Here is a 48,426-nt window from a genome sequence, read left to right on the forward strand (position 1 = left end):
GAAGTACCAGCTCAAGCCGAGGGACTGGGAAGCGGCCGAGCGGGAGGGCCGGACCATCGCACCGCTCATCACCCGGCTCAACGCCGTCCGACGGCGCAGCCCTGCCCTGCGGCAGCTACGGAACCTGCACTTCCATCACGCCGACCAGGGCGCGGTGATCGCCTACTCGAAACGGAGCGGATCGAACACGGTTCTGGTGGTCGCCAACCTTGACCCGCAGCACACCCAGGAAGCCACGGTCTCGTTGGACATGCCGCAACTCGGCCTGGACTGGCACGAGTCCGTGCCGGTGCGCGACGAGCTCACCGGCGAGACCTACTACTGGGGCAGGGCCAACTATGTGCGCCTCGAACCGGGTCATAGGCCCGCGCATGTGTTCACCGTCCTGCGACCGTCCACCCCGGAGATCGGAGGGTCACCCACCATATGAGCGTCAATGAGCCCGTTCCGGACACCTTCGAGGACACTCCCGCCAAGGACCGGGACCCGGAGTGGTTCAAACGCGCCGTCTTCTACGAGGTCCTGGTCCGCTCCTTCCAGGACAGCAACGGCGACGGCGTCGGCGACCTGAAGGGCCTGACCGCCAAGCTCGACTATCTCCAGTGGCTCGGCGTGGACTGTCTGTGGCTGCCGCCGTTCTTCAAGTCGCCCCTGCGGGACGGCGGTTACGACGTCTCCGACTACACCGCCGTCCTCCCGGAGTTCGGTGACCTCGCCGACTTCGTGGAGTTCGTGGACGCCGCCCACCAGCGCGGCATGCGCGTCATCATCGACTTCGTCATGAACCACACCAGCGACCAGCACCCGTGGTTCCAGGAGTCGAGGCGGGATCCGGACGGTCCGTACGGGGACTACTACGTATGGGCCGACGACGACAAGCAGTTCCAGGACGCCCGGATCATCTTCGTCGACACCGAGGTCTCCAACTGGACGTACGACCCGGTACGCAAGCAGTACTACTGGCATCGCTTCTTCTCGCACCAGCCGGACCTGAACTACGAGAACCCGGCCGTGCAGGAGGAGATGATCTCCGCGCTGAAGTTCTGGCTGGATCTCGGCATCGACGGGTTCCGACTGGACGCGGTGCCGTACCTGTACCAGCAGGAGGGCACCAACTGCGAGAACCTGCCGGCGACCCACGAGTTCCTGAGGCGGGTGCGCAAGGAGATCGACGCCCAGTACCCCGACAAGGTGCTGCTCGCCGAGGCCAACCAGTGGCCCGAGGACGTCGTCGACTACTTCGGCGACTTCCGCACCGGCGGCGACGAGTGCCACATGGCGTTCCACTTCCCGGTCATGCCGCGCATCTTCATGGCCGTACGGCGGGAATCCCGCTACCCGGTCTCGGAGATCCTGGCCAAGACCCCCGCGATCCCGTCCGGCTGCCAGTGGGGCATCTTCCTGCGCAACCACGACGAGCTGACCCTCGAGATGGTCACCGACGAGGAACGCGACTACATGTGGGCCGAGTACGCCAAGGACCCGCGGATGCGCGCCAACATCGGCATCCGCCGGCGCCTGGCGCCACTGCTCGACAACGACCGCAACCAGATCGAGCTGTTCACGGCCCTGCTGCTGTCCCTGCCCGGCTCGCCGATCCTCTACTACGGCGACGAGATCGGCATGGGCGACAACATCTGGCTCGGCGACCGCGACGCCGTCCGCACCCCCATGCAGTGGACCCCCGACCGCAACGCGGGCTTCTCGTCCTGTGACCCGGGACGACTGTTCCTGCCCGCGATCATGGACCCGGTCTACGGCTACCAGGTCACCAACGTCGAGGCGTCCATGGCCTCACCCTCCAGCCTGCTGCACTGGACCCGCCGCATGATCGAGATCCGTAAGCAGAATCCTGCCTTCGGACTGGGGTCCTATACCGAGCTGCCGTCGTCGAACCCGGCGGTGCTCGCCTTCCTGCGCGAGGCCCCCCTGTCCAAGGACGGAGGGGACGACCTCGTGCTGTGCGTCCACAACTTCTCCCGCTTCGCCCAGCCCACGGAGCTGGACCTGAGCCGATTCGGCGGGCGGAACCCCGTCGAGCTGTTCGGCGGGGTCCGGTTCCCGGCGATCGGTGAGCTGCCGTACCTGCTCACCCTCGCGGGACACGGCTTCTACTGGTTCCGGCTGCGCCGGGACGACGTCTAACCGGCCGGGTGGGGCGGTTTCCACCGCCCCACCCGGGGCACGCATCAGTAACACCCCGACGACACCCGGGGAAAGGACGTGACGCCCATGGCGGAAACGGTCACCCCCTCCGGCACCACCCGGTCTCTCCTCGCCTCGCTCGATCCGCTGCTGCGCGCCTGGCTGCCACGGCAGCGCTGGTTCGCGGGCAAGGGCCGCCCGGTCACCGGCTTCACCCCGGTGGCCGTCACCGAACTGCTGCCCCCCGACGGTCGGCTGGGCCTGTACCACCTGCTCCTGCGCGTCCACCAGCCCGATGTGCCGGGCGCCCCGCCGCACCCCGGCGACTGTTACCAGCTCCTCATAGGCGTGCGCGAGGCGCTGCCGCCCCGGCTGGCGCCCGCGCTGATCGGACACGTGACCGAGGGGCCGCTCGCCGGACGCACGGTGTACGAGGCCCTGTACGACCCCCGGCCCGCCGAGGTGCTCCTGGAGGCCCTGCGCACCCAGGCCCGCATCGGCGGGCTGCGGTTCGAGCGGGACCCGCACCAGGAGATCCGGGCAGGCCTGGTGGCCCGGCTGCTGACCGCCGAACAGTCCAACTCGTCGGTGGTCTACGGAGATACGTTCATCCTGAAGTTGCTGCGCCGGGTCGTGCCCGGTGTCAACCCCGATCTGGAGATACCCCTCGCCCTGGCCCGCGAGCGCTGCCCCCGGGTGCCCGCGCCGACGGCCTGGCTCCATACCGAGGTGGCCACGGAGCCCTACGTCCTGGCCGTGCTCCAGCCCTTCGTGAACGGCGCGAGCGACGGCTGGGAGCTGGCGCTGCGCGAGCTCGCCAAGGGCGAGGACTTCGTCGCCGAGGCCCGCGCACTGGGCCGGGCCACCGCCGAGGTGCACACCGCGCTCGCCCGTGCCCTGCCGACGGTCACCCTCGGCCACACCCAGCTGGCGTCGCTGGTCGACGGCATGACCGAGCGGCTGGCGGCGGCCGTGCAGGCGGTGCCGGCGCTGCGGCCGTACGAGGACGGGCTGCGCTCGGCCTACGCGGCGCTCGGCCAGCTCGCCGCCGAGGGCCGCACCTGGACCGCCCAGCGGGTCCACGGCGATCTGCACCTCGGGCAGTGCCTGCGCTCGCCGTCCGGCCAGTGGTCGCTGATCGACTTCGAGGGCGAGCCGGCCCGGCCGCCGGCCGAGCGGCGGATGCCGCAGCCGCCGGTGCGGGACATCGCGGGGATGCTCCGCTCCTTCGACTACGCGGCCCACTCGGCGTCCCCGCCGGCCCCGGAGTGGGCGCGGGCCTGCCGGGCCGCCTACTGCTCCGGGTACGCGGAGGTGGCCGGCCGCGACCCGCGCACCGAGCCGGTGCTGCTGCGGGCCTTCGAGACCGACAAGGCGGTCTACGAGGTCGTCTACGAGGCCCGGCACCGCCCCGACTGGCTCCCCGTACCGCTGTCGGCGATCCGTCGCCTCGCCGCGTCCGACCCGACCTGACCCGATCCTCGCCCGGGAGACTCGCTCGTGACGTCCAAGAAGTCAGCCAGCAGGAACAAGTCCGGCAAGACCAAGGCCGAGAGGAAGGCCACGGGGACGCGGGCCGCGCAGGTACCGCCGCAGCCGGCGCCACCCGCGCCGGAGATCGCCGTCTCCCCCGCCGTCGGCGCCGGCGACCGCGAGCGGCTGCTGCACGGCACCCACCACGACCCGCACGCCGTCCTGGGCGCGCACCCGGTGCCGGGCGGGGTCGCGGTCCGCGCCTTCCGCCCGTACGCGCGGGCGGTCACCGTGGTCTCGGGCGAGCTGCGCGCGGAGCTGCACGACGACGGTGACGGCTTCTTCTCCGGCCTGCTGCCGCTCACCGAGGCCCCCGCCTACCGGCTGCTCGTGACATACGACGGGGCGGTCCACGAGACCGAGGACGCCTACCGCTTCCTGCCCACCCTCGGCGAGCTGGACCTGCACCTGATCGGCGAGGGCCGGCACGAGCAGCTGTGGCAGGCGCTCGGCGCGCACGTCACCACCCACGAGGGCGTCACCGGGACCCGGTTCGCGGTGTGGGCGCCGAACGCGCGGGGCGTCCGGGTCACCGGCGGCTTCAACTTCTGGGACGGCACCGGCTTCCCGATGCGCTCGCTCGGCGCCACCGGGGTCTGGGAGCTGTTCGTGCCGGGGATCGGCGAGGGCGAGCTGTACAAGTTCGAGATCACCCGCCCGGACGGCTCGCGCACCCTGCGCGCCGACCCGCTGGCCCGGCGCACCGAGGTGCCGCCCGCGACCTCCTCGATCGTGCACGCCTCGCATCACGAGTGGGGAGACGCGGAGTGGCTGGCCCACCGGGCGGACACGCCGGTCCACGAGGCGCCCTTCTCCGTGTACGAGGTCCACCTGCCCTCCTGGCGCCCGGGGCTGACCTATCGCCAGCTGGCCGAGCAGCTGCCGTCGTACGTGCGGGAGATGGGCTTCACGCACGTGGAGCTGATGCCGGTGGCCGAGCACCCCTTCGGCGGCTCCTGGGGTTACCAGGTGACCGGGTTCTACGCCCCGACGGCCCGGCTCGGCACCCCCGACGACTTCAAGTACCTGGTGGACAGGCTGCACCAGGCGGGCATCGGCGTGCTGATGGACTGGGTGCCGGCGCACTTCCCGCGCGACGACTGGGCGCTGGCCGAGTTCGACGGGCGCCCGTTGTACGAGCACCACGACCCGCTGCGGGCCGCCCATCCCGACTGGGGCACCCTGGAGTTCGACTTCGGCCGGCGCGAGGTGCGCAACTTCCTGGTGGCGAACGCCGTGTACTGGTGCGAGGAGTTCCACATCGACGGGCTGCGCGTCGACGCGGTCGCCTCGATGCTCTACCTGGACTACTCGCGCGAGCCGGGCCAGTGGACGCCGAACGAGCACGGCGGCCGGGAGAACCTGGACGCGGTGGCCTTCCTCCAGGAGATGAACGCGACCGTGTACCGGCGCTGCCCGGGCGTGGTGACCATCGCCGAGGAGTCGACCGCCTGGGACGGCGTCACCCGGCCCACCCACCACCGGGGCCCCAGCGGCTTCGGCGGGCTCGGCTTCGGCCTGAAGTGGAACATGGGCTGGATGCACGACTCGCTCCAGTACATGAGCCACGACCCCGTTCACCGCGCGTACCACCACCACGAGATGACGTTCTCGATGATGTACGCCTGGAGCGAGAACTACGTCCTGCCCATCTCCCACGACGAGGTGGTGCACGGCAAGCGGTCCCTGGTGTCGAAGATGCCCGGCGACTGGTGGCAGCAGCGGGCCGACCACCGTGCCTACCTGGGCTTCATGTGGGCCCACCCGGGCAAGCAGCTCCTCTTCATGGGCCAGGAGTTCGCCCAGGGCGCCGAGTGGTCCGAGGCCCACGGCCCCGACTGGTGGCTGCTCGACCCGGCGTACGCCGCCGAGGCCGACCACCGGGGCGTGCGGGACCTGGTGCGGGACCTCAACGCGCGGTACCGGGCGACCCCGGCCCTGTGGCAGCGGGACACCGACCCGGCGGGCTTCCAGTGGGTCACCGGGGACGCGGCGGACGACAACGTCTTCGCGTTCCTGCGCCACGACGCCGACGGCACCCCGCTGCTCGCGGTCTCCCATCTGGCCCCGGTGGTCCGCGCCGACTACCGGATCGGGGTGCCCGAGGAGGTGCCGGCCTGGACGGAGGTGCTGAACACCGACGCGGCCCGCTACGGCGGCAGCGACGTCACCCATCCGGACGTCGTCAAACCCGAGCCGCACCCCTGGCACGGCCGCCCGGCGAGCATCCGGCTGACCTTGCCGCCGCTGGCGACGATCTGGCTGCGCCCGGCCTGACCTGCCCTTTGCCTTACGCCTCGCCGTGCGCCTACGCTCGGGCGCCTGGTGGGGCGGGAGAGGCGAGAGGGGGCGGGCATGCGGCGGATCGTCGTGGCTCTGGGGATGGTGGCGGTCGCCCTGACGGGCTGTGCGCCGGACAGGGCGTGCACCCTGTCGGACATGGACTCGGGCGTCGGCGTCGTGTGGCGGCCGGCGGACTTCGGGAAGCAGCAGGACGCGGTGACGGTCCGGCTGTGCGTGCACGGCAGATGCGCGCAGCGGGCGTCCGGCGATCCCGGCGATCCGGTCCGGACGGTGTCGGTACGGCTCCCGGACGACGTCGGGTCCGGCCCGGTACCGGTGCGGCTCACCGTGACGTCCCGGAAGGACGGCCGGGTCGTCGTCCGGGACAGCCGGCGGGCCCGGCTGGACGAGCAGCACCCCAACGGCCGCTCCTGCCCGCCCACGGCCTGGACCGCTGCCTTCCGCGTGCATCCGGAGAAGGGGCTGGAGCCGCCGAAGGGCACGAACCCGCAGAAGGCGGCCGGCGGTTGAGAGAAGGCGGCCGGAACAGCCCGTCCGCGTTCGTGGACGAGGCCGTTCAGGCCGAAGCGGGGCCTGGGGGCGGCAGCCCCCAGACGCCCGCTGTCCCTACCGTCACCTCATGTCGGCCAAGCCCGGCGGCAGCGAGCCCGTGTGCAGCACGCCGAGCCGCTGGGTGGCCCGGGTCAGGGCCACGTACAGGTCGCTCGTGCCGTACGCGGCCGGTTCCACCACCAGCACCGAGTCGAACTCGAGCCCCTTGGCCTGGCGCGGGTCGAGCAGGACCACCGTCCGCGTCAGGTCGGGTTCCGCGCCGGCCGTGACGCCGTCCAGCCGGGCGGCCAGGGAGCGGTGCAGCGTGCGCGGGGCGATCACCGCGAGCCGGCCCTCCGTGGGGGTGAGTTCGGCGACCGCCTTGGCGACGGCGCCGGGCAGGTCGTCGGACGCCTGCCGCACCCAGGGCCGTACGCCGGTGGCCCGGACGGAACTCGGCGGTTCGAAGTCCGGGTGCGCGGCCCGGACCACGGCCGCGGCCAGGTCCATGATCTCCGCCGGGGTCCGGTAGTTGACGCCCAGCCGGGTGTGCTCCCAGCGGTCCTCGACAAAGGGGGTGAGGATGTCCGCCCAGGAGCCGACGCCGGCCGCCTCCGCCGTCTGGGCGGGGTCGCCGACCAGGGTCATGGCGCGAGTCGGGCTGCGGCGCATCAGCAGCCGCCAGGCCATCGGGGACAGCTCCTGTGCCTCGTCCACGATGATGTGGCCGAACGCCCAGGTGCGGTCGGCGGCGGCCCGCTCGGCGGCGCTGCGGTGGTCGGCCTCCTCGTGCCGCTCGGCGAACCGCTCGGCGTCGATGATGTCGTGGGCGCTCAGCACCTCCGAGGCGTCGGGGTCGCTGTCCTCCTTGTCCTCGAACTCGTACGTCCGGGAGGCGTACGACACGTCCAGGACCCCCTGCGCGTAGGCCACCTGGGTCTCGCGTTCCCGCTCGGCGCGGGCCCGGGCCATCCGGTCGTCCTCGCCGAGGAGTTCGGCCGCCTCGTCCAGCAGGGGGACGTCGGCGACGGTCCAGGCGCGGGTCACCGGGCGGCGGATCGCGTCGGCGTCCGCCTTCGGGAGATATCCGTCCGGCTCCGCGAGGAAGTCGGCGACCAGCCGTTGCGGGGTGATCCGGGGCCACAACCGGTCGATGGCGTCCCAGACTTCCGGGTTCTCGGCGAGTTCGTCGCGGATCTGGGTGATGTCGGAGGCGTCGAGCAGGTTGCTGCCGTCGTACGGGTCGGTGCCCACGCGCTCGGCGTACAGCTCGGTGAGGGTGTTGAGGATGTAGCCCTCGAAGTGCTCGCGGGCCGCGTTGTGCGGCAGTTCGGCGGCGCGGGTGCGCTCGCGGGCGACGCCGACCAGGCCGTCGTCCAGCATGAGCACCTCGCGGTCGTGCTGAACCGCGATGACCGGGTCGGGCAGGGCCTGCCGGTCGCGTACGACGGCGGCGAGCACGTCGGCCATGTCGGCGCGGCCCTTGACGGCGGCGGCCTCGGGGGTGTCGGTGGCGGTGGCCTTCACGCCGGGGAAGAGCTCGCCGACGGTGGCGAGCAGCACCCCGGTCTCACCGAGGGAGGGCAGCACCTCGCCGATGTAGCCGAGGAAGGCGGGGTTGGGGCCGACGATGAGGACCGCGCGGCGGGCCAGCAGCTCCCGGTACTCGTAGAGCAGGTAGGCCGCGCGGTGCAGGGCGACCGCGGTCTTGCCGGTGCCGGGGCCGCCCTCCACGACCAGCACGCCCTGATGGGGTGCGCGGATGATGCGGTCCTGGTCGGCCTGGATGGTCTGCACGATGTCGCTCATCCGGCCGGTGCGCGCCGAGTTCAGCGCGGCCAGCAGCACGGCGTCGCCGTTGTGGTCCTCGTGCCCGGTGCGGGTGGCGTCGCCGAGATCCAGGATCTCGTCGTGCAGGGAGGTGACGGTCCGGCCCTCGGTGGCGATGTGCCGGCGGCGGCGCAGGCCCATCGGGGTGTGGCCGGTGGCGAGGTAGAAGGGGCGGGCGACATCGGCCCGCCAGTCGATGAGGACGGGTGTGCGCTCGGTGTCGTCCTCGCGCAGCCCGATCCGGCCGATGTGGTGCTTCGTGCCGTCGGTCAGGTCGATCCGGCCGAAGCAGAGCGAGCCGTCCACGGCGTTCAGCGCGGCGAGCAGCCCCGAGCGCTCGGCGACCAGGATGTCCCGCTCCAGCCGGGCCTGCATCGGCTTGTCGCCCTGGGCGAGCGCGTCCGCGACGGAGGTCTCGGCCTCGCCGCGCAGCACGTCCACGCGCGCGTACAGTCCGTCGATGAATTCCTGCTCGTGCCGCAATTCGTCATCCGGAAATTCGCTGTTCGACAGATCCGCGTTTGACAATTCCGCTCCCGCCCGCATATACTGTGCTCACTGAACTTCTCCGCGACCCGTTCAATACGAAGTCGCGAACCACCGAATATACGCACAGAAATCCCCCGAGCGCAATTGCCCGGGGGATTTTTCGTGGGTGGCCCGGCCGCTTTACAGCACGTCGGCCAGCTCTTCCAGCAACCGCCGCTTGGGCCGCGCCCCCACCATCGACTTCACCGGCTCACCGTCCCGGAACACCATGAACGTCGGCATCGACAGCACCTTGTAGGCGTTCGTGGTGTCCGGGTTGTGGTCCACGTCCAGCTGGACGACCTTCAGCCGCTCGCCCTCCTCGGACGCGAGCTGGCTGAGCACCGGCGCCATCTGCCGGCACGGCGGACACCAGTCGGCCGTGAACTCCACCAGCACCGGCAGTTCGGACTCCAGGACCTCCGTCGCGAAGTCCGCGTCCCCCACTTCGGCCACACCCGCGGCTTTGCTCACCGTTTCTGCCCTCCCAGCTCGCACAGAGGCTCCGGACCTCCCGGAGCCCGCGCCTCGGCGGCCAGCTCGTCCCGCGCCCGCTCGGCCCGCGCCAGCTGCCCCGCGACCGTCTCGCGCACCGCGGTCAGCTCCCCGATGAGCGCGTCCAGCTCGGCCAGCTTGCGCCGGTAGACCACCAGCGAGGCCGGGCAGGAGTCGCCCTCCGGATGCCCGGCCCGCAGACACTCCACGAACGGCCGTGTCTCCTCCAGGTCGAAGCCGAAGTCCTGAAGGGTGCGGATCTGCTCCAGCAGCCGGACGTCGCTCTCGTCGTACGTCCGGTGTCCGTTGCCGTCGCGCCGGGCCGGCAGCAGGCCCCGGGACTCGTAGTAGCGCAGGGTGCGTGTCGTGGTTCCGGCCCGTGCGGCCAGCTCGCCGATTCGCATGCCTACGACGGTAGAGGTTGACGTCGGCGTCAAGGCAAGGCCGGCGGGAGGAGCGCCATGGCTAGACCATGACCCCCGCCGACTCCTCCACCTCCAGCAGCGAGGCGCTGTGCCGTTCCTCCTCGAACTTCCGGCGCCCGCCGCGCAGTCCGAACAGCCGCTTGGTCAGGGCGATGTAGAGAACGGCCAGGATGTTCAGCACCAGGGTGGTGATCTTCAGCCAGCTGACGTGCTCGGTGAGCTCGTAGATCTCCAGCGGGAGGAAGGCGGCCGTGGCGACCACCGTCAGATACTCCGCCCAGCGCTTGGCGTACCAGAGGCCGACCGCCTCGATGATCTCGATCAGCGCGTAGGCCAGCAGCAGGCCGGCCACCAGCAGGAGCGTGGAGTGCCGGTAGCCGAACGCCTTCTGGACGGAGCCGACGACCGGCGAGTGGTCGAGGTCGTAGTGGAAGTGCCGGAACACCGGGCGGAAGACGTCCAGGTACTCGTCGAACAGGCGGCGCACCGCGTCCTGGCTGTTGCTGAACTTCCACACCGCGGCCGCGACCAGCACGATGAACACCCCGCGCACGGCCCGCTCCACGGCGAGGAAGCGCAGCACGAACAGGTCCCGCAGCACCTTGCCGCGCGGCACCAGCGGCGCGTCGGCGGCCGGTCCGGAGCCGCGCGGGTCGCCGAGCACGAAGTCACCGCAGCGCAGGCACCGCCAGACGTCCCCGAGCGCGGTCTGGGCGTGCAGCCTGATCCGCAGCCGGGGATCGTCGGGCGCGTAGGTCACATGGCCCTTGCGCGCGCAGGTCCGCCGGTCCCAGTCGATCTTCATCCCCCGTGCCTCCATACATGTACTGACGCCACGCACGAACGTGCCGTTCCGGTTGATCCGGAACGGCACGTTAGTGGACGCATGGGCAAGGCGATCAGGCGGTCGCGCTGTCCACCAGTTCCTTCTCCGTCTCCGTCGCCTCCGGCGCGCCGGCGTCCCGGCGCGGCAGCAGGAAGGCCACCAGGACCGTGCCGATGCCGAGGATCACCGCGCCGACCAGGCTGGTGTGGGCGACCGCGTCGGAGAAGGCGGAGCCCACCGCGTCGGACATCTGCCGGGCACCGGCGGCCAGTTCGGCGGCCTGCTGCTTGAGCTGCGCGGCCTGCTGCGGGTCGGTCGCCTGCTGGGCCTGCGCGGCGGCCTGGTGCGCCTTCTCGCCGATGCCCTGCGCGACGGCGTACCCGGCGCCGACCGAGTCCTGCGCGGTGTCCAGGGCGTCGGCCGGAAGCTTGCTGCCGGCGGTGGCGTCGGACAGGTGGTCGCCGTAGGAGGTGGCGAGCAGCGAGCCGAGGATGGCGATGCCGAGCGAGCCGCCCAGCTCCAGCGAGGTGTCGTTGACGGCACCTCCGACGCCCAGCTCGGACTCCGGGAACGCGCCCATGATGGCGTCGGTGCAGGGCGAGAGGGCGAGACCGATGGCGAGGCCCAGGATGATCAGCGGCGCGACGAAGTCGCCGTAGCCGGAGCCCGCGTCCACGCGGGTGAGCAGGGCGAGGGCGGTCGTACCGCCGACCATGCCGGCGCTGACGGTCCACTTCATGCCGACGCGCGGGGTGAGCCAGCCGGTCAGGGCGGAGCCGACGAAGACGGCACCGGCGAGCGGCAGCATGCGCACACCGGTCTCCAGGGCGTCGTAGCCGAGGACGAACTGGAGGTGCTGGGTGAGGTAGTAGAAGGCGCCGAAGACGGCGAGGAAGAACAGGGCGACGGCGAGGTTGGAGCCCGCGAACCGGCGGCCCGTGAAGCGGCGCACGTCCAGGATCGGGCGCGGGTGGCGCAGCTCCCACAGGACGAACGCGATCAGGCCGGCGCCCGCGGCGACGGCCGCCCCGACGGCCTTGGCGCCCCAGCCGAAGTGCGGGCCCTCGATGATCATGTAGACGAGCGCGCCGGTCCAGATCACCGACAGCAGGCCGCCGACGTAGTCGATGCGGTCGTGGTGACCGGCCTTGGACGGCGGCACGAGGACCAAGGCCCCGACGACGGCGACGGCCGCGATGGGCACGTTGATCAGGAAGGTCGAGGACCAGCCGTGGTCGCGCAGCAGGGCGCCGGCGACCACCGGTCCGGCGGCGATGGCGAGCCCGGCCGTGGCCGTCCACAGCACGATCGCCTTGGCCCGCTCGGCGCGCGGGAAGGTGGCGGCGAGCAGCGAGAGCGTGGCCGGCATGATGAGGGCCGCGCCGACACCCATCACGGCCCGGGCCGCGATGACGGTCGTGGAGCTGTCGGCGAGGTACCCGAAGACGGCCCCGCCGCCGAACACCAGCAGACCGAGGACGAGCGCCCCGCGCCGGCTGTACTTGTCGCCGATCGCACCGAGCAGCAGCATCAGCGCCGCGTAGGGGACGGTGTAGCCGTCGATCACCCACTGGAGGTCGGCGCTGGAGAGCCCGAGGTCCTTCGTCATGTCGGGCGCCGCGACGGTGAGGGCGGTGTTCGCCATCACGATGATCAGCAGACTCAGGCACAGCACCAGCAGCGCCCACCAGCGCCGGGCGTAGGGCCGCTCCATCCTTTCGACCGGTTCGGTCATGACGAGTCGCATGGCAGGGGTCGCCTTCCTCGGGTACGCGACGGAACTTGCACATTGGCGTGCAATTGCACAACCATGTGCAATGTACGTCGTTGCACAACACTGTGCAAGTCGAGCCGGGAGGGCCGCGGGAAGGCAGAATGACCGCCATGACCACGGGTAACACCAGCCGCGCCGACGCCAACCGGCGCCGCATCCTCGACGTCGCCCTCGCCGAACTGCTGCGCGACCCCGACGCCTCCATGGACCAGATCGCGCGCGCCGCGGGGGTCGTACGACGGACGGTCTACGGCCACTTCCCCAACCGGGAAGCGCTGATCAGCACCCTGGTGGACGGGGCCGTGGAGGCGCTGGTGGACGCCGACGCGAACGCCCGGGCCGGGGTGAGCGACCCGGCCGAGGCGGTGGCCCGCTCGGTGCTCGCCCTGTGGCCCGTCGCCGACCGCTACCGGCTGCTGATCGCCCTGGCCCAGCGCACGGTCACCGTGCAGGGCATCCGCGAACGCCTCGCGCCGCTGCGCGAGAACAAGATCCGCCTCCTCCAGCGCGGCTTGGACGAGGGCGTGTTCGCCTCCCCGCTGCCCGCGCCGGCCCTCGCGTATGTGCACGAGCAGATGCTGTTCGCGGTGACGGAGGCGGTGAACGACGGCCTGCTGGCAGCGGAAGAGGCGGGCCGCTCCGCCACGGTCGCCGTACTGACCGCGGCGGGCGTGCCCGCCTCACGGGCCACCGAGCTGGTGGCCCAGGTGTCGTAGCGCAGCAAGAAGCCGGGCGGCTGAGCGTACGGGGGGTACTCAGCCGCCCGGCGGCGGTACCGGACGCCCGGCCCGGGTTCAGGCGGGGCCGGACGTCCGGAGATGAAGGGCGCTTCGCGCCCCTTCAGGGGCCCGGGGCCGTATCGGTATGCGGCTCCGCCGCGTGGGCGCGACCGGCCGCACACGGCCCGCAGCCGCGCGACGGCCGAGCCCGGCAGACGCCTAGGCCTTGGCCAGCACCTCTCCCCTCGGCTCGGGAGCATCGGAAACCGTGCCCCGGCCCTCGTCCAGCAGCGTGGCCTCGTCGAACGGCAGCTCCCCGGCCAGCACCCGCCGCACCCGCACCTTGTCGATCTCCTTGGTCCAGGTGCCGACCAGCACGGTCGCGACCGCGTTGCCCGCGAAGTTCGTCAGCGCCCGGGCCTCGCTCATGAACCGGTCGATGCCGACGATCAGCCCGACGCCGTCGACCAGCGCCGGCTTGTGGGACTGGAGGCCGCCGGCCAGGGTGGCGAGCCCCGCACCGCTGACCCCGGCCGCGCCCTTGGACGCCAGCAGCAGGAAGAGCAGCAGCGGGATCTGCTCGCCGATCGACATCGGGGTACCCAGCGCGTCCGCGATGTACAGCGACGCCATCGTCATGTAGATCATCGTGCCGTCGAGGTTGAACGAGTACCCGGTCGGCACAGTGATGCCGACGACCGGCCGGCTGACGCCCAGGTGCTCCATCTTCGCGATGAGCCGCGGCAGCGCGGACTCGGACGAGGAGGTGGAAAGGATCAGCAGGAATTCCCGGGCCAGGTACTTGAACAGGGAGAAGACGTTCAGGCCGGCGACGATCCGGAGCAGGGCGCCGAGCACGATGAAGACGAACAGGAAGCAGGTGACGTAGAAGCCGAGCATCAGCACGGCCAGGCTCTTGAGCGCGTCGATGCCGGCGGAGCCGACCACGGCCGCGATCGCGCCGAACGCACCGACCGGCGCGGCCCACATCACCATCGACAGGATGCGGAAGACGAGCCGCTGGATGTGCTCGATGCCGCGCAGCACCGGCTCCCCGGTCGACCCCATGGCCTGGAGCGCGAACCCGGCGAGCAGGGCCACCAGCAGCGTCTGGAGCACCTGCTGCTGGGTGAAGGCGGACACGAACGTGGTCGGGATGATCGACAGCACGAAGTCGACGGGCGGCAGCGCTTCGGACGACACCTGGTCGTGCCCGGTCTGCTTGAGCGCGTCGGTCAGATGCAGCCCGTCACCGGGGTGCAGCACGTTGCCGACGACGAGCCCGATGGCCAGCGCGACGAGCGACATCACCAGGAAGTAGCCGAGCGCGATCCCGCCGACGGCGCCGACCTTGGCGGCTTTCCGTACGGAACCGATGCCGAGCACGATCGTGCAGAAGATGATCGGCGAGATCATCATCTTGATCAGGTTCACAAAACCGGTGCCCAGCGGCTTCAGTTCCACCGCGGCATCGGGCCAGACCAGCCCCACGACGATGCCGAGCGCGACCGCCGCGATGACGGCGATGTACAGGTAATGGGTCCGGTCCCGCTTCACACGGGGTGCGGCAGGTGCCGTAGGGGGAGTACTGGCGGCCACGACTGCCCTCCTTGACGTCTTCGTCGGTGAACACCGGCGTGCGGCTCACGTCCGGATGGGGAATGCCGTGACTATCTCCCGGGGCTGTGAGGGCGGTCACCCTTGCGTTCATTTAGTTCGCGCTTCGACGGAGAGGGACACTGCTGACATGCGCGTACCGACCCTGCCGAGACCCCGCAGCCTGGCGGGCCAGCTCTTCGCCGTGCAGGCCGTGCTGATCGCGCTGGTCGTGGCCGGGTACGCGCTGTTCACCTACGTCAGCGACGCGCGCCAGGCCGAGGACGCCGCCGCCCGGCAGGCCACGGCGGTGGCCCGTTCGATCGCCGACTCCCCGTCGGTCCGGGCGGCGATCCGCACCACCGACCCCACGTCCCGGCTGGAGCCGTACGCCCTCCAGGTCACGCGGGACGCCAACGTCGACTTCGTCACGATCATGAACCCGTCCGGCATCCGCTGGACCCACCCCGACGAGAAACAGATCGGCCGGCGCTTCCTCGGCAACATCGGCCCTGCCCAGCACGGCCGCACCTTCACCGAGACCTACACCGGCACCCTCGGCCCGTCCGTCCGCGCGGTGGCCCCCATCTCGGACAACGGCCGGATCGTCGGCCTGGTCAGCGCCGGCATCACGGTGGAGACGATCAGCGCCCGGGTCCGGGACCAGGTCACGGCCCTGCTCGGGGTGGCCGGCGGCACCCTGCTGCTCGGCGCGGTCGGCACGTACGTGATCAACGCCCGCCTGCGCCGCCACACCCACGGCATGAACGCCACCGAGCTGAGCCGGATGCACGACTACCACCAGGCGGCGCTGCACGCGGTCCGGGAAGGGCTGCTGATGCTGGACGGGCAGTACCGGGTGGCGCTGATCAACGACGGCGGCCGGGAACTGCTGGGCCTGGGCGGCGCCTCCGACGCGGAGCTGGTCGGCCGCTCGGTGGCCGACCTCGGCCTGCCGGCCCCGCTGACGGGCGCCCTGCTCTCCTCCGAGCCCCGGGTGGACGAGGTGCACCTGGCGGCGTCCCGGGTGCTGGTGGTCAACACGTCCCCGGTCTCCGGGGGTGAGCACAGGGGTACGGTCGCAACGCTCCGCGATGTCACCGAACTCCAGTCGTTGATGGGCGAGTTGGACTCGGAGCGGGGCTTCACCCAGGCCCTGCGCTCGCAGGCGCACGAGGCGGCGAACCGCCTGCACACGGTCGTGTCGCTGATCGAGCTGGGCCGCGCCGAGGAGGCGGTGGAGTTCGCCACGGCCGAGCTGGAGCTGGCCCAGGCCCTGACCGACCAGGTCGTCGCGGCGGTGAGCGAGCCGGTGCTGGCCGCCCTGCTGCTGGGCAAGACGGCGCAGGCGAACGAGCGGGGCGTGGAGCTGGTGGTGTCCCCGGACAGCCGCCTGGACGACGGCCTCCTTCCGGAGAGCCTGTCCACCCGGGACCTGGTGACCATCCTCGGCAACCTGATCGACAACGCGGTGGACGCGGCCCAGGGCAGCGTGCGGGCACGGGTCACGGTGACGGCGTACGCCTCGGCCGCCGAAGTGGTGCTGCGCGTGTCGGACACCGGCCCCGGTGTGGACCCCGCCCATGCCGACCTGGTATTCCAGCGGGGGTTCTCCACGAAGCCGGCCGGGCCCGGCGGGCGGGGGCTCGGGCTGGCCCTGGTCCGGCAGGCGGTGACCCGCCACGAGGGCACGTTGACGGTGGCGGAGTCCGGTGAGGACGGCGAGGGCGGAGCGGTGTTCGAGGTGCGGTTGCCGTTGCGCACGGCCGCACCGGCTCCGGGAGGCGGCGAGGCATGACGGACGGACAGCCGATCAGAGTGCTGGTGGTCGAGGACGACCCGGTGGCCGCCGACGCGCATGTGATGTACGTCGGCCGGGTGCCGGGATTCGTCGCGGTGGGGAAGGCGCACACGGGCGCGGAGGCGCGGCGCTTCCTGGACCGTACGCCCGTCGACCTGCTGTTGCTGGATCTGCATCTGCCGGATGTGCACGGTTTGCAGCTGGCGCGGTCGCTTCGGGCGGCCGGGCTGCACGCGGACGTGATAGCGGTGACCTCGGCGCGGGATCTCGCGGTGGTGCGCGAAGGCGTCTCGCTGGGGGTCGTGCAGTACGTCCTGAAGCCGTTCACGTTCGCGACGCTCCGCGATCGGCTGGTCCGGTACGCCGAGTTCCACGCGTCGGTGGGTGAGGCGAGCGGCCAGGACGAGGTGGACCGGGCCCTGGCGGTGCTGCGGGCACCGTCCCCGGCGGCCCTGCCGAAGGGACTGAGCGGGCCGACCCTGGAACGGGTGACGAGCGTGCTGCGCCAGGCGGCGGAAGGACTGACGGCGGCCGGGGTGGCCGAGGCCGTGGGCATCTCCCGGATCACCGCCCGGCGGTATCTGGAACACCTGGTGGAGGCCGGACGGGCCGGGCGGAGCCCGCTCTACGGGCAGGTGGGACGGCCGGAGTTGGTGTACCGGTGGGTTTCGCAGGGGCGCTGAGGGCGGCGGCGCGGGCACGGGCGCGGACGGCTTCCGTGTGGGTGCCGGCCCGGGCGGCCATTCCGTGGGGCGGCCACCCGTAGTCGTTCGCGGGCAGCCGATGCCGGGATGCCGTCACGGAGGCGACATCGGCTTCCGGGACAACACCTTCCGCGCCCCCGTCACCGGCAAGCAGGTCCGGGGGCAGTAGCGGCACCCTCCACCCGCCGGCGCCTGCGCCCCCGGCGGAAGCGGCACCGGCTCAATCCCGCGCAGACGCATTGACCTGACTAGACCACCGCTCTTACCTTCACACGGCAGTCATCTCCGCGCCACCCCCACGTGTGCTGAGGAGGTCATGCCCGTGCGCCCCACCGCCGCTTCCCTCGTCGTCCTCGCTCTCGCCGCAGCGGCCCTCACCGCCTGCGGCAGCGGATCCGGCAGCAGTCCGGACACAATCAAGGTGTCGTACAAGCAGTCCACCGACAACTCGGTGAAGGTGATGGACACCTATCTCGCCGGGATCAAGAAGGAGTTCGAGAGGAAGTACCCCGGCAAGAAGGTGGAGTTCGTGCCGATCAAGGCCCCGGACTCGGAGTACTACACCAAGCTCCAGCAGATGCTGCGGTCGCCGCGGACCGCCCCGGACCTGGTGTACGAGGACACCTTCCTCATCAACTCCGACATCACCAGCGGGTACTTGAAGCCGCTCGACCCGTACCTCGCCAAGTGGCCGGACTGGGAGAGGTTCGTCGATACGGCGAAGGCGGCGGCGAAGGGCCAGGACGGGAAGACGTACGGGGTGCCGGACGGGACCGACACGCGGGGGCTGTGGTTCGACAAGCGGGTGTTCGCGAAGGCCGGGCTGCCCCTGGACTGGCAGCCGAGGAGCTGGGACGACGTCCTGGCCGCCGCGCGGACCATCAAGCGCAAGGTCCCCGGTGTCACGCCGCTCAACGTCTACACCGGCAAGCCGGCGGGTGAGCGGGCCACGATGCAGGGATTCGAGATGCTCCTGTACGGCACCGGCGACGGCTCCGCCGATCCGCTCTACGACAGCTCGGCGAAGAAGTGGATCACGGCCGGACAGGGTTTCGAGGACTCGCTCCGGTTCGTCGAGACCGTCTACCGGGAGAAGCTCGGCCCCGACGTCTCCGACGCCCTCGACCCCAACTTCGCCACCACCGTGGGCGGCGAGCTGCTCCCTGGGGGCCGGCTCGGCATCGACCTCGACGGCTCCTGGCTGCCGCAGGTCTGGCTCCCGGGCAGCGGACACGAGTGGCCCGACTGGTCCAGGCATCTCGGTCTCGCCCACATGCCGACCCAACACGGGCAGGCGCCCGGCAAGGTGAGCATGTCCGGCGGCTGGACCTGGTCCATCCCGGCCAAGGCGGCCAACCCCGGCCTCGCCTTCGACTTCGTCAGGACGATGCAGACCAAAGACAACGCCCGGAAGTGGTACATCGCCAACTCCGGGATCGCCGTGCGCGAGGACGTCGCGGACGACCCCGCCTACGCCACCGCCCAGCCCGGCATCAAGTTCTTCACCGACCTGGTGGCGCACACCCGCTACCGGCCCGCGTATCCGGCGTACCCGAAGGTGTCGACCGCCATACAGGAGGCGATGGAAGGCGTGACGACCGGCGACCAGTCGGTGGAGCAGGCCGCGAGCGCGTACGACGCCACCCTCGAGGACGTCACCGGCGGCCGAGTGATCCAAAAGTGAAGGGCCGTCGCCGGCTCGCCAGGGCCGTCCCGCTCGCTCCCTCCGTCGTCCTGCTCCTGCTCTTCCTCGCCGGCCCCATCGCCTACTGCGTCTCCATCGCCTTCACCGACCTCCAGCTGACCGGTCAGGCCCACTCGTCCTTCGTCGGCTTCGCGAACTTCCGCCGGGCCTTCGGGGACGACGCGTTCCTGAACGCCGTACGGCTGACCCTGGTGTTCACCGTGCTGTCCGCGCTCGTCGGGCAGAACACCCTGGGACTCGCCCTGGCCGCGCTGATGAAGCGGGCGTCGAAGCCCGTCCGCACCCTCACCGGCGGGGTCGTCGTCACCGCGTGGGTGCTGCCGGAGGTCGTCGCCGGATTTCTGCTCTACGCGTTCTTCCGGCGCGAGGGCACCCTGAACGCCCTCCTGGACTGGCTGCACCTGCCCCGGCAGAACTGGCTGTTCACGCTGCCCATCCTCGCGGTGTCCTTCGCCAACGTCTGGCGCGGGACGGCGTTCTCGATGCTCGTCTACTCCGCCGCGCTCGACGAGATCCCCGCCGAGATCACGGAGGCCGCCGAGGTGGACGGGGCCGGCGGATGGCGGCGGCTGTGGCACATCACGCTGCCGATGATCCGGCGCTCCATCGGCACCACCCTGATGCTCAACACGCTCCAGACGCTCTCCGTCTTCGGGCTGATCTGGGTGATGACCCGGGGCGGGCCCGGGGGCCGGAGCCAGACCCTGCCGCTGTTCATGTACGAGCAGGCCTTCCAGAACAGCATGATCGGCTACGGCACCGCGGTCGCCCTGCTCCTGCTGCTCGTCGGCTCCCTGTTCTCCGTGGTCTATCTGCGTCTGCTGCGGACGGAGGTCTGATGCCCCGCACGCGTGCCTCCCGCCGGCTCGCCGCCGATCTGGCCCTGCTCGCCGTGGCCGTCGCCTTCGCGCTCCCGCTCGCCTGGGTGCTGCTGTCCGCCGTGGACCCGCACGCCGGCCTGCGGGTCAGGGCCCCGGACAGGCTCACCCTGGACAACTTCGACGCGATCCTGACGCCGGACATCACCTACACGCCGCTGCTCAACAGCCTGATCCTGTGCGGGGGCGGCACCGCGCTGACCGTCGGCTGCGCCGCCCTCGCCGCGTATCCGCTGTCCCGGTTCCGGTCCCGGCTGAACCGGCCGTTCCTGCTGACGATCCTGTTCGCGACGAGCCTGCCCATCACGGCGATCATGGTGCCGGTGTACGCGCTGTTCGTCCGGGTGAATCTGATCGACACCCTCCAGGGCACGGTCTTCTTCTTCGCCGCCTCCCAGCTGCCCTTCGCCATCTGGCTGATGAAGAACTTCATGGACGGCGTGCCGAGGGAGCTGGAGGAGGCGGCCTGGACGGACGGGGCCTCCTCGTTCCAGTCCCTGGTGCGGATCGTGCTGCCGCTGATGGGGCCGGGGCTCGCCGTCGTGACCGTGTTCTCGTTCGTGATGATGTGGGGGAACTTCTTCGTCCCGTTCATGCTGCTGCTCACCCCGGACCAGATGCCGGCCTCGGTGAGCATCAACGACTTCTTCGGCAACCGGGGCATGGTGGCGTACGGCCAGCTCGCCGCCTTCTCCGTGATCTATTCGACGCCGGTGATCCTTTTGTATGTTCTGGTGGCACGCCGGCTGGGCGGAGGGTTCGCGCTGGGCGGCGCGGTGAAGGGGTGACGGCAGGTAACACCAGGTCACGAGGGGTGACACTGAGTGTCAGCTCACTCTGTGCGATCACTCCGTACGTTCCTACGATCCGTGATCTCGGCTGAACCGACCGTAGTCAGGGTCGCGGCGCGCCCCTACCTTGTGCCGGGTGCGCCATCCCTCAGCCCGATCGAACCCCCCGACTCCCCCGTTCAACGCCCCGGCCGCCCGCAGGCTCCGCGCCGCGCTGGGCATGGGGCCCGAGCACGTCGCCTACGGGCTGCGCGCCTCGTACGGGCTGCCGTATGTCACCCCTGATCTCGTGATCGCCTGGGAGCGCGGCACCGTCACCCCCAGCAACCCCGAACTCACCGCGATGGCAGGCGTGCTGTGGTGTTCCCCCGGTGAGCTGATCGGCCGGCCGCGAACCCTGCGCGAGCACCGCATCGCCCGGGCCGTCGCCCCCGAGGACGTCGCCCATGCCGTCGGCATGGAGCTGCGCGCGTATCTGCGCACCGAGGAGACCGGGCAGTGGCGGGGCAACGAGCGCCAGTCGGCCGCACTCGCACGGATCCTGGACCTCGCCCTGCCCGACTTCGTCACCGTCACCGGCCGCGAGGCGAAGCTCACCGACCTGCTGCACAGCGCGGTGACCACCCGCTGGCAGGCCTATGTGCGGCCGGTGATGAAGCTCGCCCCGCTGGACAAGGACGTCGTGGAGGCAGTGCTCCAGGAGCTACACCAGGACTATCAGGGGCACATGGCCGCCACCCTCAGCTGGGGCGGCGGCAGCAGGAGCGCCAGCGAGCCGGGGCAGAAGTTCCTGGACGGGATCGTCGACACCTTCTGGGCCGCAGTGGCGGACCGTACCGGGTGAGGAGGACACCCCCGGCGGCCCCGCACCCGCGCGCCGGTGCGCGCGGGGCCGCGTGCCGTACGGCTCAGAAGACCGACTCGGCCTCGTCCATGCGGTCCTTCGGCACCGTCTTCAGCTCGGTGACCGCCTCCGCGAGCGGCACCATCACGATGTCGGTGCCGCGCAGCGCGGTCATCCTGCCGAACTCGCCGCGGTGTGCGGCCTCGACGGCATGCCAGCCGAAGCGGGTGGCGAGGACCCGGTCGTACGGGGTGGGTACACCGCCGCGCTGGACGTGGCCGAGGATGACCGGCTTGGCCTCCTTGCCGAGCCGCCTCTCCAGCTCGTACGCCAGCGCGGTGCCGATGCCCTGGAAGCGCTCGTGGCCGTACTGGTCGATCTCGCCCTTGCCGTAGTCCATGGTGCCCTCGGCGGGGTGAGCGCCCTCGGCGACGCAGATGACGGCGAACTTCTTGCCGCGGGCGAAGCGCTCCTCGACCATCTTGGCCAGGTCGGCGGGGTCGAAGGGGCGCTCGGGCAGGCAGATGCCGTGGGCGCCGGCGGCCATGCCGGACTCCAGGGCGATCCAGCCGGCGTGCCGGCCCATGACCTCCACGACCATCACGCGCTGGTGGGACTCGGCCGTGGTCTTCAGGCGGTCCATCGCCTCGGCGGCCACGCCGACGGCGGTGTCGAAGCCGAAGGTGCGGTCGGTGGAGGAGATGTCGTTGTCGATCGTCTTCGGGACGCCGACGACCGGCAGGCCCGCGTCGGAGAGCATGCGGGCCGCGGTCAGGGTGCCCTCGCCGCCGATCGGGATCAGGGCGTCGATGCCGAACTCCTCGACCATGTCGGCCGCACCCTCGCAGGCCTCGCGCAGCCGGTCGCGCTCGAGCCGGGACGAGCCGAGGATGGTGCCGCCGCGGGCCAGGATGCCGCTGACCGCGTCCAGATCGAGGGTGCGGTAGTGACGGTCGAGGAGACCTCGGTAGCCGTCCTCGAAGCCGATGACCTCGTCGCCGTACTGCGCCACCGCCCGGTGCACGACCGACCGGATCACGGCGTTCAGGCCGGGGCAGTCGCCGCCTGCGGTGAGAACTCCGATGCGCATCGTGCTGTGTCTCCTGCTCGCTGTCGGTTACCGGGGAGCCAGTGTCGATTCTTTCACGTCCCCGGGGCAGGCGAAGTCTTGACGGGCGCCTTAACCGGCAGCAGGGGTATTGTCAAGAGGGTTCAGCTCACCTTGGTGAGCGATTTTTATGCCGCAGAGGCGACGGAAGCGACATGAGGAACGGAGTGGACACGTGACGCGCAGCGTGTACGTGACCGGGATCGACCGCGGCGACGGCCGCCAGGTCGTGGAGCTGGGAGTCATGGAACTCCTGACCCGGCAGGTCGACCGGGTGGGTGTGTTCCGGCCGCTCGTCCACGACGGACCCGATCGCCTGTTCGAGCTGCTGCGGGCCCGGTACCGCCTCTCACAGGACCCGGCGACCGTCTACGGCATGGACTACCACGAGGCGTCCGCGCTCCAGGCCGAGCAGGGCGCCGACGAACTGGTCTCCGCCCTGGTCGACCGCTTCCACATGGTGGCCCGGGACTACGACGTCGTCCTGGTCCTCGGCACCGACTTCGCCGACACCCAGCTGCCGGACGAGCTGTCCCTGAACGCCCGGCTCGCCAACGAGTTCGGCGCCTCGGTGATCCCGGTGGTGGGCGGCCGGAAGCAGTCCGCGGAGTCCGTGCTGGCCGAGACCCGCAACGCCTACCGGGCCTACGACACCCTCGGCTGCGACGTGCTCGCGATGGTCGCCAACCGAGTGGCCCGCGAGGACCGCGACGAGCTCGCCGTGCGGCTCGCGAACCGGCTGCCGGTGCCGACGTACGTACTCCCCGACGAGCCCGCCCTGTCCGCGCCGACGGTCTCCCAGATCGCCCAGGCCCTCGGCGCCAAGGTGCTGCTCGGCGACGACTCCGGGCTCGCCCGGGACGCGCTCGGCTTCGTCTTCGGCGGTGCGATGCTGCCGAACTTCCTCGGCGCCCTGACCCCGGGCTGCCTGGTCGTCACCCCGGGCGACCGCGCCGACCTGGTCGTCGGCTCGCTGGCCGCGCACAGCGCCGGCACCCCGCCGATAGCCGGCGTGCTGCTCACCCTGAACGAGGTGCCGAGCGAGGAGATCCTCACCCTGGCCGCCCGTCTCGCCCCGGGCACCCCGGTGATCTCGGTGTCCGGCAACAGCTTCCCCACCGCCGAGCAGCTCTTCTCCCTGGAGGGGAAGATGACCGCGGCCACCCCGCGCAAGGCGGAGACCGCGCTCGGCCTGTTCGAGCGGTACACCGACACCGCCGACCTGGCCCGCCGGGTCTCGGCGCCGAGCAGCGACCGGGTCACCCCGATGATGTTCGAGCACAAGCTGCTGGAGCAGGCCCGCGCCGACAAGCGCCGGGTCGTCCTCCCGGAGGGCACCGAGGAGCGGGTGCTGCACGCGGCCGAGGTGCTGCTGCGCCGGGGCGTGTGCGACCTGACCCTGCTCGGCCCGGTCGACCAGATCCGCAAGAAGGCCGCCGACCTGGGCATCGACCTCGGGGACACCCAGCTGATCGACCCCGCCACCTCCGAACTGCGCGACTCCTTCGCCGAGCAGTACGCCGGCCTGCGCGCCCACAAGGGCGTCACGGTCGAGCTGGCCTACGACGTCGTCTCGGACGTGAACTACTTCGGCACCCTGATGGTCCAGGAGGGCCTGGCCGACGGCATGGTGTCCGGCTCGGTGCACTCCACGGCGGCCACCATCCGGCCCGCCTTCGAGATCATCAAGACCAAGCCGGAGTCGTCCATCGTCTCGTCGGTGTTCTTCATGTGCCTGGCCGACAAGGTGCTGGTCTACGGCGACTGCGCGGTCAACCCGGACCCGAACGCCGAGCAGCTCGCCGACATCGCCGTCCAGTCGGCCGGCACGGCCGCGCAGTTCGGCGTGGAGCCGCGGATCGCGATGCTGTCGTACTCCACCGGTACGTCCGGTTCGGGCGCCGACGTCGACAAGGTGCGCGAGGCGACCGAGCTGGCCCGCTCGCGCCGGCCGGACCTGAAGATCGAGGGGCCCATCCAGTACGACGCGGCCGTGGAGCCGTCCGTCGCGGCCACCAAGCTGCCCGGCTCCGAGGTCGCCGGGCAGGCGAGCGTGCTGATCTTCCCCGACCTCAACACCGGCAACAACACCTACAAGGCCGTGCAGCGCTCGGCCGGCGCGATCGCCGTCGGCCCGGTCCTCCAGGGTCTGCGCAAGCCGGTCAACGACCTGTCCCGGGGCGCCCTCGTCCAGGACATCGTCAACACCGTCGCCATCACGGCGATCCAGGCCCAGACGCCCGCGACCCAGAAGGCGACCCAGCAGTGACCACGCCCACCCGTGTCCTCGTCCTCAACTCCGGCTCCTCGTCGGTGAAGTACCAGCTGCTCGACATGCGCGACCGGAGCCGGCTCGCCGTCGGCCTGGTCGAGCGCATCGGCGAGCAGACCTCCCGGTTCAAGCACACCTGCCTCACCTCGGGCGACACCCGGGAGCACAGCGGGCCGATCGCCGACCACGACGCCGCCCTCAAGGCGGTCGCCGGGGAGCTGAGCCGGGACGGCCTCGGCCTGGACTCCCCCGAGCTGGCCGCGATCGGGCACCGGGTGGTGCACGGCGGGATGTTCTTCACCGAGCCCACCGTCGTGGACGACGCGGTGCTCACCGAGATCGAGCGGCTGATCCCGGTCGCCCCGCTGCACAACCCGGCCAACCTCACCGGCATCCGCACCGCCCAGGCGCTGCGCCCCGACCTGCCCCAGGTCGCCGTCTTCGACACCGCGTTCCACACGACGATGCCGGAGTCGGCGGCCCGCTACGCGATCGACCCGAAGGTCGCCGACCGCCACCGCATCCGCCGCTACGGCTTCCACGGCACCTCGCACGCGTACGTCTCCCGGGAGACCGCGCGGCTGCTGGGCAAGGACCCCTCCGAGGTGAACGTCATCGTGCTGCACCTGGGCAACGGTGCCTCGGCGTCCGCGGTCGAGAAGGGCCGGTGCGTGGACACCTCCATGGGGCTGACGCCCTTGGAGGGGCTCGTGATGGGTACGCGATCCGGTGATCTGGACCCGGCCGTCATCTTCCATTTGGCACGGGTTGGGGATATGTCCATGGACGAGATCGACACTCTTCTCAACAAGAGGAGCGGTTTGTTCGGTCTGTGCGGGGACAACGACATGCGGGAGATCCGCCGCCGGATCGACGAGGGCGACGAAGAGGCCGCGCTCGCCTTCGACATTTACATTCACCGGATCAAGAAGTACATCGGCGCCTATTACGCCGTCCTCGGGACCGTGGACGCGGTGGCGTTCACGGCCGGGGTCGGCGAGAACGCGGCACCGGTGCGGGAGGCTGCGATCGCGGGCCTGGAGGGGCTGGGCCTGGCGGTCGACCCGGAGCGGAACGCCGTACGCGGTGGCGAGCCGCGGCTGATTTCGCCCGAGTCCGCGCGGGCGGCGGTGGCCGTCGTGCCGACGGATGAAGAACTGGAGATCGCGACGCAGACCTACGCACTGGTCGGAAAGAACAACTGAATAGCACCTGAGCGGTGTGGCACTCATTTGTATCTTCCGCCAGACGGAATATTCCGTAGCGAAACAAACCGATAGGATCGCCCCATGCGCCGTTCGAAAATCGTCTGTACTCTCGGCCCCGCGGTCGACTCCCACGAGATGCTCGTCGCCATGATCGAGGCGGGCATGAATGTGGCCCGGTTCAACTTCAGCCACGGCACCCACGCCGAGCACCAGGCGCGGTACGACCGCGTCCGGGCCGCGTCCAAGGAGACCGGCCGCCCCATCGGCGTCCTCGCCGACCTCCAGGGCCCGAAGATCCGCCTGGAGACCTTCGCCGAGGGTCCCGTCGAGCTGGAGCGGGGTGACGAGTTCGTCATCACGACCGAGGACGTGCCGGGTGACAAGCACATCTGCGGTACGACGTACAAGGGGCTGCCGGGCGATGTCTCGCGCGGCGACCAGGTCCTGATCAACGACGGCAACGTCGAGCTGAAGGTCCTGGACGTCGAGGGCCCTCGGGTGAAGACCATCGTCATCGAGGGCGGTGTCGTCTCCGACCACAAGGGCATCAACCTGCCCGGCGCGGCCGTCAACGTGCCCGCGCTGAGCGAGAAGGACGTCGACGACCTTCGCTTCGCCCTCCGCATGGGCTGCGACATGGTCGCACTGTCCTTCGTCCGGGACGCCAAGGACATCAACGACGTCCATCGCGTCATGGACGAGGAGGGCCGCCGCGTCCCCGTCATCGCCAAGGTGGAGAAGCCGCAGGCGGTGGAGAACATGGAGGACGTCGTCGCGGCGTTCGACGCCGTGATGGTCGCCCGCGGTGACCTCGCCGTCGAGTACCCGCTGGAGAAGGTCCCCATGGTGCAGAAGCGCCTGGTGGAGATGTGCCGGCGCAACGCCAAGCCGGTGATCGTCGCGACCCAGATGATGGAGTCGATGATCACCAACTCGCGTCCGACCCGCGCCGAGGCCTCCGACGTCGCCAACGCGATCCTGGACGGCGCCGACGCGGTCATGCTGTCGGCCGAGTCGAGCGTGGGCGCCTACCCGGTGGAGACGGTCAAGACCATGTCGAAGATCGTCGCCGCGGCCGAGCAGGAGCTGCTCGCCAAGGGCCTCCAGCCGCTGGTGCCGGGCAAGAAGCCGCGCACGCAGGGCGGTTCGGTGGCCCGCGCGGCCTGCGAGATCGCCGACTTCCTCGGCGGCAAGGGCCTGATCGCCTTCACCCAGTCCGGTGACACCGCGCGCCGGCTGTCCCGCTACCGCGCGACCCAGCCGATCATCGCCTTCACCACGGACGAGGGCACCCGCAACCAGCTCACCCTCAGCTGGGGCGTGGAGTCGCACGTCGTGCCGTTCGTGAACACCACCGACGAGATGGTCGACCTGGTGGACCAGGAGATCGCCCGGCTGGGACGCTTCAACCCCGGCGACACCGTCATCATCACCGCCGGCTCGCCCCCCGGGGTCCCCGGCACCACCAACATGCTCCGCGTCCACCACCTGGTCGGCCAGAGCAACTGACATATCCCGTAAGGGACTTGGACGGCACTGAGGGGCGCCCCCCGCGGCGGGGGGCGCCCCTCGGTGTGTTGCGGCTCCCGAACTGGCTCGCGCGACCGCTCAGTCGGTCGTGTACAGGTGCATGCCGGGCACGTGCAGGTTGCCGCCGAACTGGGCCGCCTGGACCACCTTGACGTTGGTGAAGTAGATCAGCGGGATGTTCAGCGGGGGCGGGCTGTCGGGGCTGAACGTCACCGGGATCAGCCCGAACAGGTTGCCCGAGATGCTCTCGGTGTACATCACCGTGTCACCGCCGGTGATGGTGGACGTCGAGCCCTTGGCCGCCTGCACGTGGTAGGTCTTGTTCGCCTGCTTGTCCTTCACCGTCTGGTGCAGGTCGCCGATGTCGGTGCCGCTGGAGATGACGTACTTCAGCACCTTCTTCTTGGTGCCATTGGCCGTCTTCACCTCGACTATGCCCTGGTAGTCGGCGCCCTTGAGGAGCAGGGAGCTGGCGTTCAGGTACCAGGGGTCGTCCGCCACCGGCACCTTGTTGTCGACGCCGCCCTCGTCGTCCGTGGCGACCGGGCAGTCCTCGGTGGAGGCGGACTCGCTCGCGGACGGGCTGGGCGTGGCCGACGCGGTCGCGTCCCCGGCCGCCTCGGTGGCGTCCTCGGCCTTGTCGGCGACCGTGCCGGTGGTGTCCCGGACCGTGTCCGTGGCCTTCTCCACCGTGTCCTCGACGGTGTCGGAGGCGCTGCCGCCGGAGCCCTCGCCGTCGCCCGACGCGGTGTCCGTGGCGGACGGCGACTGGGACGCGGACGGCGTCGCGGTCGGCGTCGGGGGCGCCGACGACGTGCCGGAGTCCTCGTCCTTGCTGCCGCCGGTCAGGATGTCACCGACCGTGTCGCCGATGGTGTCGAGGACGTCCCCGCCGCTGCTCTGTGTGGCCGTCGGCGTCGGCGTGGCCGTGTCGCCCGAGCCCGCACCGGGGTCCGACGAGCCGGAGCCGGAGCCCGGGTCGGAGGAGCCGGAGGTCGCCGTCGGCTTGGGCGCGGCCTTGTCGCCGGAACCTGAATCCGACGAAGAGGTGCCGCCCGAGTCCTGCGTGTCCTTGCCGTCCTGGGCGTTCGCGGTCGCCGTCGGGGACGGCGTGGCGGAATCCGCCGCCGTGCTCTGCGACGCGGACGGCGACGGCGAGGCCGAGGCGTCCTTGTCGTCGTCCAGCGCCTTGACGCAGTCCTTGTACTCGTCGGCCGTCAGGCTCTTGGCCGAGGACGACGGGGACGGGCTGCCGTTGTTGTCGGCGAGGGCGAGCGTGGATGTGAATCCCATGCCCATGAGCACCGCCGTGGGCATCGCCACCGAGGCTATGGCCTTGCCGGCGGGCATGTGGAACCTGGTGAACAGCGGCTTTCTGGGGGCCGCGTGGCGGGGCCCGGTTCTCGCGCGGGACCCGTCCACGTCGGTCCCGCGGGTCACCTCGTCAGCCGGCACTGTGCCTCCCGTTCGCCCCGTTGGCCGGGCTCGTTCCTGACAGGTCGTTCTCCCAGGGCGCCTTGTAGGGCCCGGTGGGGCCCGCGTCGCCCGCCGGGTCCGTGCCCTGGTGCGGCAGCTCCGGAGCGGCCTCGGGGGCACCGCCCTCGCCCGGGGCGGCCTCGGCCGGCGGCTGCGGCTGCGGAGGCGCGCCCGGCGCCCAGGCCACGGCCATCGCTCCGCCGATCAGGGCCATGAGGAAGCCCAGGACGAAGCCGCCGAAGTTGGCCACGGGGAGGGACACCAGCGCGAGCAGGATCGCGGCGACTCCCGCGAAGGTCCGTACGTGCTTCTGGAACCAGAGGCTGATGCCCAGGACGATGAGCAGCACACCGATGATCAGGGAGCCGGCTCCCGCGGTGGTCGCCATCGCCAGCGTCAGATGGCCGAGCTGGAGGTGGGCGTACGGGAAGTACATGATCGGAAGGCCGCCGAGCATGACGAACAGACCGGCCCAGAACGGACGTGTGCCCCGCCAGGCGCGGAACTGCAGCCTCCGGCGGCTGAACTGGCCGGGTGCGGCGGCAGGAGTCTCGGCGCTCATGGAAAACAGCTCCCTGGTGCGGCGTTGCTGTGGTGGTGATGTGGGCCGCGTGTGAGGACGCGGCCGGAGTGGGGACGGGCGGGGGCGCCACCGGCTCCCCCGCCCGTCATCGAGTGCTTAGTAGCACTCCTTGACACCCGTCGACAGCGACATGTGAAGGCCGCTGAGCTTGAAGGTGCCGGCGGTGGTCGCCCACGCCGTCTGCTTCACATCGGACAGCGTGGCCTTGTCGGCCTGCTGGGCGAAGCCGAAGGGGTTGGCCTGCTCGCCGCCGCCCTTCATGCCCGGACCCTTGGAAGCGTCCTTGGTGGCCACACCGATGTCGATGTTGTCGAACACCGCGTCGGCGTTGAGGTCGGCAACATCGATGTAGATGTTGTCGGCCTGGACCTTGTCGTGACCCGCGCCGCCGGCCCGCAGGATGAGGCTGACGTTGCCGAAGATCGGCACGTCCGGCGTGACGACGGACTGGCACAGGTTGGTGATCTCGGCGTGCTTGAACGCCGAGACGGCCACCGGGTGCGCCGTCTTCTTGCCGTCCATCGTGTAGCCGCTGTCGATGGCGCCGTACTGCTCGAAGCCGGTGCCGACGAGCTGGTCGGCGGACACCTTGAACGACTGGCCGGACACGCTGAACGAGGCGGCGAGAGCGCCCTGCGCGAGGGCGACACCTATCGCGGCCGTCGCGGCGACGCTGGGCACCATGACCACAGCGAACCGCTTCCATCTGGTCCCGCCACGCACCTGGGACTCCATATTTCCTCCTTCTCGGACGTACATCTCCTGGCCCGGACTCGCCACAGTCGGCGATTCAGCCGGGCAGGGATGGGAGAAGTGCTACGTCCTCGGGAAGGAGAGCGCCCGCACTCGGAGGCGCGAACCGCGCCCGAATCACCGGCGATCACCCCCGAGCGACAACCACTGGTCGCGCCTGACACGCATCACGCACAACCTTGCTGGACAGGCTTCACCGGCCGGCGAAGACCCCCCTGCCCTAGACCCGGCGCCACTGCCGCCGGCCCTGCTCGGTGGGGACCCAGAGTCTCCCGTGACCCGACCGGGTGCCGGGGTACGGGAATGGACCGAGCGTCGCCGATCGTGGTGCATTCTCGGCCCGGGCACAAGGGGGTTCGTTACTGGCTAGTAACGGCGGGATAACCGGAGGACGACCGACCGGTCTCGGAAGGCGACGCTCGGTACTGGCAGAGGGTAGAGCAAAGCCGTTGATCCCTGGACGAATCCAGACAGACCAACGGCTTCGATTTACTCGGAGTAACAGCCGTCACGATTACCAAGATTTGGTAAAGCGCGACCATCGTGAGGCCTTCCCGGCCAACTTTTCACCCCGGCATCACATGCCGTGGCGTTTAACGACTGGTCAGAACAGGGCGCGCGCAAGCGCCCTGCGTGCGCCCACCACCCGCGGATCCTCCGGGCCCACGACCTCGAACAGCTCCAGCAACCGGAGCCGTACCGCGTCCCGGTCGTCGCCCGCCGTGCGCTGCACGGTCTCGATCAGCCGCCCGAAGGCGTCCTCCACATGGCCGCCCACCAGATCCAGGTCGGCGGCGGCGATCTGCGCCTCGATGTCCTTCGGCCGCTCGGCGGCCTCCTGGCGCACCTTCTGCGGGTCCATGCCCTGCGCCCGCTGGAGCAACTCGGCCTGCGCCAGACCCAGCTTGGCCTCCGGGTGGGCCGGGTCGTCGGCCAGTACGTTCTGGTACGCCTGGACGGCCCCGCCCAGGTCGCCCGCGTCCAGCGCCTGCGCGGCGGCGTTCAGCAACGCGTCGTACGGCCCCTCCGGCGCCGCGGCCGGGGCGACGCCGCCGGGCTCGGCGTCCGGGTCGACGGTCAGGCCGGTCAGCCCGAAGCGCTGCTCGGCGACCGCCACCAGCTGGTCCAGGGTCTGCCGGATCTGCTGCTCGCCCGCCGCCCCCTGGAACAGCGGCAGTGCCTGTCCGGCCACGACGGCGAACACGGCCGGGATGCCCTGGATCCCGAACTGCTGCATCAGCATCGGGTTGGCGTCGACGTCGATCTTGGCGAGGAGGAAGCGCCCGTCGTACTCGACGGCCAGTCGCTCCAGGACCGGGCTCAGCTGCTTGCAGGGCTGACACCACTCGGCCCAGAAGTCGATGACGACGGGGACTTCGGCGGAGCGCTGGAGGACATCCCGCTCGAACCCTGCCTCATCGACATCGATGACGAGATCGGCCGGAGATACGGCCCCCGTCCCACCCTGCCGGGCGGCTTCGGCGCGCGCCTGCTCGGCCTTGGCCTTGGCCTCTTGGGCCGCCTTCACCGCGGCGAGGTCGACGACACCGCTCATGGACATGTTCCGTGGCTGCATGCGTCTATCCTCCCCCGATCCCGCGCCTGAATGAAAAACGGTGTGCCGGCGCCGGGTCCCCACCCCACGCCTGTGGTCATCGCTCGTGTACGTCCCTCACGAGCTTTCGCTACGAGTCGTAGCGTAATGCCATGAGGGCACCGCGCGACACCGCACACCGGTGATCTCCCTCACGACCGCACAGTTCCCGCCGGTTATGGTCGAGGAATGCAGAGCCGCACCCCCGCCAGCCGTACCGGGCGCCCGCGCAGCGCCGCCGCGGACGCCGCGATCCTGGCCGCGACCCGGGAGGCTCTGGTGGAGCTGGGCTGGTCCAAGCTCACCCTCGGAGACGTCGCGACACGGGCCGGGGTTGCGAAAACGACGCTCTACCGCCGCTGGGCCGGCAAGAACGAGCTGGTCGTGGACGCCGTCGCGGAGCTCTTCGACGAACTCGAGCTCCCCGACCGCGGCAGCCTCGCCGCCGACATCGAGGGCGTGGTCCTCCAGTTCGCGGCCATCCTCGCCCGCCCGGAGGCCAAGAGCGGCCTGATGGCCGTGGTCGCCGAGTCCACCCGCGACGACGCCCTGCGCGAGCGCATCCGCGCCTCCATCGTGGAACGCCAGATGCGTCTGGTTCTGGAGGGCCGCGCCCGGGCCCAGCGGCGCGGCGAACTCCCGCCGGAACCGGACCCCGCCGAGGCCGCCCGTACGGGCGACCTCATCTTCGACGTGGTGGCGGGCGCAGTGGTGCACCGCACCCTGGTCAGCGGCAAACCGGCGGACGAGGAATGGGTCCGCAGCTTCACCCGGGTCCTGCTGCTGGGCCTCGCCTCGTCCGCCTGACGCCACCGGAAACCGCTAGAAGCCCGCCGGCTCCGTGTACACCCCCCACTCGTCCCGCAGCACACCGCAGATCTCGCCCAGGGTCGCCTCCGCGCGTACGGCGTCCAGCATCGGCTCGATCATGTTGGCGCCGGACCGGGCGGCGGCCAGCATCCCGTCCAGCGCGCCGCGCACGGCCGCCTCGTCCCGCGCGGCCTTGCGCCCGGCGAGCACCCGGACCTGCTCCCGCTCCACCTCGTGGCTGACCCGCAGGATCTCCAGGTCCCCGGTGACCGACCCGGTGTGGACGTTGACGCCGACCACCCTCTTGTCACCCTTCTCCAGGGCCTGCTGGTAGCGGAAGGCGGACTCGGCGATCTCCCCGGTGAACCAGCCGTCCTCGATCCCGCGCAGGATGCCGGAGGTGACCGGTCCGATCGGGTGCCGCCCGTCCGGGTGCGCCCTGAGGCCCCGCTCCTTGATCTGCTCGAAGATCTTCTCGGCGTCCGCCTCGATCCGGTCCGTCAGCTGCTCGACGTACCACGAGCCGCCCAGCGGGTCGGCGACGTTGGCGACCCCCGTCTCCTCCATCAGCACCTGCTGCGTGCGCAGCGCGATCTCCGCGGCCTGCTCGCTCGGCAGCGCGAGAGTCTCGTCCAGGGCGTTGGTGTGCAGCGAGTTGGTCCCGCCGAGCACGGCCGCCAGCGCCTCCACCGCCGTACGGACCACGTTGTTGTACGGCTGCTGCGCGGTCAGCGAGACACCCGCGGTCTGCGTGTGGAACCGCAGCCACTGCGCCTTCTCGCTCTTCGCCCCGTACACGTCCCGCATCCAGCGGGCCCAGATGCGCCGGGCCGCGCGGAACTTGGCGATCTCCTCGAAGAAGTCGACGTGCGCGTCGAAGAAGAAGGACAGGCCGGGGGCGAAGACGTCGACGTCCAGCCCGCGGCTCAGGCCCAGCTCGACGTACCCGAAGCCGTCCGCGAGCGTGTACGCCAGCTCCTGCGCGGCCGTGGCCCCGGCCTCACGGATGTGGTAGCCGGAGACGGACAGCGGCTTGTAGGCCGGGATGCCCGCCGCGCAGTACTCCATCAGGTCGCCGATCAGCCGCAGGTGCGGCTCCGGCTGGAAGAGCCACTCCTTCTGGGCGATGTACTCCTTGAAAATGTCGGTCTGGAGCGTTCCGTTGAGCACCGCCGGGTCCACACCCTGCCGCTCGGCGGCGACCAGGTACATGCAGAAGACGGGGACGGCGGGCCCGCTGATGGTCATGGAGGTGGTGACGTCCCCCAGCGGGATGTCCTTGAACAGCACCTCCATGTCGGCGGCCGAGTCGATGGCGACCCCGCAGTGCCCGACCTCGCCGAGCGAGCGCGGGTCGTCGGAGTCGCGCCCCATCAGCGTCGGCATGTCGAAGGCGACGGACAGGCCCCCGCCGCCGGCGGCGAGGATCATCTTGTACCGCTCGTTGGTCTGCTCGGCGTTGCCGAAGCCGGCGAACTGGCGGATGGTCCACGTGCGCCCGCGGTAGCCGGTCGGATGGAGCCCGCGCGTGAAGGGGTACTCCCCGGGCCAGCCGATCCGCTCGAATCCCTCGTACGTGTCGCCCGGTCGGGGCCCGTACACCGGCTCCACGGGGTCGCCGGAGAGCGTGGTGAAATCCGCGTCGCGCTTGCGCGCGGCGTCGTACCGGGCCTGCCAGCGTCGGCGGCCCTCCTCGATGGCGTGAGCGTCCATACCTTCGAATTTACTTGGACGTCCTAGTAAATGTCGATGGCAGACCGCCGTACGGCGTCCGTACGGCGGTGTGTGTTACGCCTTGGCGACGGCCGGGGCCTGGTCGGCGGCCCGGGCGTCCAGTTCGCGGCTGATCTTTCGCTCGACGAAGAACGCGGCGGTGGGGACGGTGCCCGCGAGCAGCACCCACAGCTGCTTGCCGACCGGCCACTTCGCCTTGGAGCCCAGGTCGAAGGCGAAGATCAGGTAGACGACGTACAGCCAGCCGTGGGCGATGGCGACGACCCGGGTGAAGTCGGCGGCACCGTCGACGTCCAGCCCGTACTTCGCGATCATGCCCAGGCACAGCAGCACCAGCAGGACACCGGTGAGGTAGGCCATGACGCGGTAGCGGGTCAGCACGCTCTTTTTCATGGGAACGAGCGTAACCACCCGTTCCGGGAGATCTTGCCCCGGGTCAGTCCTCGTCGAAGTCGTGTGCCGCGACCCGCAGCGGGCGGAGCATCGCGAAGATCTCCCGGCACTCCTCCGCGTCGTACACCCCGAGCCCGAAGTCCATGGCCATCAGGTCGCGGGTGGCCGCGTCGACCACCTCTCGGCCCTTGTCGGTGATGACCGCGAGGGTGCCCCGGCCGTCGTTGGGGTTGGGCCGCTTGGCCACCAGCCCGGACCTCACCAGCCGGTCGACGGTGTTCGTCACGGACGTGGGATGCACCATCAGCCGCTCACCGATCTTGGACATCGGCAGCTCGCCGGCCTTGGAGAAGGTGAGCAGCACCAGCGCCTCGTAGCGGGCGAACGTCAGCCCGTACGGCTTGACCACCGCGTCGACCTCGGCGAGCAGGATCTGCTGGGCCCGCATGATCGAGGTGATCGCGGCCATGGACGGCACGTTTCCCCAGCGCTGCTTCCAGAGTTCGTCGGCGCGGGCGATGGGATCGAACGGGAGGCTGAGAGGCTTCGGCACGTCATCAGACCCTACCGGCCGGTCATATGCCGGTCAGCTCCGTCTCGGGTTTCGGTCACCGCCCGGCCACACCGCCCGGCCCGCCCCGGTCTGTGGACCGATCGCTCCGGAAGGCGGGCCTGCTGACCGCTCGCAGCGAGGGAGTCCACTCGTCAGCGCACGGCCACCGAACGAGGGGCGCGGGTGCGAGGCCGCAACGCACCCGCACCCGAACCCCGACCACCCGGGCTAGTGGGCCGGCCCGCCCCGGCGCCGTCGCAGATGGTGACGAACGGCCCGCTGAGCAACCGGCCCCAGAGACTCCACCGCGGCCACCAGCGCCCCCAGCTGCTCCAGCGCGTCCAGCGCCGCGTGCGCTCCGGCCTCGTCCACCCCCTCGTACAGCTCGATCCCGACGAACGAGGCGGCAACCGCCCGCGCCAGCCCCGCCGGATCGGCGAACTCACCGAACGGGGTCGCCGCCAGCACCCGCCTGAGCACCTGCTCGATCTCGCTGATCCACAGCCGCAGCCCGTCGGCCGTGGCCGGCCCCAGCGCCGCATGCGTCGGCGCCCCGGCCAGCAGCTGCCCGAGCAGCGCCACATGCCCGCCGTCCCGCTCGTGCTCATGGATCTCGCGGCCCACGGCGAGGAGTTCGGACAGCGAGCCCACCTCGGCGAGCCGCTCCCGGTACCGGGCCACCGCCTTCTCCGCCCCGTACCGGCAGGCCGCGGCGAGCAGCTCGTCCACCGATCCGAAGTGGTAGAAGACCAGCGCCTGGTTGACCCCGGCCGCCGCCGCCACCGTACGGGCCGAGGTCTTGGCGATGCCCTGCTCGGTGAGCGTCCGCAGCGCGCCCTCCAGCAGCCGCGCCTTGGTCTCCTGCGCCTTCGCGGTCTCGGGGCTCACGCGCGCGCCTCCTCCCGTACCGGACGCAGCCCGGGCCGCACCCCGCAGGCACGGACGTCGGTGTACGACGCCGTGAAGGAGCCCTCGTAGCCGAAGAGGGGCCCGACGTACCGGTTCACCACGCGGACCCGGATGCGGAAGCGGCCGGCCCTCTCGTCGTAGGACTCCCGCACCTCGGCCGTGGCACCGACGAGTTCGGGAACGCGGACGTCCACCCGCCCTTCCCGGAACCGGTGTGTGCCGGAGCGGATGAGCAGGGAGCCGTCGGGCTCGGCGGAGAGGTGCAGGTCGCTCGCGAGGTGCTGGTGGGTGCCGAGGTAGTCGAGGATGCGGTCGCCCCGGGGGCCGAGCACCATCTGGGCGTCGAAGCGGCGGGCGCGGCCGGGCAGGTGGAAGGTGCGCACGAAGCTCACCGTCTCACGGCCGAAGGTGTCGGCGTACGGCACGTTCTCGATCACGAAGGGGATGTTCCGGCCGGCCTGGGGGACCAGGATGTTGCGGGTGGCGCCCAGCGCGAGGAACGGCTTGACGAAGGCCGGTCCGTGCCAGATCCGGTCCATCACGCCCCGGCCGGTGCACGCCTCGCCGCTCGCGAGGCCCACCGAGAAGCGGCGCTGGAGCGCGGGGTGCAGGCGGTGGAAGGCGGGGCCCATGGCCGTCTGGAAGATCGAGGTCATCCGTTCTTCTCCAAGGTGCGCAGGAGGCGGGGCACGCGGGTCCGGGTGGCGGGGGCGCGCAGGCAGCGGCGGGCGGCGGGAGTGCCGGCGAGCGGGGCCTTGAACAGGGCGAGGAAGACGCCGACCACCAGCAGCAGGGGGCACAGGTAGGCCAGGGCGTCCGCGAGGGGTCCGGACGGGCCGGGCAGCGAGCCGCGTCCGAGCCCGGTCAGGCAGGCGGTGAGCACGAGCGCCCGGACCGTCAGCTCGGCCAGCCAGTTGTACAGGGCCCGCTCGGGGGTGACGCCCCGCTCCAGCCAGAGCCGGAGCCGGTCGAAGGACCAGGCGGTCGCCCAGCCCATCAGCGGGCGGAACAGCAGGCGGTCGGCGAGGGCGCCGAAGGCTCCCCAGCGGGGGCGGTAGTCGTAACCGGTGAGGAAGCGGACGCCGTGGGCGTCGGGCTGGTAGCGCCAGTAGCCGCTGCCCTCGGCGATCAGGGACAGCGGGTGCGGGGAGGTGAAGCGCAGGGCGGAGGTGCGGGTGCCGTCGGAGCGCTCCTTCTCGCCGGCGGCGATGCCGGTGCCGGAGACCGTGAGGAACGGCAGCACGCGCGTGGCGTACCGGAAGCGCTGTGGTTCGCCCTCCGCGCGCGGGAGGTAGTCGATCTCGGTGAAGCGCAGGTCCCAGCGCTGGTGCCGGGCCGGGTCCTGGGTGCGGGCCCATAGCTCGTCGAGGTCGGCGCGGATGTGTGTCTCTATGTAGAGACCCATGTGTTCCCCCACGTCAGCATGGTTTTTGAGCGACTGCTCAAATCGACTGCCGTTGAACGTACACCTCTTTGAGCGATCGCTCAAACACGAGGGACGAGAAAACCCCGGCCCAGGGACCGGGGTTGGGTGCGGACCGCGCGGGACCGGGGTCCGGCGCGGACCGCGCTACTCGGCGAGGTGTCGTTCGACGGTCTCCACCTTGGAGGTCAGCCCGTCGGTCACACCGGGCCGGATGTCGGCCTTGAGGACGAGCGACACGCGCGGTGCGCGCTGCTCCACCGCGGCGACGGCACGCTTGACGACGTCCATGACCTCGTCCCACTCACCCTCGATCGAGGTGAACATGGCGTCGGTGCGGTTGGGCAGGCCCGACTCGCGGACCACGCGCACGGCGTCGGCGACGTACTCCCCCACGTCCTCGCCGACGCCGAGCGGCGTCACGGAGAAGGCGACGATCATGCGTTCACGACCCCTTCCTGGCGGGCGCGGGCGGCGATGGCCGCGTTGACCGCGTTCTCGGCCTCGCGGCGCAGCTTGCGCTCGGCGAAGAAGCCGCCGGTGGGCAGCACCGAGAGGACGAAGTAGAGGGCGGCGGTCTTCAGCGGCCACTTGGTGCGGTTCCAGGCGTCCGCCCAGAAGATCACGTACAGGATGAACAGGACGCCGTGGATCGCGCCCATCACGGGCACCGCGTCGAAGTCCGTGGTCCGCTTCAGCACCGAGCAGACGAGCAGGATCAGGAAGGACACGGCCTCCGGGGCCGAGACCAGGCGGAGGCGGCGGAGGGCGGTGGCGGTCTTGATGTCCACGGGTCACCTTCGGTGGGAGTATTCGACGACGGCCTGCCGGTTACGGACTGCCGATTTGTGAACGCACGCACAAGCGTTCCCCCATTGTGGCAAACAGCGCCCCTAGGGGTCCGCTCAGGGTGGGTATCCACCCACGGGCCCTGTTCCGTCCACCCGGCCGGCGGCTACTTTCGCAGCGTGGCGATGTTCCGACTCCAAGGGAGCAAGGTGCTCGCCGTCGACATGACCGGGGACGCCGTGAAGGCGAAGAACGGCTCGATGGTCGCGTACGACGGGCAGATGGCCTTCAAGAAGCTGAGCGGCGGCGGCGAGGGGCTGCGGGGGATGGTGACCCGGCGGCTCACCGGAGAGCAGATGACGGTGATGGAGGTGAGAGGGCACGGGACCTGCTGGTTCGCGGACCGGGCGGCCGAGATCAACCTGGTGAACCTCCAGGGGGACAAGCTGTACGTCGAGGCGGGCAACCTGCTGGCGACGGACGCGGGGCTGCGCACGGGCACGACGTTCACGGGGCTGCGCGGAGCCTCGCAGGGCAACGGCCTGTTCACGACGACCGTGGAGGGCCACGGCCAGGCGGCGATCATCTCGGACGGCCCGGCGGTCGTCCTCCGGGTCAGCCCGCAGTACCCACTGATCGTCGACCCGGGCGCCTATGTCGCCCACCAGGGCGACGTACGGCAGACCTTCCAGTCCGGCGTGACCTTCCGCACACTCCTCGGGGAGGGCGGCGGAGAGGCGTTCCAGATCCGCTTCGAGGGCGACGGGCTGGTGTACGTGCAGCCGAGCGAGCGGAACACGATCGCGGGGGACCTCTAGATGACGTTCCGAGAGATCAACTCGAAGATGGTCGAGGCGACCGTGCTGCCGGGGCAGCGGCTGTTCAGCCAGCGCGGCGCGATGCTCGCTTACAAAGGGGACGTGTCCTTCACGCCCAACGTCCAGGGCGGCCAGGGCGGGCTCATGTCCATGATCGGGCGCCGGGTGACCGGCGAGGCGACCCCGCTGATGACCGTGGAGGGCAGCGGCACGGTCTTCTTCGGGCACGGCGGCCACCACGTGCACGTCATCGGCCTCACCGGCGACACCCTCTGTGTGGAGGCCGACCGGCTGCTCGCCTTCGAGGGCACGCTGCGGCAGGGCACGATGTTCATGGGCGCACAGGGCGGGGTCATGGGCCTGGTGCGCGGACAGGTCACCGGGCAGGGACTGTTCACGACGACCCTCCAGGGCCACGGCGCGGTGGCCGTGATGGCGCACGGCGGCGTCTTCGAGATCCCGATCACCCCGCAGCGCCCGGTCCACGTCGACCCGCAGGCGTACGTCGCGCACCACGGAGAGGTGCGCAACAAGCTGTCCACCGCGCTCGGCTGGCGCGACATGGTGGGCCGCGGCTCCGGTGAGGCCTTCCAGCTGGAACTGAGCGGAAACGGCACGGTGTACGTCCAGGCGTCGGAGGAGAAGCTGTGAGCACCTACGGAACTCCGGGCGCCGGGCCGGTCGTGTACGACCCGATGACACTGCCCGCCGACGACAACGTGAACACGTACACCTTCTGCGTCGAGCTCAAGAGCGGGGAGTGGTTCCTCCAGAAGGGGAAGATGATCGCCTACTACGGGGCGATCGAGTTCAACGGCATCGGGCATGGGCGACTCGACCGACTTGTCCGTACGTCGTTCCATTCGCCACTGCACGCGAGCGACTGGGTCGTGGCGGCCGGCTCCGGGAAGATGCTGCTGGCCGACCGGGCCTTCGACGTCAACTCCTTCGACCTGGACGACGGGAACTTGACCATTCGCGCGGGCAACCTGCTCGCTTTTCAGCCAAGTCTCGCGCTGAAACAATCGATCGTGCCGGGTTTTCTGACCCTTATCGGAACCGGAAAGTTTGTGGCCGCATCTAACGGTCCGGTGGTGTTCATGGAACCTCCGATCCGGGTCGACCCTCAGGCGCTCGTCGGGTGGGCCGACTGCCCGTCCCCGTGCCATCACTACGACCACGGGTACATGGCGGGTGTACTGGGCGGTCTACGTGCAATGACGGGCCTCGGCGGGGTCTCCGGCGAGGAGCACCAGTTCGAGTTCGTGGGCGCCGGGACGGTTCTGCTCCAGTCGACGGAGACCCTTATGGCCGAGGCGGCCACGGGGGTCGTTCCCCCCGAACCGGGGGTGCCTGGAGGTGGCGGAACGGCACCGGGTGGACACGGTCCGCAATCGTCGGGCGTACCGCGCCTTCCCGGACAGCTGGGAGACCTCCAGCGTCGCTTCGGGCTGTGAGCGGTAGTCTGCGGAGTGTGACATCGAACGCGTGCGCACAGTCACACCACCCGAAGTAGTTCGTCATTCAACTTCTTAGGTAGACTTCATTCATGGAGACCGAGACGGCCACGCGCTGGCTGACCGATGCGGAGCAGTGCGCCTGGCGCACCCACCTGGAGGTCAACAGGCTGTTGACGTACCAGCTCGAAAAGGATCTGCAGCCGTTCGGCCTGACAATGAACGACTACGAGATCCTGGTGAACCTGTCCGAGTCGGACGACGTACGGATGCGGATGAGCGACCTGGCCTCCGCGACCCTTCAGTCCAAGAGCCGGCTCTCGCACCAGATCACGCGCATGGAGAACGCGAACCTGGTGCGCCGTGAGAACTGTGACACGGACCGGCGGGGTCTGTACGCCGTGCTCACGGAACACGGCCTGGAGACGATGAAGAAGGTCGCGCCGCATCACGTGGCGTCGGTCCGGCGGCATTTCATCGACCTGCTGTCACCGGACGCACTGATGGAGCTGGACAAGGCGCTCAGGCCGATCGCCGAGCACCTGCGGGGGCAGCGCGGGCGGCCCTGACCGGCCCGGCCGCCACGACGGCCGCCGCCAGGGCGGTGGCGCCCGCCAGCAGGAAGCAGGCCCCCAGCGGCAGGCGGGCGATCAGCACTCCCGCCACCAGCGCCCCGCCCGAACTCCCCGCATTGACCGCCATGTTCACCCACGCACCGGCCTGGGTGCGGGTGTCCTCACCGGCCGTCTCGTCGGCCAGGAGGTAGGCCGTCGTCAGCGCCGGGGCGATGAACGCGCCCGCGAGGGCCATCGCCCCGGTGAGCGTCCACAGCCCCGGGGCCAGGCCGGCCGACGCCAGCACCAGGCCGAGGCCTGCCGCGAACCGCCACAACCGGGACCGGGCGGCCGTACGCCACCGCACCGCCCCGGTGAGCAGCCCGCCCAGCGCGCTGCCCGCCGAGAGCGCGCCCAGCACCCAGGGCACCAGGGCGGTGTCGTACGCGCGTTCCGTGGCGAAGGCCATCACCAGCAGCTCCACGCCGCTGAGGGCCAGCCCGACACCGAGGGCGACGGCGACCGGGGGCAGCAGCCCGCGGACGGCGGCGCGCTTTCGCCTGCCGGGCGCGGGCCGGGAGCCCGGCATGGCCGGGGAGGTGACGAAGAAGCAGGTGCCGGCCACGTTCAGGAACGCGCTGAGCAGGATTCCGGCGGCCGGCGGGGCGAAGCACACGAGGGCGCCGATCAGTGCCGGGCCGGAGACGAACAGCAGCTCCTCGGCGACCGCGTCCAAACTGAAGGCCCGCCGCACCAGGTCTCGGTCGGTGACCAGTTCCGACCACAGGGCGCGCATGGTCGGGCCCAGCGGCGGCGCGCATGCCCCGGCGAGGGCGGCGGCCGTGGCGATGGCCGGGGCGGGAGCCCCGGGGCGCCAGGTGAAGGCCGCCAGGGCGCACAGCAGGGTGCCGTGGAGCGCCGACATGGGCAGCAGGGCCCGGCGCGGTCCATGGCGGTCGATCAGCGATGCCCGCAACGGCATCAGGAACACCGTCGTGGCGCCGAAGAGGGACAGCACGGCACCCGAAACGGCGTAGGACCCGGTGGCCCGGGTGACGGACAGCAGGACCGCCAGGGCGACCGTGCCGTAGGACAGGCGTGCCGTCAGGGCGGCGGTGAAGGTGCGGCGCGCATGAGGGACGCGCAGAACGGCGGCGTACGAGGGCCGCGAAAGATGCGTGGACACGCGGACGTTCCTCTGCGAGAGGCGTAAGAGGGGACACCGAAGGGCGCGGTGGCCGGCTCTGCGGCCCCGCGAACCCGGGTGCGCTCTACGCCAGGGAGAGGAACATGCGGATCAAGCTAGCAGCGCCGAAGGCGCGTTGACCAGGGTCAGCCCTGGGTCAGGCCCGCGACCAGTTCGTCCGCCGCGCGGTAGGGGTCCAGCTCGCCGGCGACGATGCGCTCCGCGAGGGCGCTGAGCCGGCGGTCGCCGTGCAGGTCGCCGATGCGTTCACGCAGGGCGGTGACGGCGATGGTCTCCACCTCACGGGCGGCGCGGGCCTTGCGGCGCTCGGCGAGGACTCCCCGCTCCTCCATCCAGGCCCGGTGCTTCTCCAAGGCTTCCACGACCTCGTCGACGCCCTCCGCGCGGGCCGCGATCGTCTTGACGATCGGCGGGCGCCAGTCGCCGGGGCCGCGGGACTCGCCGAGGCCCAGCATGTGGTTCAGCTCGCGGGCCGTGGCGTCGGCGCCGTCCCGGTCGGCCTTGTTGACGACGTAGACGTCACCGATCTCCAGGATGCCGGCCTTCGCGGCCTGGATGCCGTCGCCCATGCCGGGGGCCAGCAGCACCACGCTCGTGTCCGCCTGGGAGGCGATCTCCACCTCCGACTGGCCGACGCCGACCGTCTCGACCAGGATCACCTCGCAGCCGGCCGCGTCCAGCACGCGGATGGCCTGCGGGGCCGCCCAGGCAAGGCCGCCCAGGTGGCCGCGGGTGGCCATCGAGCGGATGTACACGCCGGGGTCGGAGGCGTGCTCCGACATCCGGACCCGGTCGCCGAGCAGGGCGCCGCCGGAGAACGGGGACGACGGGTCGACGGCCAGGACGCCGACCCGCTTGCCCTGCTTGCGGTACGCGGTGACGAGCGCGGAGGTGGAGGTCGACTTGCCGACGCCTGGCGAGCCGGTCAGGCCCACCACATAGGCGTTGCCGGTCAGCGGCGCGAGCGCCGCCATGACCTCCCTGAGCTGCGGGGACGCCCCCTCCACGAGGGAGATCAGCCGGGCCACGGCCCGCGGCCGGCCTTCCCTGGCCTGGGCCACCAGAGAGGAGACGTCCTGCATCACAGCTCCGTTCACTTCACCGACGTACCGGAATCGGACCTACGGGGGCTCAGGCCCTCGGCACCCGCACGATCAGCGCGTCACCCTGGCCGCCGCCGCCGCACAGCGCGGCCGCGCCGACGCCGCCGCCCCGCCGCTTGAGCTCCAGCGCCAAGTGCAGCACGACCCGGGCGCCGGACATGCCGATCGGGTGGCCCAGCGCGATGGCGCCGCCGTTGACGTTCACCTTTTCCGTGGACACGCCGAGGTCCTTCATTGACTGCACGGCGACCGCGGCGAAGGCCTCGTTGATCTCGATGAGGTCGAGGTCGGAGACCTCCAGGCCCTCCTTCTTCAGGGCGTGCTGGATGGCGTTGGACGGCTGGGACTGGAGCGAGTTGTCCGGTCCGGCCACATTGCCGTGCGCGCCGATCTCGGCGAGCCAGGTCAGGCCCAGCTCCTCGGCCTTGGCCTTGCTCATCACGACCACGGCCGCCGCACCGTCCGAGATCTGCGAGGAGGAGCCGGCCGTGATCGTGCCGTCCTTGGCGAAGGCCGGGCGCAGCTTGCCCAGGGACTCCGCGGTGGTGTCGCCGCGGATGCCCTCGTCCTTGCTGAAGAGCACCGGGTCGCCCTTGCGCTGCGGGATCTCCACCGGGGTGATCTCGGCCTCGAACAGGCCGTTCTTCTGTGCGGCGGCGGCCCGCTGGTGGGACAGGGCGGCGATCTCGTCCTGCTCGGCGCGGCCGATGCCGAGGCGGGTGTTGTGCTTCTCCGTGGACTCGCCCATGGCGATGCCCTCGAAGGCGTCGGTCAGGCCGTCGTGGGCCATCGCGTCGAGCATCTGGATCGCGCCGTACTTGAAGCCCTCGCGGGAGCCCGGCAGCAGGTGCGGGGCGTTCGTCATCGACTCCTGGCCGCCGGCCACGATGATGTCGAACTCGCCCGCGCGGATCAGCTGGTCGGCGAGGGCGATGGCGTCGAGGCCGGAGAGGCAGACCTTGTTGATGGTGAGCGCCGGGACGTTCATGGGGATGCCGGCCTTGACCGCGGCCTGGCGGGCCGGGATCTGGCCCGCGCCGGCCTGGAGCACCTGGCCCATGATCACGTACTGCACCTGGTCGCCGCCGATCCCCGCACGGTCGAGGGCGGCCTTGATCGCGAAGCCGCCCAGGTCGGCTCCGGAGAAGGACTTCAGCGAGCCCAGCAGTCGCCCCATGGGCGTCCGGGCGCCCGCGACGATCACCGAGCTGGTCGTTCCAGAAGACATGAGGTGCGATCCCCTTACCGGCCTGCACAGCCGAGGAGTGAACGAGGGTTTACTTCGAATGTACTGAGCGGTTGGACACGGCGTCACCGGCCTGTCGGTGTGATCGCGCGCACGTTGCGTAACCACCCCAGGAGCGCTGCACTGAATCCATGCTGACGCGAATCGACCACATCGGGATCGCCTGCCACGACCTCGACGCCACCGTCGAGTTCTACCGGGCCACGTACGGCTTCGAGGTGTTCCACACCGAGGTCAACGAGGAACAGGGCGTGCGCGAGGCCATGCTCAAGATCAACGAGACGTCGGACGGCGGCGCCTCCTACCTCCAGCTGCTGGAACCGATCCGCGAGGACTCCACGGTCGCCAAGTGGCTCGCGAAGAACGGGGAGGGCGTCCACCACATCGCTTTCGGTACGGCGGACGTCGACGGCGACGCCGCCGGCATCCGGGAGAAGGGCGTCCGCGTGCTGTACGAGGAGCCACGACGCGGCTCCATGGGGTCGCGGATCACCTTCCTGCACCCCAAGGACTGCCATGGTGTCCTCACAGAACTGGTCACTTCGGCCCCTGTTGAGTCGCCCGAGCACTGACCCCCGTACATAAGGGCCGGTAGGGTTGGGGGCGGTCGTCCCTTCAACCGGGGCGACCGCATGCCGGGGTCCGGGTTTCGGGGGACGAGCGTCGGGGCAGCAGCCCGTGCTCCGCCGTTGATCTGACACCATTCCCCGGGGGCCCCGTTCGTCGGATGGACGGAGCTCGTTGCAGAAGCTGACCAGGGGACGGATGGGACCGCGCAGTGCGGGGCTACGAGAGCCAGGAGCGAGAGCCGGCGGCTGACGTCGACCACCTCTCTCGGTTCGAGGCCGAGATGAAGCGGCTGAGGACCGAGCGGGAGAAGGCGATCCAGCACGCCGAGGACCTCGGCTACCAGGTCGAGGTGCTGCGCGCCAAGCTGCACGAGGCGCGCCGCACCCTCATGACCCGGCCCGCCTACGACGCGGGTGACATCGGCTATCAGGCCGAGCAGTTGCTGCGCAACGCCCAGATCCAGGCCGAGCAGCTGCGCCAGGACGCCGAGCGGGAGCTGAGCCAGGCCCGCGCGCAGACCCAGCGCATCCTCCAGGAGCACGCCGAGCAGGCCGCCCGGCTCCAGGCCGAGCTGCACCAGGAGGCGGTCACCCGGCGCCAGCAGCTGGACCAGGAGCTGGCCGAGCGCAGGGCCACCGTCGAGTCGCACGTCAACGAGAACGTGGCGTGGGCGGAGCAGCTGCGCGCCCGCACCGAGCAGCAGGCCCGCCGGCTGCTGGACGAGTCCCGCGCGGAGGCCGAGCAGGCCATGGCCGCCGCCCGCACGGAGGCCGAACGGCTGACCCGGGAGGCCCGGGAGCGACTGCAGAGCGAGGCCGAGTCCGCCCGCGCGGAGGCCGAGCAGCTCCTGCGCCGCGCCCGCACCGACGCCGAGCGGCTGCTGAACGCCGCCTCCACGCAGGCGCAGGAGGCCACCGAGCACGCCGAGCAGCTGCGGACCACCACCGTCACCCAGTCGGACACCGCTCGCCGGCAGGCCGCCGAGCTGAGCCGGGCCGCCGAGGAGCGGATGGCCGCGGCCGAGGAGGCGCTGCGCAAGGCGCAGGCCGAGGCCGAGAAGGTGGTCACGGAGGCGAAGGAGGCCGCCTCCAAGGCCCTCGCGAGCGCCGAGGCCGCCAACGAGACGCGCACGCGCACCGCCAAGGAGCAGGTCGCCCGGCTGGTCGAGGAGGCCACCAAGGAGGCCGAGCACACCAAGTCCGAGGCCGAGCAGCTGGTCGCCGACGCCCGGGCCGAGGCCGAGAAGATCGTCGCCGAGGCCGCCGAGAAGGCCCGCTCGATCACCGCCGAGGAGACGGCCACCCAGCTGTCGAAGGCGGCGAAGACCGCCGAAGACGTGCTCAACAAGGCGTCCGAGGAAGCCAAGCGGACCACCAAGGCCGCCGCCGAGGAGGCCGAGCGGATCCGTACGGAGGCCGAGGCCGAGGCGGACCGGCTGCGCGCCGAGGCGCACGACATCGCCGAGCAGCTCAAGGGCGCGGCCAAGGACGACACCAAGGAGTACCGCGCCAAGACGGTCGAGCTCCAGGAGGAGGCCCGCCGGCTGCGCGGCGAGGCCGAGCAGCTGCGCGCCGACGCGGTCGCCGAGGGCGAGTCGATCCGCGCCGAGGCCCGCCGCGAGGCGGTGGCGCAGATCGAGGAGGCGGCCAAGTCCGCCGAGGAGCTGCTGGCCAAGGCCAAGGCGGACGCCGACGAGCTGCGCAAGACCGCGACGACGGACAGCGAGAAGGTCCGCACCGAGGCCATCGAGCGCGCCACCGGCCTGCGCCGGCAGGCCGAGGAGACCCTGGAGCGCACCCGCAAGGAGGCCGACCGGCTGCGCGCCGAGGCCGCCGAGCAGGCCGAGACGGTCGCCGCGGACGCCGAGAAGGCCGCCCGCGAGCTGCGCGAGGAGGCGGAGAAGGCCGTCGAGGCCCGCCGTGCCGAGGCCGCCGAGGAGCTGACGCGGCTCCAGACGGAGGCGCAGGAGCGGCTGGCGTCGGCCGAACAGGCGCTCACGGACGCCCGTGAGGAGGCCGCCCGGATCCGCCGGGAGGCCGCCGAGGAGACCGAGCGGCTGCGCACGGAGGCCGCCGAGCGGATCCGTACGCTCCAGCAGCAGGCCGAGGCCGAGGCGGAACGGCTGCGCACCGAGGCCGCGTCGGACGCGTCCGCCTCCCGCGCCGAGGGCGAGGCCATCGCCGTACGGCTGCGGTCCGAGGCCGCCGCGGAGGCCGAGCGGCTCAAGGCGGAGGCGCAGGACACCGCCGACCGGGTGCGTGCGGAGGCGCAGGCCGCCGCCGAGCGGCTGGGCACGGAGGCGTCCGAGACGCTGGCCGCCGCGCAGGAGGAGGCCGCCCGGCGCCGCCGCGAGGCCGAGGAACTCCTCGGCGCCGCCCGCGCGGAGGCCGACCAGGAGCGGCAGCGGGCCCGCGAGCAGAGCGAGGAACTGCTGGCCTCGGCGCGCAAGCGCGTGGAGGAGGCGCAGACCGAGGCGACCCGGCTGGTGGAGGAGGCCGACCGGCGGGCCACGGAGATGGTCGCGGCCGCCGAGCAGCACGCCCAGCAGGTGCGGGACTCCGTCGCCGGGCTGCACGAGCAGGCGCAGGAGGAGATCGCCGGGCTGCGCTCGGCCGCCGAGCACGCGGCGGACCGCACGAGGCGCGAGGCCGAGGAGGAGGCGGACCGGGTCCGCGCCGACGCCTACGCCGAGCGGGAGCGGGCGGGCGAGGACGCCTCCCGGATGCGGCGCGAGGCGAACGAGGAGTCGGAGGCCGCCAAGGCGCTGGCCGAGCGCACCATGGCGGAGGCGATCGCCGAGGCCGAGCGGCTGCGCGCGGACGCGGGCGAGTACGCCCAGCGGGTCCGCACCGAGGCGTCGGACGCGCTCGCCGAGGCCGACCAGGCGGCGGCCCGGACCCGGGCGGA

General features: G+C 71.1%; 43 protein-coding genes and 1 pseudogene. 22 read left to right on the plus strand and 22 right to left on the minus strand.

Annotation, left to right across the window (positions count from 1 at the left end):
• From ACZ7DL_RS32860 to ACZ7DL_RS32880, 5 genes and pseudogenes are all read left to right on the plus strand, one after another.
• Nucleotides 1-430: pseudogene (locus ACZ7DL_RS32860) on the plus strand (alpha-1,4-glucan--maltose-1-phosphate maltosyltransferase); the annotation flags it as partial.
• The gene (gene treS, locus ACZ7DL_RS32865; RefSeq protein WP_470779824.1) at nucleotides 427-2,145 is read left to right on the plus strand and encodes a maltose alpha-D-glucosyltransferase; all 1,719 of its coding nucleotides are present in this window, start codon (nucleotides 427-429) and stop codon (nucleotides 2,143-2,145) included. The pseudogene ACZ7DL_RS32860 and the gene treS, both read left to right, overlap by 4 nt.
• 87 nt (nucleotides 2,146-2,232) lie before the next feature.
• Nucleotides 2,233-3,618 carry a maltokinase N-terminal cap-like domain-containing protein gene (locus ACZ7DL_RS32870; protein ID WP_470779826.1) on the plus strand — a complete coding sequence of 462 codons (1,386 nt, stop codon included), beginning with the start codon at nucleotides 2,233-2,235 and terminating at the stop codon, nucleotides 3,616-3,618.
• 27 nt (nucleotides 3,619-3,645) lie between these two features.
• Nucleotides 3,646-5,955, plus strand: coding sequence for a 1,4-alpha-glucan branching enzyme (glgB, locus tag ACZ7DL_RS32875; protein ID WP_470779828.1), 2,310 nt, complete (start codon nucleotides 3,646-3,648; stop codon nucleotides 5,953-5,955).
• 78 nt (nucleotides 5,956-6,033) lie between these two features.
• The gene (locus ACZ7DL_RS32880) at nucleotides 6,034-6,492 is read left to right on the plus strand and encodes a hypothetical protein (protein ID WP_470779830.1); all 459 of its coding nucleotides are present in this window, start codon (nucleotides 6,034-6,036) and stop codon (nucleotides 6,490-6,492) included.
• A gap of 102 nt (nucleotides 6,493-6,594) precedes the next feature.
• Here ACZ7DL_RS32880 and ACZ7DL_RS32885 read toward each other — a convergent pair whose 3' ends face one another.
• From ACZ7DL_RS32885 to ACZ7DL_RS32905, 5 genes are all read right to left on the minus strand, one after another.
• Entirely contained in the window at nucleotides 6,595-8,889 is a 2,295-nt protein-coding gene (locus tag ACZ7DL_RS32885) for a HelD family protein (protein ID WP_470779832.1), read from the minus strand.
• 123 nt (nucleotides 8,890-9,012) lie between these two features.
• The gene (trxA, locus tag ACZ7DL_RS32890; RefSeq protein ID WP_470779963.1) at nucleotides 9,013-9,327 is read right to left on the minus strand and encodes a thioredoxin; all 315 of its coding nucleotides are present in this window, start codon (nucleotides 9,325-9,327) and stop codon (nucleotides 9,013-9,015) included.
• A 14-nt stretch (nucleotides 9,328-9,341) separates the two neighbouring features.
• A complete protein-coding gene (locus tag ACZ7DL_RS32895) occupies nucleotides 9,342-9,770 on the minus strand; it encodes a MerR family transcriptional regulator (protein WP_470779834.1) in 429 nt (142 codons plus the stop codon).
• 61 nt (nucleotides 9,771-9,831) lie between these two features.
• Entirely contained in the window at nucleotides 9,832-10,596 is a 765-nt protein-coding gene (locus ACZ7DL_RS32900) for a DUF2127 domain-containing protein (protein WP_470779836.1), read from the minus strand.
• A 94-nt stretch (nucleotides 10,597-10,690) separates the two neighbouring features.
• A complete protein-coding gene (locus tag ACZ7DL_RS32905) occupies nucleotides 10,691-12,364 on the minus strand; it encodes an MFS transporter (RefSeq protein WP_470779838.1) in 1,674 nt (557 codons plus the stop codon).
• Nucleotides 12,365-12,492: 128 nt separating this feature from the next.
• On the opposite strand from ACZ7DL_RS32905, the gene ACZ7DL_RS32910 reads away from it, so the two are divergent.
• On the plus strand, nucleotides 12,493-13,107 hold the full coding sequence (locus ACZ7DL_RS32910; protein WP_470779839.1) for a TetR/AcrR family transcriptional regulator: 615 nt from the start codon (nucleotides 12,493-12,495) through the stop codon (nucleotides 13,105-13,107).
• A 222-nt stretch (nucleotides 13,108-13,329) separates the two neighbouring features.
• Here ACZ7DL_RS32910 and ACZ7DL_RS32915 read toward each other — a convergent pair whose 3' ends face one another.
• Nucleotides 13,330-14,709, minus strand: a complete 1,380-nt coding sequence (locus ACZ7DL_RS32915) for a cation:dicarboxylate symporter family transporter (RefSeq protein ID WP_470779841.1) — start codon at nucleotides 14,707-14,709, stop codon at nucleotides 13,330-13,332.
• 148 nt (nucleotides 14,710-14,857) lie between these two features.
• On the opposite strand from ACZ7DL_RS32915, the gene ACZ7DL_RS32920 reads away from it, so the two are divergent.
• The 6 genes from ACZ7DL_RS32920 (at nucleotide 14,858) to ACZ7DL_RS32945 (ending at nucleotide 21,429) form a co-directional block, all read left to right on the plus strand.
• A complete protein-coding gene (locus tag ACZ7DL_RS32920; protein ID WP_470779843.1) occupies nucleotides 14,858-16,504 on the plus strand; it encodes a sensor histidine kinase in 1,647 nt (548 codons plus the stop codon).
• On the plus strand, nucleotides 16,501-17,190 hold the full coding sequence (locus ACZ7DL_RS32925) for a response regulator (protein ID WP_470779845.1): 690 nt from the start codon (nucleotides 16,501-16,503) through the stop codon (nucleotides 17,188-17,190). The genes ACZ7DL_RS32920 and ACZ7DL_RS32925 overlap by 4 nt, the downstream gene beginning before the upstream one ends.
• Before the next feature lie 337 nt (nucleotides 17,191-17,527).
• The gene (locus ACZ7DL_RS32930; RefSeq protein ID WP_470779847.1) at nucleotides 17,528-18,895 is read left to right on the plus strand and encodes an extracellular solute-binding protein; all 1,368 of its coding nucleotides are present in this window, start codon (nucleotides 17,528-17,530) and stop codon (nucleotides 18,893-18,895) included.
• The gene (locus ACZ7DL_RS32935) at nucleotides 18,892-19,755 is read left to right on the plus strand and encodes a carbohydrate ABC transporter permease (RefSeq protein ID WP_470779848.1); all 864 of its coding nucleotides are present in this window, start codon (nucleotides 18,892-18,894) and stop codon (nucleotides 19,753-19,755) included. Before ACZ7DL_RS32930 ends, ACZ7DL_RS32935 begins: the two co-directional genes overlap by 4 nt.
• Nucleotides 19,755-20,582: a carbohydrate ABC transporter permease gene (locus ACZ7DL_RS32940; protein ID WP_470779850.1), complete on the plus strand. Its 828-nt coding sequence runs from the start codon at nucleotides 19,755-19,757 to the stop codon at nucleotides 20,580-20,582. Before ACZ7DL_RS32935 ends, ACZ7DL_RS32940 begins: the two co-directional genes overlap by 1 nt.
• A gap of 139 nt (nucleotides 20,583-20,721) precedes the next feature.
• Complete coding sequence (locus ACZ7DL_RS32945; RefSeq protein WP_470779852.1) at nucleotides 20,722-21,429, plus strand: XRE family transcriptional regulator; 708 nt, start codon at nucleotides 20,722-20,724, stop codon at nucleotides 21,427-21,429.
• A gap of 64 nt (nucleotides 21,430-21,493) precedes the next feature.
• On the opposite strand, the gene ACZ7DL_RS32950 is transcribed toward ACZ7DL_RS32945, so the two are convergent.
• Complete coding sequence (locus ACZ7DL_RS32950) at nucleotides 21,494-22,519, minus strand: ATP-dependent 6-phosphofructokinase (protein WP_470779853.1); 1,026 nt, start codon at nucleotides 22,517-22,519, stop codon at nucleotides 21,494-21,496.
• 193 nt (nucleotides 22,520-22,712) lie between these two features.
• Here ACZ7DL_RS32950 and pta point away from each other — a divergent pair, with 193 nt between their 5' ends.
• The 3 genes from pta (at nucleotide 22,713) to pyk (ending at nucleotide 27,526) form a co-directional block, all read left to right on the plus strand.
• The gene (gene pta, locus ACZ7DL_RS32955) at nucleotides 22,713-24,806 is read left to right on the plus strand and encodes a phosphate acetyltransferase (RefSeq protein WP_470779855.1); all 2,094 of its coding nucleotides are present in this window, start codon (nucleotides 22,713-22,715) and stop codon (nucleotides 24,804-24,806) included.
• Nucleotides 24,803-26,014 (plus strand): acetate kinase, encoded by a 1,212-nt coding sequence (locus ACZ7DL_RS32960; RefSeq protein ID WP_470779856.1) that lies wholly within the window; start codon nucleotides 24,803-24,805, stop codon nucleotides 26,012-26,014. Before pta ends, ACZ7DL_RS32960 begins: the two co-directional genes overlap by 4 nt.
• 84 nt (nucleotides 26,015-26,098) lie before the next feature.
• The gene (gene pyk / locus ACZ7DL_RS32965) at nucleotides 26,099-27,526 is read left to right on the plus strand and encodes a pyruvate kinase (RefSeq protein ID WP_470779858.1); all 1,428 of its coding nucleotides are present in this window, start codon (nucleotides 26,099-26,101) and stop codon (nucleotides 27,524-27,526) included.
• 99 nt (nucleotides 27,527-27,625) lie between these two features.
• Here the strand turns inward: pyk and ACZ7DL_RS32970 are convergent, their stop codons facing one another.
• The 4 genes from ACZ7DL_RS32970 to ACZ7DL_RS32985 all read right to left on the minus strand — a co-directional run bounded on the left by ACZ7DL_RS32970 (nucleotide 27,626) and on the right by ACZ7DL_RS32985 (nucleotide 31,935).
• Nucleotides 27,626-29,002, minus strand: a complete 1,377-nt coding sequence (locus ACZ7DL_RS32970; RefSeq protein ID WP_470779859.1) for a hypothetical protein — start codon at nucleotides 29,000-29,002, stop codon at nucleotides 27,626-27,628.
• Nucleotides 28,992-29,585, minus strand: a complete 594-nt coding sequence (locus ACZ7DL_RS32975) for a DUF6114 domain-containing protein (RefSeq protein ID WP_470779860.1) — start codon at nucleotides 29,583-29,585, stop codon at nucleotides 28,992-28,994. The genes ACZ7DL_RS32970 and ACZ7DL_RS32975 overlap by 11 nt, the downstream gene beginning before the upstream one ends.
• A 117-nt stretch (nucleotides 29,586-29,702) precedes the next feature.
• Nucleotides 29,703-30,341: a DUF6230 family protein gene (locus ACZ7DL_RS32980; RefSeq protein ID WP_470779862.1), complete on the minus strand. Its 639-nt coding sequence runs from the start codon at nucleotides 30,339-30,341 to the stop codon at nucleotides 29,703-29,705.
• A gap of 622 nt (nucleotides 30,342-30,963) precedes the next feature.
• A complete protein-coding gene (locus tag ACZ7DL_RS32985) occupies nucleotides 30,964-31,935 on the minus strand; it encodes a tetratricopeptide repeat protein (RefSeq protein WP_470779863.1) in 972 nt (323 codons plus the stop codon).
• Between the two features lie 207 nt (nucleotides 31,936-32,142).
• Here ACZ7DL_RS32985 and ACZ7DL_RS32990 point away from each other — a divergent pair, with 207 nt between their 5' ends.
• Nucleotides 32,143-32,760 carry a TetR/AcrR family transcriptional regulator gene (locus tag ACZ7DL_RS32990; RefSeq protein ID WP_470779865.1) on the plus strand — a complete coding sequence of 206 codons (618 nt, stop codon included), beginning with the start codon at nucleotides 32,143-32,145 and terminating at the stop codon, nucleotides 32,758-32,760.
• A gap of 15 nt (nucleotides 32,761-32,775) precedes the next feature.
• Here ACZ7DL_RS32990 and ACZ7DL_RS32995 read toward each other — a convergent pair whose 3' ends face one another.
• The 8 genes from ACZ7DL_RS32995 to ACZ7DL_RS33030 all read right to left on the minus strand — a co-directional run bounded on the left by ACZ7DL_RS32995 (nucleotide 32,776) and on the right by ACZ7DL_RS33030 (nucleotide 38,566).
• Nucleotides 32,776-34,476 (minus strand): acyl-CoA mutase large subunit family protein, encoded by a 1,701-nt coding sequence (locus tag ACZ7DL_RS32995; RefSeq protein ID WP_470779867.1) that lies wholly within the window; start codon nucleotides 34,474-34,476, stop codon nucleotides 32,776-32,778.
• Between the two features lie 75 nt (nucleotides 34,477-34,551).
• On the minus strand, nucleotides 34,552-34,890 hold the full coding sequence (locus ACZ7DL_RS33000) for a DUF3817 domain-containing protein (RefSeq protein WP_470779869.1): 339 nt from the start codon (nucleotides 34,888-34,890) through the stop codon (nucleotides 34,552-34,554).
• Nucleotides 34,891-34,933: 43 nt separating this feature from the next.
• A complete protein-coding gene (locus tag ACZ7DL_RS33005) occupies nucleotides 34,934-35,443 on the minus strand; it encodes a MarR family winged helix-turn-helix transcriptional regulator (RefSeq protein ID WP_470779870.1) in 510 nt (169 codons plus the stop codon).
• A gap of 228 nt (nucleotides 35,444-35,671) precedes the next feature.
• Complete coding sequence (locus ACZ7DL_RS33010; RefSeq protein ID WP_470779871.1) at nucleotides 35,672-36,331, minus strand: TetR/AcrR family transcriptional regulator; 660 nt, start codon at nucleotides 36,329-36,331, stop codon at nucleotides 35,672-35,674.
• On the minus strand, nucleotides 36,328-37,008 hold the full coding sequence (locus ACZ7DL_RS33015) for a DUF4166 domain-containing protein (protein ID WP_470779872.1): 681 nt from the start codon (nucleotides 37,006-37,008) through the stop codon (nucleotides 36,328-36,330). Before ACZ7DL_RS33015 ends, ACZ7DL_RS33010 begins: the two co-directional genes overlap by 4 nt.
• The gene (locus tag ACZ7DL_RS33020; RefSeq protein WP_470779965.1) at nucleotides 37,005-37,757 is read right to left on the minus strand and encodes a hypothetical protein; all 753 of its coding nucleotides are present in this window, start codon (nucleotides 37,755-37,757) and stop codon (nucleotides 37,005-37,007) included. The genes ACZ7DL_RS33015 and ACZ7DL_RS33020 overlap by 4 nt, the downstream gene beginning before the upstream one ends.
• 165 nt (nucleotides 37,758-37,922) lie before the next feature.
• Nucleotides 37,923-38,216: an MTH1187 family thiamine-binding protein gene (locus ACZ7DL_RS33025; protein WP_317924610.1), complete on the minus strand. Its 294-nt coding sequence runs from the start codon at nucleotides 38,214-38,216 to the stop codon at nucleotides 37,923-37,925.
• Nucleotides 38,213-38,566 (minus strand): DUF3817 domain-containing protein, encoded by a 354-nt coding sequence (locus ACZ7DL_RS33030; RefSeq protein ID WP_470779874.1) that lies wholly within the window; start codon nucleotides 38,564-38,566, stop codon nucleotides 38,213-38,215. Before ACZ7DL_RS33030 ends, ACZ7DL_RS33025 begins: the two co-directional genes overlap by 4 nt.
• Nucleotides 38,567-38,749: 183 nt before the next feature.
• Between ACZ7DL_RS33030 and ACZ7DL_RS33035 the strand changes: the two genes are divergently transcribed.
• The 4 genes from ACZ7DL_RS33035 (at nucleotide 38,750) to ACZ7DL_RS33050 (ending at nucleotide 41,408) form a co-directional block, all read left to right on the plus strand.
• Entirely contained in the window at nucleotides 38,750-39,382 is a 633-nt protein-coding gene (locus ACZ7DL_RS33035; RefSeq protein ID WP_470779967.1) for an AIM24 family protein, read from the plus strand.
• Entirely contained in the window at nucleotides 39,383-40,033 is a 651-nt protein-coding gene (locus ACZ7DL_RS33040) for an AIM24 family protein (RefSeq protein WP_470779876.1), read from the plus strand. It abuts the gene before it with no gap.
• Complete coding sequence (locus ACZ7DL_RS33045) at nucleotides 40,030-40,839, plus strand: AIM24 family protein (protein WP_470779878.1); 810 nt, start codon at nucleotides 40,030-40,032, stop codon at nucleotides 40,837-40,839. Before ACZ7DL_RS33040 ends, ACZ7DL_RS33045 begins: the two co-directional genes overlap by 4 nt.
• Nucleotides 40,840-40,931: 92 nt before the next feature.
• Nucleotides 40,932-41,408 carry a MarR family winged helix-turn-helix transcriptional regulator gene (locus ACZ7DL_RS33050; protein WP_470779879.1) on the plus strand — a complete coding sequence of 159 codons (477 nt, stop codon included), beginning with the start codon at nucleotides 40,932-40,934 and terminating at the stop codon, nucleotides 41,406-41,408.
• Here ACZ7DL_RS33050 and ACZ7DL_RS33055 read toward each other — a convergent pair.
• From ACZ7DL_RS33055 to ACZ7DL_RS33065, 3 genes are all read right to left on the minus strand, one after another.
• On the minus strand, nucleotides 41,362-42,579 hold the full coding sequence (locus tag ACZ7DL_RS33055) for an MFS transporter (protein WP_470779881.1): 1,218 nt from the start codon (nucleotides 42,577-42,579) through the stop codon (nucleotides 41,362-41,364). The genes ACZ7DL_RS33050 and ACZ7DL_RS33055 overlap by 47 nt on opposite strands.
• 146 nt (nucleotides 42,580-42,725) lie before the next feature.
• Entirely contained in the window at nucleotides 42,726-43,682 is a 957-nt protein-coding gene (gene meaB, locus ACZ7DL_RS33060; RefSeq protein WP_470779883.1) for a methylmalonyl Co-A mutase-associated GTPase MeaB, read from the minus strand.
• 49 nt (nucleotides 43,683-43,731) lie between these two features.
• On the minus strand, nucleotides 43,732-44,931 hold the full coding sequence (locus tag ACZ7DL_RS33065) for an acetyl-CoA C-acetyltransferase (protein ID WP_470779885.1): 1,200 nt from the start codon (nucleotides 44,929-44,931) through the stop codon (nucleotides 43,732-43,734).
• A gap of 149 nt (nucleotides 44,932-45,080) precedes the next feature.
• On the opposite strand from ACZ7DL_RS33065, the gene mce reads away from it, so the two are divergent.
• Together mce and scy are read left to right on the plus strand one after the other, a co-directional pair.
• Nucleotides 45,081-45,521: a methylmalonyl-CoA epimerase gene (mce, locus tag ACZ7DL_RS33070; protein ID WP_470779886.1), complete on the plus strand. Its 441-nt coding sequence runs from the start codon at nucleotides 45,081-45,083 to the stop codon at nucleotides 45,519-45,521.
• A 206-nt stretch (nucleotides 45,522-45,727) separates the two neighbouring features.
• Nucleotides 45,728-48,426 (plus strand): polarized growth protein Scy (scy, locus tag ACZ7DL_RS33075; RefSeq protein WP_470779887.1); only part of this gene is annotated, 2,699 nt, incomplete at its 3' end.

It is taken from the genome of Streptomyces sp. NPDC036984, from assembly GCF_055607665.1.

Excerpts from the sequence above, each read along its gene's own strand:
- treS (WP_470779824.1), top strand. The coding sequence starts at position 427 with ATGAGCGTCAATGAGCCCGTTCCGGACACCTTCGAGGACACTCCCGCC.
- ACZ7DL_RS32870 (WP_470779826.1), top strand. The coding sequence starts at position 2,233 with ATGGCGGAAACGGTCACCCCCTCCGGCACCACCCGGTCTCTCCTCGCC.
- ACZ7DL_RS32880 (WP_470779830.1), top strand. The coding sequence starts at position 6,034 with ATGCGGCGGATCGTCGTGGCTCTGGGGATGGTGGCGGTCGCCCTGACG.
- ACZ7DL_RS32885 (WP_470779832.1), bottom strand. The coding sequence starts at position 8,889 with ATGCGGGCGGGAGCGGAATTGTCAAACGCGGATCTGTCGAACAGCGAA.
- ACZ7DL_RS32895 (WP_470779834.1), bottom strand. The coding sequence starts at position 9,770 with ATGCGAATCGGCGAGCTGGCCGCACGGGCCGGAACCACGACACGCACC.
- ACZ7DL_RS32900 (WP_470779836.1), bottom strand. The coding sequence starts at position 10,596 with ATGAAGATCGACTGGGACCGGCGGACCTGCGCGCGCAAGGGCCATGTG.
- ACZ7DL_RS32905 (WP_470779838.1), bottom strand. The coding sequence starts at position 12,364 with ATGCGACTCGTCATGACCGAACCGGTCGAAAGGATGGAGCGGCCCTAC.
- ACZ7DL_RS32910 (WP_470779839.1), top strand. The coding sequence starts at position 12,493 with ATGACCGCCATGACCACGGGTAACACCAGCCGCGCCGACGCCAACCGG.
- ACZ7DL_RS32920 (WP_470779843.1), top strand. The coding sequence starts at position 14,858 with ATGCGCGTACCGACCCTGCCGAGACCCCGCAGCCTGGCGGGCCAGCTC.
- ACZ7DL_RS32925 (WP_470779845.1), top strand. The coding sequence starts at position 16,501 with ATGACGGACGGACAGCCGATCAGAGTGCTGGTGGTCGAGGACGACCCG.
- ACZ7DL_RS32930 (WP_470779847.1), top strand. The coding sequence starts at position 17,528 with ATGCCCGTGCGCCCCACCGCCGCTTCCCTCGTCGTCCTCGCTCTCGCC.
- ACZ7DL_RS32940 (WP_470779850.1), top strand. The coding sequence starts at position 19,755 with ATGCCCCGCACGCGTGCCTCCCGCCGGCTCGCCGCCGATCTGGCCCTG.
- ACZ7DL_RS32950 (WP_470779853.1), bottom strand. The coding sequence starts at position 22,519 with ATGCGCATCGGAGTTCTCACCGCAGGCGGCGACTGCCCCGGCCTGAAC.
- pyk (WP_470779858.1), top strand. The coding sequence starts at position 26,099 with ATGCGCCGTTCGAAAATCGTCTGTACTCTCGGCCCCGCGGTCGACTCC.
- ACZ7DL_RS32975 (WP_470779860.1), bottom strand. The coding sequence starts at position 29,585 with ATGAGCGCCGAGACTCCTGCCGCCGCACCCGGCCAGTTCAGCCGCCGG.
- ACZ7DL_RS32980 (WP_470779862.1), bottom strand. The coding sequence starts at position 30,341 with ATGGAGTCCCAGGTGCGTGGCGGGACCAGATGGAAGCGGTTCGCTGTG.
- ACZ7DL_RS32985 (WP_470779863.1), bottom strand. The coding sequence starts at position 31,935 with ATGCAGCCACGGAACATGTCCATGAGCGGTGTCGTCGACCTCGCCGCG.
- ACZ7DL_RS32990 (WP_470779865.1), top strand. The coding sequence starts at position 32,143 with ATGCAGAGCCGCACCCCCGCCAGCCGTACCGGGCGCCCGCGCAGCGCC.
- ACZ7DL_RS32995 (WP_470779867.1), bottom strand. The coding sequence starts at position 34,476 with ATGGACGCTCACGCCATCGAGGAGGGCCGCCGACGCTGGCAGGCCCGG.
- ACZ7DL_RS33000 (WP_470779869.1), bottom strand. The coding sequence starts at position 34,890 with ATGAAAAAGAGCGTGCTGACCCGCTACCGCGTCATGGCCTACCTCACC.
- ACZ7DL_RS33015 (WP_470779872.1), bottom strand. The coding sequence starts at position 37,008 with ATGACCTCGATCTTCCAGACGGCCATGGGCCCCGCCTTCCACCGCCTG.
- ACZ7DL_RS33020 (WP_470779965.1), bottom strand. The coding sequence starts at position 37,757 with ATGGGTCTCTACATAGAGACACACATCCGCGCCGACCTCGACGAGCTA.
- ACZ7DL_RS33025 (WP_317924610.1), bottom strand. The coding sequence starts at position 38,216 with ATGATCGTCGCCTTCTCCGTGACGCCGCTCGGCGTCGGCGAGGACGTG.
- ACZ7DL_RS33035 (WP_470779967.1), top strand. The coding sequence starts at position 38,750 with ATGTTCCGACTCCAAGGGAGCAAGGTGCTCGCCGTCGACATGACCGGG.
- ACZ7DL_RS33040 (WP_470779876.1), top strand. The coding sequence starts at position 39,383 with ATGACGTTCCGAGAGATCAACTCGAAGATGGTCGAGGCGACCGTGCTG.
- ACZ7DL_RS33050 (WP_470779879.1), top strand. The coding sequence starts at position 40,932 with ATGGAGACCGAGACGGCCACGCGCTGGCTGACCGATGCGGAGCAGTGC.
- meaB (WP_470779883.1), bottom strand. The coding sequence starts at position 43,682 with ATGCAGGACGTCTCCTCTCTGGTGGCCCAGGCCAGGGAAGGCCGGCCG.
- ACZ7DL_RS33065 (WP_470779885.1), bottom strand. The coding sequence starts at position 44,931 with ATGTCTTCTGGAACGACCAGCTCGGTGATCGTCGCGGGCGCCCGGACG.
- mce (WP_470779886.1), top strand. The coding sequence starts at position 45,081 with ATGCTGACGCGAATCGACCACATCGGGATCGCCTGCCACGACCTCGAC.